The 55,462-nt window shown below is 59.5% G+C and carries 57 protein-coding genes and 1 pseudogene (1 of these 58 cut by a window edge); 31 read left to right on the top strand and 27 right to left on the bottom strand.

The genetic code is table 11. From position 1 onward, the window contains the following. Positions 1-843, top strand: the 3' portion of a protein-coding gene (locus AC1DIH_RS27020; RefSeq protein WP_477773925.1) for a hypothetical protein. It extends 111 nt beyond the left edge of the window; the window shows 843 of its 954 coding nt (coding positions 112-954); the start codon falls outside the window, past its left edge; it ends in the stop codon at positions 841-843. A gap of 23 nt (positions 844-866) precedes the next feature. Here AC1DIH_RS27020 and AC1DIH_RS27015 read toward each other — a convergent pair whose 3' ends face one another. Then, positions 867-1,766 (bottom strand): DMT family transporter, encoded by a 900-nt coding sequence (locus AC1DIH_RS27015; RefSeq protein ID WP_477773924.1) that lies wholly within the window; start codon positions 1,764-1,766, stop codon positions 867-869. A gap of 167 nt (positions 1,767-1,933) precedes the next feature. After that, entirely contained in the window at positions 1,934-3,013 is a 1,080-nt protein-coding gene (locus tag AC1DIH_RS27010) for an SDR family oxidoreductase (protein ID WP_477773923.1), read from the bottom strand. A 74-nt stretch (positions 3,014-3,087) separates the two neighbouring features. On the opposite strand from AC1DIH_RS27010, the gene AC1DIH_RS27005 reads away from it, so the two are divergent. Continuing rightward, positions 3,088-3,477, top strand: a complete 390-nt coding sequence (locus AC1DIH_RS27005; protein WP_103315998.1) for a MerR family transcriptional regulator — start codon at positions 3,088-3,090, stop codon at positions 3,475-3,477. Between the two features lie 221 nt (positions 3,478-3,698). Here AC1DIH_RS27005 and AC1DIH_RS27000 read toward each other — a convergent pair whose 3' ends face one another. Continuing rightward, positions 3,699-4,157: a winged helix-turn-helix transcriptional regulator gene (locus AC1DIH_RS27000; RefSeq protein ID WP_477773922.1), complete on the bottom strand. Its 459-nt coding sequence runs from the start codon at positions 4,155-4,157 to the stop codon at positions 3,699-3,701. A 96-nt stretch (positions 4,158-4,253) separates the two neighbouring features. Here AC1DIH_RS27000 and AC1DIH_RS26995 point away from each other — a divergent pair, with 96 nt between their 5' ends. Continuing rightward, a complete protein-coding gene (locus AC1DIH_RS26995; protein WP_477773921.1) occupies positions 4,254-5,195 on the top strand; it encodes an aromatic alcohol reductase in 942 nt (313 codons plus the stop codon). Between the two features lie 503 nt (positions 5,196-5,698). Here the strand turns inward: AC1DIH_RS26995 and AC1DIH_RS26990 are convergent. After that, a complete protein-coding gene (locus AC1DIH_RS26990) occupies positions 5,699-5,971 on the bottom strand; it encodes a hypothetical protein (RefSeq protein ID WP_024264653.1) in 273 nt (90 codons plus the stop codon). Between the two features lie 369 nt (positions 5,972-6,340). Between AC1DIH_RS26990 and kdpF the strand changes: the two genes are divergently transcribed. The 8 genes from kdpF to AC1DIH_RS26950 all read left to right on the top strand — a co-directional run bounded on the left by kdpF (position 6,341) and on the right by AC1DIH_RS26950 (position 16,478). Continuing rightward, positions 6,341-6,433, top strand: a complete 93-nt coding sequence (gene kdpF / locus AC1DIH_RS26985) for a K(+)-transporting ATPase subunit F (RefSeq protein WP_019689681.1) — start codon at positions 6,341-6,343, stop codon at positions 6,431-6,433. Then, entirely contained in the window at positions 6,430-8,202 is a 1,773-nt protein-coding gene (gene kdpA, locus AC1DIH_RS26980; RefSeq protein ID WP_477773920.1) for a potassium-transporting ATPase subunit KdpA, read from the top strand. The genes kdpF and kdpA overlap by 4 nt, the downstream gene beginning before the upstream one ends. A gap of 10 nt (positions 8,203-8,212) precedes the next feature. Continuing rightward, the gene (gene kdpB / locus AC1DIH_RS26975; protein ID WP_477773919.1) at positions 8,213-10,291 is read left to right on the top strand and encodes a potassium-transporting ATPase subunit KdpB; all 2,079 of its coding nucleotides are present in this window, start codon (positions 8,213-8,215) and stop codon (positions 10,289-10,291) included. A gap of 12 nt (positions 10,292-10,303) precedes the next feature. After that, on the top strand, positions 10,304-10,876 hold the full coding sequence (gene kdpC, locus AC1DIH_RS26970) for a potassium-transporting ATPase subunit KdpC (protein WP_477773918.1): 573 nt from the start codon (positions 10,304-10,306) through the stop codon (positions 10,874-10,876). Between the two features lie 22 nt (positions 10,877-10,898). Next, a complete protein-coding gene (gene kdpD / locus AC1DIH_RS26965) occupies positions 10,899-13,598 on the top strand; it encodes a two-component system sensor histidine kinase KdpD (protein WP_477773917.1) in 2,700 nt (899 codons plus the stop codon). Continuing rightward, positions 13,595-14,284, top strand: coding sequence for a response regulator (locus AC1DIH_RS26960; RefSeq protein ID WP_216741442.1), 690 nt, complete (start codon positions 13,595-13,597; stop codon positions 14,282-14,284). Before kdpD ends, AC1DIH_RS26960 begins: the two co-directional genes overlap by 4 nt. Positions 14,285-14,497: 213 nt before the next feature. Further along, positions 14,498-14,824 carry a hypothetical protein gene (locus tag AC1DIH_RS26955; protein ID WP_477773916.1) on the top strand — a complete coding sequence of 109 codons (327 nt, stop codon included), beginning with the start codon at positions 14,498-14,500 and terminating at the stop codon, positions 14,822-14,824. A 520-nt stretch (positions 14,825-15,344) separates the two neighbouring features. Further along, positions 15,345-16,478: a DmpA family aminopeptidase gene (locus AC1DIH_RS26950; RefSeq protein ID WP_477773915.1), complete on the top strand. Its 1,134-nt coding sequence runs from the start codon at positions 15,345-15,347 to the stop codon at positions 16,476-16,478. A gap of 100 nt (positions 16,479-16,578) precedes the next feature. Here AC1DIH_RS26950 and AC1DIH_RS26945 read toward each other — a convergent pair whose 3' ends face one another. From AC1DIH_RS26945 to AC1DIH_RS26925, 5 genes are all read right to left on the bottom strand, one after another. Continuing rightward, positions 16,579-16,878 (bottom strand): hypothetical protein, encoded by a 300-nt coding sequence (locus AC1DIH_RS26945; protein ID WP_019689672.1) that lies wholly within the window; start codon positions 16,876-16,878, stop codon positions 16,579-16,581. 68 nt (positions 16,879-16,946) lie between these two features. Beyond that, positions 16,947-17,693 (bottom strand): molybdopterin-dependent oxidoreductase, encoded by a 747-nt coding sequence (locus tag AC1DIH_RS26940; protein ID WP_477773914.1) that lies wholly within the window; start codon positions 17,691-17,693, stop codon positions 16,947-16,949. Between the two features lie 30 nt (positions 17,694-17,723). Then, positions 17,724-18,317 carry a cytochrome b/b6 domain-containing protein gene (locus AC1DIH_RS26935; protein WP_477773913.1) on the bottom strand — a complete coding sequence of 198 codons (594 nt, stop codon included), beginning with the start codon at positions 18,315-18,317 and terminating at the stop codon, positions 17,724-17,726. 221 nt (positions 18,318-18,538) lie between these two features. After that, a complete protein-coding gene (locus AC1DIH_RS26930; protein ID WP_477773912.1) occupies positions 18,539-18,973 on the bottom strand; it encodes a DUF1801 domain-containing protein in 435 nt (144 codons plus the stop codon). 21 nt (positions 18,974-18,994) lie between these two features. Further along, positions 18,995-19,708, bottom strand: a complete 714-nt coding sequence (locus AC1DIH_RS26925; protein WP_477773911.1) for an SAM-dependent methyltransferase — start codon at positions 19,706-19,708, stop codon at positions 18,995-18,997. Between the two features lie 423 nt (positions 19,709-20,131). On the opposite strand from AC1DIH_RS26925, the gene ppnN reads away from it, so the two are divergent. Next, entirely contained in the window at positions 20,132-21,505 is a 1,374-nt protein-coding gene (gene ppnN / locus AC1DIH_RS26920; RefSeq protein ID WP_477773910.1) for a nucleotide 5'-monophosphate nucleosidase PpnN, read from the top strand. Between the two features lie 98 nt (positions 21,506-21,603). Then, positions 21,604-22,164: a histidine phosphatase family protein gene (locus AC1DIH_RS26915; RefSeq protein ID WP_477773909.1), complete on the top strand. Its 561-nt coding sequence runs from the start codon at positions 21,604-21,606 to the stop codon at positions 22,162-22,164. 10 nt (positions 22,165-22,174) lie between these two features. Here the strand turns inward: AC1DIH_RS26915 and AC1DIH_RS26910 are convergent, their stop codons facing one another. Together AC1DIH_RS26910 and AC1DIH_RS26905 are read right to left on the bottom strand one after the other, a co-directional pair. Then, positions 22,175-23,086 carry a pyridoxal-phosphate dependent enzyme gene (locus tag AC1DIH_RS26910; RefSeq protein ID WP_477773908.1) on the bottom strand — a complete coding sequence of 304 codons (912 nt, stop codon included), beginning with the start codon at positions 23,084-23,086 and terminating at the stop codon, positions 22,175-22,177. Between the two features lie 142 nt (positions 23,087-23,228). After that, complete coding sequence (locus AC1DIH_RS26905) at positions 23,229-23,570, bottom strand: DUF190 domain-containing protein (protein ID WP_427542923.1); 342 nt, start codon at positions 23,568-23,570, stop codon at positions 23,229-23,231. Between the two features lie 262 nt (positions 23,571-23,832). On the opposite strand from AC1DIH_RS26905, the gene AC1DIH_RS26900 reads away from it, so the two are divergent. Then, positions 23,833-24,183, top strand: a complete 351-nt coding sequence (locus tag AC1DIH_RS26900; RefSeq protein ID WP_477773907.1) for a DUF3303 domain-containing protein — start codon at positions 23,833-23,835, stop codon at positions 24,181-24,183. Here the strand turns inward: AC1DIH_RS26900 and AC1DIH_RS26895 are convergent. Both AC1DIH_RS26895 and AC1DIH_RS26890 read right to left on the bottom strand, forming a co-directional pair. Next, positions 24,140-24,928: an ABC transporter substrate-binding protein gene (locus AC1DIH_RS26895; protein WP_477773906.1), complete on the bottom strand. Its 789-nt coding sequence runs from the start codon at positions 24,926-24,928 to the stop codon at positions 24,140-24,142. The genes AC1DIH_RS26900 and AC1DIH_RS26895 overlap by 44 nt on opposite strands. A gap of 80 nt (positions 24,929-25,008) precedes the next feature. Next, complete coding sequence (locus tag AC1DIH_RS26890) at positions 25,009-26,178, bottom strand: M20 aminoacylase family protein (RefSeq protein ID WP_477773905.1); 1,170 nt, start codon at positions 26,176-26,178, stop codon at positions 25,009-25,011. Positions 26,179-26,283: 105 nt separating this feature from the next. On the opposite strand from AC1DIH_RS26890, the gene AC1DIH_RS26885 reads away from it, so the two are divergent. Next, a complete protein-coding gene (locus AC1DIH_RS26885) occupies positions 26,284-27,273 on the top strand; it encodes a LysR family transcriptional regulator (protein WP_477773904.1) in 990 nt (329 codons plus the stop codon). Between the two features lie 17 nt (positions 27,274-27,290). Here AC1DIH_RS26885 and AC1DIH_RS26880 read toward each other — a convergent pair whose 3' ends face one another. Further along, positions 27,291-28,001, bottom strand: a complete 711-nt coding sequence (locus AC1DIH_RS26880; protein ID WP_477773903.1) for a FadR/GntR family transcriptional regulator — start codon at positions 27,999-28,001, stop codon at positions 27,291-27,293. A gap of 560 nt (positions 28,002-28,561) precedes the next feature. Here AC1DIH_RS26880 and AC1DIH_RS26875 point away from each other — a divergent pair. The 3 genes from AC1DIH_RS26875 to AC1DIH_RS26865 all read left to right on the top strand — a co-directional run bounded on the left by AC1DIH_RS26875 (position 28,562) and on the right by AC1DIH_RS26865 (position 32,397). Then, entirely contained in the window at positions 28,562-29,920 is a 1,359-nt protein-coding gene (locus AC1DIH_RS26875; protein WP_477773902.1) for an MFS transporter, read from the top strand. Between the two features lie 38 nt (positions 29,921-29,958). Further along, positions 29,959-31,308 (top strand): glucarate dehydratase, encoded by a 1,350-nt coding sequence (gene gudD / locus AC1DIH_RS26870; RefSeq protein WP_477773901.1) that lies wholly within the window; start codon positions 29,959-29,961, stop codon positions 31,306-31,308. 234 nt (positions 31,309-31,542) lie between these two features. Then, positions 31,543-32,397, top strand: coding sequence for a glycosyltransferase family protein (locus AC1DIH_RS26865; RefSeq protein WP_477773900.1), 855 nt, complete (start codon positions 31,543-31,545; stop codon positions 32,395-32,397). 596 nt (positions 32,398-32,993) lie between these two features. On the opposite strand, the gene thpR is transcribed toward AC1DIH_RS26865, so the two are convergent. Both thpR and AC1DIH_RS26855 read right to left on the bottom strand, forming a co-directional pair. Beyond that, positions 32,994-33,539 (bottom strand): RNA 2',3'-cyclic phosphodiesterase, encoded by a 546-nt coding sequence (gene thpR, locus AC1DIH_RS26860; RefSeq protein WP_477773899.1) that lies wholly within the window; start codon positions 33,537-33,539, stop codon positions 32,994-32,996. 34 nt (positions 33,540-33,573) lie between these two features. Further along, complete coding sequence (locus AC1DIH_RS26855) at positions 33,574-35,145, bottom strand: L,D-transpeptidase family protein (protein WP_477773938.1); 1,572 nt, start codon at positions 35,143-35,145, stop codon at positions 33,574-33,576. A 144-nt stretch (positions 35,146-35,289) separates the two neighbouring features. On the opposite strand from AC1DIH_RS26855, the gene AC1DIH_RS26850 reads away from it, so the two are divergent. Then, positions 35,290-36,003: a murein L,D-transpeptidase catalytic domain family protein gene (locus AC1DIH_RS26850; RefSeq protein WP_477773898.1), complete on the top strand. Its 714-nt coding sequence runs from the start codon at positions 35,290-35,292 to the stop codon at positions 36,001-36,003. A gap of 9 nt (positions 36,004-36,012) precedes the next feature. Here the strand turns inward: AC1DIH_RS26850 and AC1DIH_RS26845 are convergent, their stop codons facing one another. The 4 genes from AC1DIH_RS26845 to AC1DIH_RS26830 form a co-directional block, all read right to left on the bottom strand. Next, the gene (locus tag AC1DIH_RS26845) at positions 36,013-36,393 is read right to left on the bottom strand and encodes a RidA family protein (protein WP_054598083.1); all 381 of its coding nucleotides are present in this window, start codon (positions 36,391-36,393) and stop codon (positions 36,013-36,015) included. A gap of 146 nt (positions 36,394-36,539) precedes the next feature. Then, a complete protein-coding gene (locus AC1DIH_RS26840; RefSeq protein WP_477773897.1) occupies positions 36,540-38,171 on the bottom strand; it encodes a sensor domain-containing diguanylate cyclase in 1,632 nt (543 codons plus the stop codon). 92 nt (positions 38,172-38,263) lie between these two features. Next, positions 38,264-38,836, bottom strand: coding sequence for a YceI family protein (locus AC1DIH_RS26835; protein ID WP_477773896.1), 573 nt, complete (start codon positions 38,834-38,836; stop codon positions 38,264-38,266). A 25-nt stretch (positions 38,837-38,861) separates the two neighbouring features. Beyond that, positions 38,862-39,422 (bottom strand): cytochrome b, encoded by a 561-nt coding sequence (locus AC1DIH_RS26830; RefSeq protein WP_477773895.1) that lies wholly within the window; start codon positions 39,420-39,422, stop codon positions 38,862-38,864. 199 nt (positions 39,423-39,621) lie between these two features. Between AC1DIH_RS26830 and AC1DIH_RS26825 the strand changes: the two genes are divergently transcribed. From AC1DIH_RS26825 to AC1DIH_RS26815, 3 genes are all read left to right on the top strand, one after another. Further along, positions 39,622-40,560: a class I SAM-dependent methyltransferase gene (locus AC1DIH_RS26825; protein WP_477773894.1), complete on the top strand. Its 939-nt coding sequence runs from the start codon at positions 39,622-39,624 to the stop codon at positions 40,558-40,560. Between the two features lie 320 nt (positions 40,561-40,880). Then, entirely contained in the window at positions 40,881-41,171 is a 291-nt protein-coding gene (locus AC1DIH_RS26820) for a type II toxin-antitoxin system RelB/DinJ family antitoxin (RefSeq protein WP_054598088.1), read from the top strand. Continuing rightward, entirely contained in the window at positions 41,137-41,451 is a 315-nt protein-coding gene (locus AC1DIH_RS26815) for a type II toxin-antitoxin system YafQ family toxin (RefSeq protein ID WP_477773893.1), read from the top strand. The genes AC1DIH_RS26820 and AC1DIH_RS26815 overlap by 35 nt, the downstream gene beginning before the upstream one ends. A gap of 92 nt (positions 41,452-41,543) precedes the next feature. Here the strand turns inward: AC1DIH_RS26815 and AC1DIH_RS26810 are convergent, their stop codons facing one another. Together AC1DIH_RS26810 and AC1DIH_RS26805 are read right to left on the bottom strand one after the other, a co-directional pair. Continuing rightward, positions 41,544-42,224 (bottom strand): GNAT family N-acetyltransferase, encoded by a 681-nt coding sequence (locus tag AC1DIH_RS26810; RefSeq protein ID WP_477773892.1) that lies wholly within the window; start codon positions 42,222-42,224, stop codon positions 41,544-41,546. Positions 42,225-42,229: 5 nt separating this feature from the next. Then, complete coding sequence (locus tag AC1DIH_RS26805) at positions 42,230-42,757, bottom strand: DUF3087 domain-containing protein (protein WP_477773891.1); 528 nt, start codon at positions 42,755-42,757, stop codon at positions 42,230-42,232. A gap of 97 nt (positions 42,758-42,854) precedes the next feature. On the opposite strand from AC1DIH_RS26805, the gene AC1DIH_RS26800 reads away from it, so the two are divergent. The 5 genes from AC1DIH_RS26800 (at position 42,855) to argE (ending at position 47,130) form a co-directional block, all read left to right on the top strand. Beyond that, positions 42,855-43,199, top strand: coding sequence for a hypothetical protein (locus AC1DIH_RS26800; protein ID WP_477773890.1), 345 nt, complete (start codon positions 42,855-42,857; stop codon positions 43,197-43,199). Positions 43,200-43,360: 161 nt separating this feature from the next. Further along, positions 43,361-44,671 (top strand): flavin-containing monooxygenase, encoded by a 1,311-nt coding sequence (locus AC1DIH_RS26795; RefSeq protein ID WP_477773889.1) that lies wholly within the window; start codon positions 43,361-43,363, stop codon positions 44,669-44,671. Positions 44,672-44,726: 55 nt separating this feature from the next. After that, positions 44,727-45,143 (top strand): RidA family protein, encoded by a 417-nt coding sequence (locus AC1DIH_RS26790; RefSeq protein ID WP_046027689.1) that lies wholly within the window; start codon positions 44,727-44,729, stop codon positions 45,141-45,143. Positions 45,144-45,307: 164 nt separating this feature from the next. Continuing rightward, complete coding sequence (locus AC1DIH_RS26785) at positions 45,308-45,985, top strand: DUF1028 domain-containing protein (protein WP_477773888.1); 678 nt, start codon at positions 45,308-45,310, stop codon at positions 45,983-45,985. Next, positions 45,982-47,130, top strand: coding sequence for an acetylornithine deacetylase (gene argE, locus AC1DIH_RS26780; protein WP_477773887.1), 1,149 nt, complete (start codon positions 45,982-45,984; stop codon positions 47,128-47,130). The genes AC1DIH_RS26785 and argE overlap by 4 nt, the downstream gene beginning before the upstream one ends. A gap of 22 nt (positions 47,131-47,152) precedes the next feature. Here the strand turns inward: argE and AC1DIH_RS26775 are convergent, their stop codons facing one another. The 3 genes from AC1DIH_RS26775 to AC1DIH_RS26765 form a co-directional block, all read right to left on the bottom strand. Then, the gene (locus tag AC1DIH_RS26775; RefSeq protein ID WP_477773886.1) at positions 47,153-48,064 is read right to left on the bottom strand and encodes a LysR substrate-binding domain-containing protein; all 912 of its coding nucleotides are present in this window, start codon (positions 48,062-48,064) and stop codon (positions 47,153-47,155) included. Between the two features lie 249 nt (positions 48,065-48,313). Next, on the bottom strand, positions 48,314-48,967 hold the full coding sequence (locus tag AC1DIH_RS26770; RefSeq protein WP_477773885.1) for an EamA family transporter: 654 nt from the start codon (positions 48,965-48,967) through the stop codon (positions 48,314-48,316). Then, a complete protein-coding gene (locus tag AC1DIH_RS26765) occupies positions 48,964-50,247 on the bottom strand; it encodes an MFS transporter (RefSeq protein ID WP_477773884.1) in 1,284 nt (427 codons plus the stop codon). Before AC1DIH_RS26765 ends, AC1DIH_RS26770 begins: the two co-directional genes overlap by 4 nt. A 137-nt stretch (positions 50,248-50,384) precedes the next feature. On the opposite strand from AC1DIH_RS26765, the gene AC1DIH_RS26760 reads away from it, so the two are divergent. The 3 genes from AC1DIH_RS26760 (at position 50,385) to AC1DIH_RS26750 (ending at position 53,219) form a co-directional block, all read left to right on the top strand. Beyond that, positions 50,385-50,843: a winged helix-turn-helix transcriptional regulator gene (locus AC1DIH_RS26760; RefSeq protein WP_477773883.1), complete on the top strand. Its 459-nt coding sequence runs from the start codon at positions 50,385-50,387 to the stop codon at positions 50,841-50,843. 183 nt (positions 50,844-51,026) lie between these two features. Continuing rightward, a complete protein-coding gene (locus tag AC1DIH_RS26755) occupies positions 51,027-52,733 on the top strand; it encodes an amidase (RefSeq protein ID WP_477773882.1) in 1,707 nt (568 codons plus the stop codon). 93 nt (positions 52,734-52,826) lie between these two features. After that, entirely contained in the window at positions 52,827-53,219 is a 393-nt protein-coding gene (locus tag AC1DIH_RS26750; RefSeq protein ID WP_427527719.1) for a VOC family protein, read from the top strand. 34 nt (positions 53,220-53,253) lie between these two features. Here AC1DIH_RS26750 and AC1DIH_RS26745 read toward each other — a convergent pair whose 3' ends face one another. Next, positions 53,254-53,676, bottom strand: coding sequence for an HD domain-containing protein (locus AC1DIH_RS26745; protein ID WP_477773881.1), 423 nt, complete (start codon positions 53,674-53,676; stop codon positions 53,254-53,256). 597 nt (positions 53,677-54,273) lie between these two features. On the opposite strand from AC1DIH_RS26745, the gene AC1DIH_RS26740 reads away from it, so the two are divergent. Continuing rightward, a complete protein-coding gene (locus AC1DIH_RS26740) occupies positions 54,274-54,567 on the top strand; it encodes a fructose-bisphosphate aldolase (protein ID WP_477773880.1) in 294 nt (97 codons plus the stop codon). 312 nt (positions 54,568-54,879) lie between these two features. Here AC1DIH_RS26740 and AC1DIH_RS26735 read toward each other — a convergent pair. Beyond that, positions 54,880-55,152 (bottom strand): annotated as a pseudogene (locus tag AC1DIH_RS26735) (hypothetical protein). Positions 55,153-55,462: the final 310 nt, after the last annotated feature.

Genomic DNA, 55,462 nt, shown 5'->3' with positions numbered 1-55,462 from the left:
CACGCGTCCAGGCACCGCTTCAGCTGGATCGAGGTGTTAGTGCCGCCGTTGTGCTTTGGCCCTGTTCTGCCGGGTATCGCGTTTTTACTGGGCCTGTTGCTCTATCGCTCGTTATTCGCCCCCGGCCTGGATTTTGACCGGATCGTCGGAGCCTCCTTTGGCTGGCTTGCCCTCGCGACGCTGCTCTTCATGGCTGCCTGGGGGTTACGCAACTTCTTGCGCGATGCCCACGACCCGACCAAACGCTACTGGCAGTCCATGCCGGACCAAGGGTTGGCCGAGCTTGAGCACCATAGCCTGGTCTCTGGCACCAGCCTGTGGTCCTCCGATTATGATCCGGACTGCAACACCCTCATGCAATGGACAAACGGCAAGCTTGAATGCGTGCAAGACAGCGGTGTGTCGCAATGGGTCCTGGCCAAGACTACTGCGGGCCACTGGCTGGTGCTCAAGGAAGAATATCCGGGCAGCTTCAACTATGGACCGGTTGGGAAAATGCCCACGCCGGACAAGCAAATGCAACCCTGCCAGGAACTGGCGATCGCCTTTGCCCCCGGCACCAACCTCCCTCTCGGCCGGCGTTTCGGCGGCGCGCCGATGCCATTGGTCGACACGCCGTATTGGGTGTCTGCCGATGAACTCAAGCGCCTTGTCGAGGTCGCCCATCACTGGACATTTTTCCCCCCGGACCGCTACGCCGTGGTCAATAACCAGGATGCCGAGTGGGTGCAACGGCTGGTGGACAGGGCGCAAGCCAGCGTCGGACCCCGGCCGGACGAGACAGCCAGCAATCGGCCAGAAGCAGTCAGTCGCTCAAAACACTCAAAAACCACTGATTGCTAAAGTAATCAGGAGCCGAAAATAGCTCACTCGGTCGAAGGGACGGATGCTTTGCTGCCCAAGCGGATTAGTTCATTGGAGAAACACAGGCCGATGATGATCAGTGCCGCTCCCGCGTACAGGCTTTCGCGCGGTACTTCATTGAGCGCCACAAAAGCCAGCAGCGCGGCGAACAGTGGCTCGGTCAGCTCCAGCGCTTGCACTTGGGATGGCTTGAGATACTCGATGGCCTTGGTGGTGCAGAAGAAGCCCAGGATTGTCGGCAGTGTGGCCAGCGCCAGCAGCGCGGCGATCGCCAGCGGCGACAGCTCGCCCATCGCGAAACCATCGGCCGCAGCCGGCATCAGCAGGTACAGGCTGCCAAAGAACAACAATTGTCGTGTGAAGTGCAGCCCCCCCGACACCCCCATACGCTTCATGGCAACCGAAAAAGCCCCATAGCCGGAGCCGGCCATGCAGGCGAGCGCAGCACCTTGCAGGGTAAAGCCCTGTTGCAGGTCGCCGCCGAAGATCACCGAGATCCCGGCAATAGCCAGTGCGGCGCCAACGGTAGCGTTCGCGGTGATGGCATCCTTGAGGAAAATGCGCCCCAGAATAATCGAGGAAATTGAGGCACTGGCCATCAGCACCACCACCACACCTGCCGCAGCGTAGTGTCGATAGGCGGACGTTTCGAAATGGAACAGCACAAAGATGCCAAGGAATGCGCAAATAGCCGCCTGAGTCCATTTAGTCGACGCCGCCGGGCGCTTGAGGAAAAACAGCAAGATCGAGAGAAGCACGCAACCCAGTACGGTCTTGATGACAGCGACACTGCTAGCGGTGAAACCATCATTCATGAGTACTTTGCTGAGTACACCGATCGTTGCGTTCAGTGCCGCAGCGGAGAGTGCAAATATGACGCCTTTGCTGAAAGTAGATTGCATTGATGACGATCCCTGTCGCTGAATTGTCGTTCGATAGAATGCCGCCCTATATCGACGGCGCAAAGTTGGAGGATACGAAGATCCCACCCACTCCAGTATTTATTGTGGCATAAGCTGGATCGCCCAGCAGGACGCCATTCGCCTTCATCTTGCCGCCAAGCGAGCAGTCAGAGGGCCTGGCCCTTGGCTATGCAATATGAGTTGACGAACGTTGCAGTGTGCTGCAAAGACTGACGTATATCCGGCTTGGCTATTCCATGCCTGTTGGCAAATTGCTCGACCGCCGCTGTATCAAAACGAGTGGTCTGGATAAAGTCCAAGGCTTCGGGTTTTGTATTCAAAAACCACGCGACGGGAGGAATACTCAGTAGCAACTTCAGCAATCGGAGTGAAATGTAATGCTTGGGAGACTTTAAGCCCAAAGGTTGTGCCACCTGTACCAGGAGTTCTCGCAAGTTGGGAGTTTGGTCATCAAGCGCCAGCAGTTCCTGGCCCACCATGGCAGGATCAAAAGCACAAACCGCCACTATCTCAACCAGGTAATCCACGGTGACCAGTGGCAGCCAGTGCTCGGCGGTACCGGGCACTGCAGTCAGCTTTCCCTGCACAAGGTTGCGTATCAGCTCCACCAGCGGCTGACCATCAAGGATATGCCCCGTGCGGCTGTGGCCACAGACCGTCGCAGGGTGGACAACGGTAATCTCCCCGCCCTTGGCGGACATGACCTCCAGGGTCGCAAAATGCGCCTCCAGCTTGCTCCCCTCGTAACCACCGACCTGTCGGTAGACGGCAGGCCAATTCGTCGACTCCGGATAACGAGGATCAATTCCGATGCGTTGCAAATGTTCATGATTTTTCAGCATGTAGCCGCCGATCATCACTAAACGGCTTTTTTGCTCAGCCGCCAACAGCGCCACACGCTTTGCCCCTTCCACATTCACCGCACGAGAATGCTCCACCGAAAGCCCCCATGCGAAGTGGGCGCCCAGGTGGAATATGACTCTGGCGTGCCTTAGCACTTCTCGGTCAGCAAGACTCAGCCCGAGGTTGTCCCGTTCCAGATCGCCAGCTACGGCAAATACCCGGGTTGCGCACCCTCCCAAATTATCGACTTGCTCGCGCAGTGCAGCTAGTCGCTCTGGGCGACGCATCAACACCCGTATGGTGTGACCTTTTGCACTCAGGTACGCCACCAAATGTTGACCGACGAAGCCGGTACCCCCCGTGACAAAGCACTCCACGCTCATTTCCCTGTTCCTTGTTTAAGGTGAGAAATCAAGCGTAAACTATCGACCCAACTCTATAGTCAAGCGGTGTTTTCATGAAAATCGGCGAACTCGAGGCCCGCAGCGGCGCCAGCCGCCATACGCTGCGTTACTACGAGCAAATCGGCCTGATCTCATCGCTGCGGCAAACTAACAACTATCGCGTTTACACAGCGCAAACTCTGCAGGATCTGGACTTTATCCAGCGCGCGCAAAGCATGGGGTTTTCCCTGGGGGAAATAGGCGAGATTCTGGATGCGCAGCGCAACAAGCTGATCGATTGTGCTGACGGCGCTAAGCTAATTGAAAAGAAGATGGCAGAAATCAAACAGAAAATCGCCAACTTCCAAAGCATTTATCGGTATCTGGATCAAGAGCGTGCAAACCTCGAAGCCAGTGCTGCCAGGCAACTTGAGCTTCAGCAGTTGAACAACGCTTCCAACTGAACGGTCAGCATCCGGGAAACGGAAGCCGCAGCCTGCTTCCAGTTTCAAGTCCATCGCTTACGCATTTTCTCAAACCTTGTGGCCAGGCCCTAGACAGTAAGCGTCCGCCCAAAAGACCTTGCGTGGTTAAACGGGCTCCATCTATGCGGCAGCAATTCGATACTTGGCTCTGAAGTCTATCTATGACGGGATGCAGCCTCTAGCATCATTGTTGCAGACGATTATTGAGGCGCTTCTGAATCTACTGGAATGGCAGTCGGGATTTGCCATGAAGGTTTTTTGCCGTCCTGACTGTCGAAAATACGCCGCGCCTTGCGGAAGTCCTCAACGTTCTCGACTACCCAAGTCCAGATAGGGGACATACGGATCAACAGCCCCATACCCAGTGGCGTCAGCTCGTACTCGACGCGTGGCGGAATTTCACCGAACTCCCGCCGAACCAGCAGGCCATCCCGCTCCATGGAGCGTAGCGTCTTCGTCAACATCCGCTGGGTCACACCGGTCATCTGCCTTTTTATCTCGGCATGGCGCATCGTGCCGTACACACCCAAGGCATGAAGGATTCCCAATGACCAGCGACTGCCTGCGTGAGCGAGCACTTCCCGCCTGACACCATCATCGTCTTCTCTGAGCGTTCGGCAGATTGCCTCTGCCTGGCTGAGAGTCTCCTGATCGGTCATTTCTTTCTCTGGTATCACAGGTGTGCCTTCTTACGAGCGCTGCCCAATCGTGCAAGCATTTGCCCATCTTACAGGCAACAGGTCTCAGGAGAAATCATGACCGAAGTGACCCAGCTTCCCCCCCAATCCATTCTCGTTCTAGGCGCCGGCGAGCTTGGGCTTCCGGTTTTGCGCAATCTTGCGCGAGTAGCAAAGCGCGCGCCCGGTTCCACAATCAGCGTCCTGCTCAGGGATTCGACCATCAACACGCAGGTGCCCGAAAAAAAGGTCGAAATCGATGAGCTTCGGGGTCTCGGCATCCAGATGGTGGCCGCAGATTTGGTGAACGATTCGATCGATCAACTGGCTGAAGTGTTCGCACGCTTCGATACCGTAATAGGCTGCGCAGGCATGGTTGCAGGCCGGGAAACCCCGATGAAGCTGGCTACAGCAGCTCTCAAGTCCGGTGTGAAGCGCTACTTCCCTTGGCAGTTTGGTGTCGACTTCGAGGTAATCGGTCGGGGCAGTCCTCAGGATCTGTTCGATGCTCAGCTTGATGTACGCGAATTGCTTCGCGCCCAGGACAAAACTGAATGGGTAATCATCTCGACAGGCATGTTCACCAGCTTCCTTTTCGAGCCTGTATTCGAGGTGGTTGACTTCGAAAACGATACCGTGAACGCGCTAGGCAGTCTTGAGAACAGCGTGACGCTCACGACTCCAGACGACATTGGTGCGCTGACAGCGGAAATCGTTTTCTTCGAACCGCGCTTCCGCAACCAGATCGTGTATCTATCGGGAGACACTGTGACGTACGGAGAGGTTGCGAGCCTCCTTGAACGTGTGCTGGGGCGCCCGTTCAAACGTCACGTGTGGACTGTTCCGTACCTGATCCAGGAATTGGAGAAAGATCCGACTCACCACATCAAGAAGTACCGCGCTGTGTTTGCCCAGGGCAGAGGTGTGGCGTGGCCTAAAGCGGGCACTTTCAACGAGCAGCAGTCGATTCATGTCACTACCGCCGAGCAGTGGGCCCGGAAAAACCTCGCAGACATCTGAACGCAAAAGCAGCGCGACCTTCAGCCTCACAATCTTCCGCGCTCAGCGCCCAAGGTTGTGAGGGGCTGCTTTTGGCCGATCCTGTTGAAAAAGTCGGTCCTTCCAGACTGCCCGCGTACTGACTGCTGAAAAAGCCTTTTTTGCGCGCAGCTACGCGAAATTTGAGTCCGGAATCCTCTGCTCAAAGTAAAGATTTCAACCTCAAGCGCGTACTTTTCTGCCGTGGAAACCATGGCGACTTTTTCAACAGAATCGGCCGATTTCTGCCTTTGACCAACGGCAGCACGGGTCGCTTGTTGCCATTGATAACGGGCGCCCCTTTTTGTACAAGGACGTAGTAAACCGCAGACTTTCGGCCCATGCAGAATAGCCAAGATCGCAGCCCACGCCAGGCTCCCACGCCGAGCAGTCAAGTCCATACGTAAATCCGGAGCTTGCCGCAGGCCACAATCTTTCAAACGCTTAACAGACAGGCATCACACCTTCAAAGCCCCCGCCTTCACTCACTTCCCCGCCTCCTCCCGCAAGCGTCTACCAATCACATCCATCAAATCGCACCCATCGCGCAACGGAATGGCCAGCAGTTTGGCGAAGTCGGCGAGCACCACCGTGTCGCTCTCGATATCAGCACGAAAAGCAATATTCTCCAGCACCTGAGTAACCGTGCGGATGCGGTAGTCAGCAGTGGCTTGCAGCACGTCGAGTGGGGCTTGGGTGTCGATGAGCAGGGAGGCCGGGATCAGGTCGATTCCGGTGAGGGGCATGTATCGATTCATTTTGAAGATCTCTTATTGATGGGATCCTCTGTTGATCAGGTCGCCAAACCTAGTCGCCTGTGGGCGACGAGGAGAACTATAAGTCCCACCCGATCACGGGGGCAAGGTGACGGATTCTTGGGTTTACGTAGGACCCGTATTGATACGCTCCCGAACCTTTAAACAGCTCGTTGTACCCGACCAGCATCTTTATCAAATCTTTATTTCCCCGCCCCGAATCCTGTCAACAACTTTCCAAGCGTCCATTTAGGCTTTCCTCATTCCCGGAGGAAACGCCATGGACTTCTTCTATCTGCTACTCGGTGCACTGTTTCTCATCATTCTGGTCGGCCTGACCTACGGCTGCGCGGCGCTCAACAGGAGGCGGTCATGACGGGCTTCTATCTGTTCGGCGGGCTGATTGCCGCCGGTTTGCTGGTTTACCTGGTCGCCGCGCTGCTGTTTCCGGAGGACTTCCTGTGACTATTCAAGCCTGGGTTTTACTCGCAGCCTTTCTCCTGGCGCTGGGCCTTCTGGCCTGGCCTCTTGGGCGTTGGCTGACCACGGTGATGGAGGGCCGATTTGCCTTCGGCTCGCGCATCGAGTCGCCGCTGTATCGTCTGGCCGGCGTCAACCCTGAAACTCAGATGGGGTGGCTTCAGTACGCGCTGGCATTGATTCTGTTCAACGCGTTGGGGGTGCTGGCGGTTTATGCCTTGCAACGGTTGCAAGGCGTGCTGCCGTTCAATCCGCAGGGGCTTGCGGCTGTCACTCCCGACTCCTCGTTCAACACCGCTTTCAGCTTCGTGACCAACACCAACTGGCAAGCCTACAGCGGCGAGTCGACGATGAGTTACCTGACGCAGATGCTCGCGTTGACGGTGCAGAACTTCCTGTCCGCCGCCACCGGCATTGTGGTGGCGGTGGCGCTGATCCGCGGGTTCGCCCGCCACAGCGTGGACAGCATCGGCAACGCTTGGACTGACCTCACCCGCGTCACCTTGTGGGTGCTGTTGCCGTTGTCACTGATACTCGCGTTGTTCTTCGTCAGTCAGGGCGTGATTCAAAACCTTGACCCGTATAAAGACGTCTCGACACTGGAGGTGATGCAGTACCAGAACCCGGTGCTGAATGACGCCGGCCAGCCGACCCTCGATGCCCAGGGCAACCCGGTGACCAAGGCCGCCAGCACCGACAAGCAGACGATTGCCATGGGGCCGGTGGCCTCGCAAGAAGCGATCAAGATGCTCGGCACCAATGGCGGCGGTTTCTTCAACGCCAACTCGGCGCACCCTTACGAGAACCCGACCGCCATCACCAATTTCTTCCAGTTGCTCGCGATCTTCCTGATCCCGACCGCGCTGTGTTTCGTGTTCGGTCATGTCGTCGGTGACATACGCCAGGGCTGGGCGCTGCTGGCGACGATGACGATCATCTTCGTGATTGCAGTGGTGGCCGTCACCCATTACGAACAGCTGGGCAATCCGCAGTTTTCCGCGCTGGGTATCGATACGTCGGCGGGCAACATGGAAGGCAAGGAACTGCGCTTCGGTATCAGTGCCTCCAGCCTGTTTGCGGCGGTGACCACAGCGGCTTCATGCGGAGCGGTCAACGCGATGCACGACTCGTTCACGCCGCTGGGCGGTGCGGTGCCGCTGGTGCTGATGCAACTCGGTGAAGTGGTGTTTGGCGGCACCGGTTCCGGTCTGTATGGCATGCTGATATTCGCCATTCTCGCGGTGTTCATCGCTGGCCTGATGATCGGCCGTACGCCTGAATACCTGGGCAAGAAGATCGAAGCCTTCGAGATGAAAATGGTCGCCATCGCGATCCTGGTGACGCCGCTGCTGGTGCTGTTCGGGACCGCCATTGCGGTGATGGCCGAGGCCGGCAAGCTGGGGATCGCCAACCCTGGCGCCCATGGTTTCTCGGAGATCCTCTACGCCTTCACCTCGGCAGCCAACAACAATGGCAGCGCCTTCGCCGGTCTGTCGGCCAACACCCCGTTCTACAACATCATGCTGGCCATCGCCTTTTGGCTAGGCCGCTTCGGCGTGATCGTACCGGTGCTCGCCGTCGCTGGCAGCCTGGCGGCGAAAAAACGCCTGGCCGTCACCGGCGGCACGATGCCGACCCACGGGATGCTGTTCGTTGTATTGCTGATTGGCACGGTGTTGCTGGTCGGCTTGCTGAACTACGTACCGGCGCTCGCGCTGGGCCCCGTCGTCGAACACCTCATCATGATCAAGTGAGACCACGAACATGACACGTAAAGCGTTCTCCTTGTTCGACCCGAAACTGATAAGGCCTGCGATGGTCGAGTCGGTGCGCAAACTCAGCCCACGAATCCAGTGGCGCAACCCGGTGATGTTTGTCGTCTACATCGGCGCGATCATCACCACCGCCCTCTGGGGGCAGGCCCTCAGCGGCAAGGGTGAGGCCAGCAGCGGGTTCATCCTCGCGATTGCCTTGTGGCTGTGGTTTACCCTGCTGTTCGCCAACTTTGCCGAAGCGCTGGCTGAAGGTCGCAGCAAGGCCCAGGCGGCGTCCCTGCGCGACCTGAAAAAGCAAACCTGGGCCAAGAAACTGCGCGAACCGCACTACGGCGCCGAGTGGCAGTTGGCTCAGTCGAGTGACCTGTGCAAAGGCGACGTGGTGGTGGTTGAAGCCGGTGACCTTGCGAACTCGGTGATCCCCGCCGACGGCGAGGTGATCGAAGGCGCGGCCTCGGTGGATGAGTCGGCGATTACCGGCGAATCGGCTCCGGTGATCCGCGAGTCTGGCGGCGACTTCTCGTCGGTGACTGGCGGTACGCGGGTGCTGTCGGACTGGATCGTCGTCCGCGTGACCGCCAACCCCGGCGAGACCTTCGTCGACCGCATGATTGCCATGGTCGAAAATGCCAAGCGGCAAAAGACCCCGAATGAAATCGCCCTGTCGATCCTGCTGGTCGCATTGACCATCGTGTTCCTCGGCGTGACGGTGACACTCCTGCCCTACTCCCTGTTTGGGGTCGCAGCCGCCAAATCCGGCTCGCCGGTGTCGATCACCGTGCTCATCTCGTTGTTGGTGTGTCTGATCCCGACGACCATTGCCGGGCTGCTGTCGGCGGTCGGTGTGGCGGGCATGAGCCGCATGATGGAAGCCAACGTGATTGCCACCTCCGGCCGGGCCGTGGAGGCTGCCGGTGATGTTGACGTGTTGCTGCTCGACAAGACCGGGACCATCACCCTGGGCAACCGCCACGCCTCGGCGTTCTTGCCGGCGCCGGGGATCAAGGAAGCGGAGCTGGCGGATATCGCACAGCTGGCGTCACTGGCCGACGAAACGCCTGAAGGACGCAGCATCGTGGTCCTGGCCAAACAACGGTTCAACCTGCGCGAACGCGACATCAGCGCGCTGCATGCGCACTTCGTGCACTTTTCGGCGCAGACCCGCATGAGCGGCGTCAACATGGATGAGCGGCAACTGCGCAAGGGCGCCGGCGAGGCGATTCTCAAGCATGTCCAAAGCCTGGGCGGACACTTTCCGGAAGCGGTGCAAACCATCGTCGACCAAGTGGCTCAGCGCGGCAGTACGCCGCTGGTGGTCGCCGACGGGGCCAGGGTGCTGGGCGTCATCGAGCTCAAGGACATCGTCAAGGGCGGTATCAAGGAGCGCTTCGCCGAGCTGCGGCGCATGGGGATCAAGACTGTGATGGTAACCGGGGACAACCGGATCACCGCTGCCGCCATCGCCGCCGAGGCCGGTGTCGATGACTTTTTGGCGGAAGCCACACCCGAACAAAAGCTCGAACTGATCCGTAGCTACCAGGCCGAAGGCCGGCTGGTGGCCATGACCGGCGACGGCACCAACGATGCCCCGGCGCTGGCGCAGGCGGATGTCGCGGTGGCGATGAACTCGGGGACTCAGGCGGCCAAGGAAGCCGGCAACATGGTCGACCTCGACAGCAACCCGACCAAGTTGATCGAGGTGGTGGAAACCGGCAAACAGATGCTGATGACCCGGGGTTCGCTGACCACGTTCTCGATTGCCAACGACATCGCCAAGTATTTCGCGATCGTGCCGGCAGCCTTTGTCAGCACTTACCCGCAGCTCGCGGCACTGAACATCATGGGCCTGACGAGCCCGAATTCGGCGGTGCTGTCGGCGGTGATTTTCAACGCGCTGATTATCATTTTCCTGATTCCCCTGGCGCTTCGAGGCGTGAAGTACCGCCCGGTCGGTGCTGCGCTGCTGTTGCGCCGCAACCTGTTGATCTATGGGTTGGGTGGGGTGATCGTTCCATTCATTGGCATCAAAGTGATCGACATGGCGCTGTCCGCTGTCGGTCTGACTTGAGGGAGTATGGCTATGTTATCTCTGCTGCGTCCGGCGTTGACCCTGCTGATTGCACTGTCACTGCTTACCGGCCTGGCCTATCCACTGGTCACGACCGGCATTGCCAGGCTGGTCTTTCCGCATCAGGCGGCGGGTAACCTGATCGAGAGAGACGGCAAAACCGTGGGCTCGCTGTTGATCGGCCAGGGCTTCACTGATCCGAAGTATTTCTGGAGCCGCCCTTCCGCCACCAGCCCCATGCCCTACAACCCGCTGGCCTCGGGCGGCTCGAACCTCGGTCCGCTGAACCCGGCGCTGGCGGATGCGCTGAAGGGCCGCATCGACGCGTTGCACGCTGCCGATCCCGGCAACACCGCCACGGTGCCCGCCGACCTGGTCTACAGTTCCGCCAGTGGGCTTGATCCGCATATCAGCATTGCCGCGGCGCTGTACCAGGCGGGCCGGGTTTCGCGGGTGCGCAACCTACCCGTCGACAAGGTTCGCGAGCTGATCAACCAACACGCCGAAGGCACGCTGCTCGGGTTTCTCGGCGAGCCTCGGGTTAATGTTCTGGAATTGAACCTGGCACTCGACGCCGCACATTGAGCGTTAACACACGGTGAGCTTGATGGCCGAAGAACGTCCTGATCCGGACCAGCTACTGGCCCGGATTCGCGAAGAAGAAGCGCAGGCCAAACGTGGTCGGCTGAAGATTTTTTTTGGCGCCAGCGCCGGTGTCGGCAAGACCTACGCGATGCTCGCGGCGGCCCAGACTGCGAAACAGCAAAACATCGACGTGCTGGTCGGCGTGATCGAGACCCACGGTCGCGCCGAGACTCAGGCCCTGACAGAGGGCCTTGAACTATTGCCTCGCAAGCAGGTGGTCGACAAGAACCGCACGTTGACCGAGTTCGATCTGGACGCCGCGCTCGCGCGCAAACCGGGCCTGATCCTGATCGACGAACTGGCTCACTCCAATATCGCAGGCTCCCGCCATCCAAAGCGCTGGCAGGACGTAGAAGAACTGCTCAGCGCCGGTATCGATGTCTGGTCGACGATGAACGTTCAGCACCTCGAAAGCCTGAACGACATTGTCGGCGGCATCACCGGGATTCGCGTCTGGGAGACCGTGCCCGACCATGTCTTCGACACCGCCGATGAAGTGGTCATCGTCGACTTGCCGCCCGACGATCTGTTGCAGCGTTTGAAGGAAGGCAAGGTCTATATGGCGCAACAGGCCGAGCGCGCGGTGCAGAACTTCTTCCGCAAGGGCAACCTGATCGCCCTGCGCGAACTGGCGCTGCGCCGCACCGCTGACCGGGTCGACAGCGAGATGTTGCAGTATCGCCAAAGCGGCGCGGTGAAACCGGTGTGGGGCACCCGCGAGTCGTTGCTTGCCTGCGTTGGCCCCAATGATCAGGCCGAAAAAACCGTACGCTCGACGGCGCGCCTGGCCGCTCAGCTCAATGTGCCGTGGCACGCCGTGTATGTCGAAACCCCGGCCTTGCAGCGCCTGCCCGAGGTCAAGCGGCGTCGGGTGCTGGCAACCTTGAAACTGGCTCAGGACATGGGCGCGCAAATCTCGACCCTGGCGGGCCAGGACATTGCCGAAACGCTGGTCAAGTACGCCCGGCAGCACAACCTTTCAAAAGTCGTGCTGGGCCGTGATGAACGTCCGCGCCAACGACTCTGGCGGCGGGTGCTTGCCGATCGGATTGGGGTGCTGGGCGCCGATCTCGACGTGATTCAAATCTCGCTGCCGGAGAGTCGCCGCCCACCAGCCGAGACGACCTCTACCACCAGCGACAGCCCGATCACCTGGCGCCCCTATCTCTGGAGCGGCGCGATCTGTGCGGCGACGACCCTGCTGGCCATGCCGCTGTTCCAGGTGCTGGAACAGGCCAACATCGTCATGCTGTTCCTGCTGGCGGTCGTTGCCGTGGCGGTGCGCTTTGGTCGTGGCCCGGCCATCATGGCGGCCTTCGTCTCGGTCGGCGCCTTCGACTTTTTCTTTGTAGCGCCGCGTTTTTCATTCGCCATCGCCGATATCCAGTATCTGGTGACCTTTAGCGTCATGCTCGTGGTGGCCCTGGTGATCGGGCAAATGACCGCCAGCCTGACCTACCAGGCGCGAGTGGCACAACGGCGCGAAGACCGCATGCGCGGGCTTTATGACATGTCGCGCCTGTTGTCCGCCGCACTGCTGACCGAACAGGTTGCGGAAATCGGCGCGCAGTTCCTCGCGGCCGAATTTGGCGCCCGGTCGGCACTGCTGGTGGCCGACGACAACAATAAACTGCAGGCGCCGATGGTCACGGGGGACGCACCGCAAGTCGACGTTGCGATTGCCCAATGGTCGTACGACAAAACCGAACCGGCCGGATACGGCACCGACACCCTGCCCTCCAGTTCCACGCTCTACCTGCCCTTGTCGGCGCCCATGCGGGTGCGCGGGGTGCTGGCCGTGCAACCGCGCGACACGACCCGGCTGGCGGTGCCGGAACAGCGGCGCCTGCTCGACACCTGCGCGTCATTGCTGGCCATCTCGCTCGAACGGATTCACTACATCAACGTCGCCCAGGACACCACGGTTCAGATGGAATCCGAGCGGTTGCGCAACTCGCTGCTCTCGGCCATCTCCCACGATTTGCGCACCCCGCTGTCAGTGATGGTCGGGCTCGCCGAAGCGCTCCAGCTGACCAAGCCGCCCCTGACCGGTGAAGCCGCCGAGATCGCCACGGCGGTGGGTGAATCTGCGCTGCGCATGAATACGCTGGTCAATAACCTGCTGGACATGGCTCGCCTCGAGTCCGGCAGCGTGGTGTTGAATCGCCAATGGCAGCCCATCGAAGACGTGGTCGGTAGCGCCCTGAGAGCGATCCAGCCGATTCTGGGCGGGCGTTCGGTGCAGGTCGCACTTGAGGAGGACTTGCCACTGGTTCGCATCGATGCGGTGCTGATCGAGCGCATCCTCATCAACCTGATGGAAAACGCCATCAAGTACACCCCACCCGGCACCCCGATCAGCCTGGGCGCCAGCGCCACGCCCGAGAGCATTGAATTGTGGGTCGCCGATGAGGGACCGGGCTTGCCCCACGGTCACGAAGAGGCGATCTTCAACAAGTTCATGCGCGGCAAAAAGGAAAGTTCGATTCCCGGCGTCGGCCTCGGCCTGGCCATCTGCCGGGCGATTGCCCAGGCGCATGGCGGAACCATGCTCGGTGTGACCCGCCCGGAAGGCGGTGCGCGCTTCACCTTGCGTCTGCCCCGAGAAGAGCCGCCGGACATCGAAGCGCTTTCGCAGCAAACTGACGAGGACCCATCATGAGCGAACCGGTGCTGCGCGTCCTGCTGATTGAAGATGAAAAGGACATTCGCCGTTTTGTGCGCATGGCCCTGCAAGCCGATGGCCTGGAAGTGCATGAAGCCGAGACCTTTCAGCGCGGCCTGATCGACGCAGGAACGCGCCGGCCGGACCTGATCGTGCTGGATCTCGGCCTGCCTGACGGTGACGGCGTTGACCTTATTCGGGATCTGCGCACCTGGTCGGAGGTGCCGATCATTGTCTTGTCGGCCCGTGGCGCCGAATCCGACAAGATCCTCGCCCTGGACACCGGGGCCGACGACTACCTGGTAAAACCCTTCGGCACCGGCGAACTGCTCGCGCGCGTGCGTGCCCTGTTACGCAGGCGCGTGAAAGATACCGAGAACCGCTCGGTCCTGGCCTTCTCCGACATTCAAATTGATCTGGACCGACGCGTCGTGGAGCGCGCCGGCGTCCCTTTGCACCTGACGCCGCTGGAATACCGCTTGCTGGTTCATCTGTGCTCGCACCCGGACCGGGTCCTGACGCACCTGCAACTGCTCAAAGCGGTATGGGGCCCTTCGCACACCACCGATACGCCGTACCTTCGGGTGTTCATGGGCGGCCTGCGCAAGAAAATCGAAGCAGACCCCTCGCAGCCACGCCATCTCGTGACCGAAACCGGTGTCGGTTACCGCTTCATTCCTTGAACCCTATGATCCGGATGCAGGCTTCATGCCCCGAGACCCCGTGGCTACCGTTCGTCCAGGCTGAAGCGGGAGCGCCCTTTCCTCGTCTACACCTTAGACAGGAGACCTTTTACGGTCGATTGGACAGCGGGTATTTCATTCGATGGCATACGAAGCGCCATACGGAACGGCAGTACTTCAAGCTTCGGGTTTCATTTCTCAAGGAATAGAAAAATGACCACTAGCAACAACTGGCATGCATGGCTGAACGCGATGCCGCCGAAACCGGATGACTTCCACGTTGTGGGTGATGTTGAAGTTGCCAATCCGGGGATCGAGGCCTATCTGACCATGCGAGCCCCGCAAGGCTTTAATCCGTCGATCCTCATGCTGGATCTGCACTTGATCCAACGCCCTGGAAACTGGGCACAAATGCTGTCGTGTACGCAGGCCAGGTACGACCGGGTAATGCCCCCCAGCGCGCCCCATTACACCGCCGTCGACATTTACCAAAATGGCGAGCGACTGGCGTACATCGACTACATCCCCACCGTTACCTGACCGGCCCGTAACCGGGCACTAGAGGTCGCAACAAAGGCTGCGCCGGCAACGGTCGAAAAGCGCCACGTACACAAGGCCGGGAGGGTCCGGAAAAACGCGGCGCCCTGTTCTTTTGGTTACATCGGAGAGATGGTCGCAAGCGCACCGATCACGATGGTCAATGCCAGAAATCCACCCAGGAAAATCGCCATCTTCAGCATTTGGCCTCCAAAATTATACGTCTGTGGTTGCAGCGTCATTGTGAGGCCGAGGCCTGTTTCATTACAGAAGCAGATAGCCCGGTAAAATACGGATCAGTTCAACCCGCCGACCTTCCAGTCACTACCCCCTTGCGAGTACCCCACCAGGGTAATAGRCACCTGCGACCGGCCTCACTAACCTGTCCACCGTCCCATGCGATCAAGCGTGTTTGCACGCGGCGCTGGAACACCATCAAGAACGGCAACCGAGCCGACGTCCGCCCGGCGCATGCCCTGAGCAATGTGCGCCTTTACTGTCTAACTTGACTGAGAGTTTCAGCATGAAACCACGTGCCCGCGACCTGAACATCCAATTCGGCCAACTGCAACCCGGCCCTCTCAACGCCATCACCGATGTGCCCGGTGTACGGGTCGGCCACAGCAATGTGCGTGGACGAACTGCCGACGGCCGCGACATTCATACCGGCGTCACGGTTATCGAACCGAGGGCCGGTTCAACCAATCAACAGCCGTGCTTTGCCGGTGTCCATGTGCTCAATGGCAATGGCGACGCAACAGGTCTTGAGTGGATTCGCGAGGCCGGTCTGCTGACCAGCCCGATCGCCTTCACCAACACCCACAGCCTGGGTGTGGTGCGTGATGCGCTGATTGAACTGGATCGCCAGAACCAACCCGATGACGGGCGACTGTACTGGAACATGCCGGTGGTGCTGGAGACTTTCGACGGCTTGCTCAGCGATATCAATGGCTTCCACGTGAAGACCGAACACGTGGCCCAGGCCCTGCGCGCAGCCGTTGGCGGCCCGGTCACCGAAGGCGCCATCGGCGGCGGCAGCGGCATGATCTGTCATGAATTCAAGGGCGGCATTGGCACCGCTTCGCGTCGCCTGAGCAGCGCTCAGGGTGGCTGGACCGTCGGCGCCATCGTCCAGGCCAACCACGGCATCCGTAACGAATTGCGCGTCGACGGCTACCCGGTCGGGCGCTATATGGAAAAGGCTGACTCGCCGTTCCTCAAAGCGTCCCTGCCGTATCCGGGCATGGGCTCGATCGTTGTTTGCCTGGCCACCGACGCGCCGTTGCTGCCGCACCAGTGCACACGCCTCGCGCAGCGTGCCAGCCTCGGCCTCGCCCGCACCGGCGGCGGCAACGAGGACCACAGCGGTGACATTTTCGTGGCCTTCGCCACCGGCAACCAACACGTGCCGCCCGCCGCCTACCAGGGCAAAGGGGCGCCGACCTGCGACAACCTGCGCATGGTCAACAACGACCACATCAGTGAGTTGTTCCTGGCCGCCACCGAAGCGGTAGAAGAAGCCATCATCAATGCCTTGCTGGCCTCCGAGACTACCGAGGGCAATGGGCATTCGGTGCCAGGGCTGGATGCCGGCACCTTGCTGCATGCCTTGCGCCAGGCCGGTTGGACGGATACCAAGCAGCACACTCTGGTCTAGCACGCCTGCGACACCTCATCGGCGGACTGCTCATTCCGCCGATTTGGTGCGAGCGCCCGCCCCCGACGTATCGAGCGCCACGGCGGCGTGAATGGGCGCCTTAATATTTCTTCATTGTGTCAGTGCCCATTTCATCCTTTTTCTCCATGCCCTCGCTCTTCATCGCGCCACCTTTCTCCATGCTGTCTTTCTTCATGGTGGCACTCTTGGTCTTCTCGCCCTTGGTCTTGTAGTGGTGCTTGGTGGTCTTCGTGGCATTGCTTTTCATTTCGTCGTTTTTCATCGTGCCCTTGTCCATCTGATCCTTGGACATGTCATTCGTATTGGCTTCAGCCGCAAACAACGGGGCGGCTACCACCAGGACTACGGCAGCAATCGCCGCAGCAATCAGCTTCTTCATGTCACTACTCCTGTGCAGTTCGCGTTAAGGACAGCGGCAATGCGCCGCGTTTCAGAACAGCCGATTGCTCAACTGCCACTGAACCAGTTGTAACCCTGATCTTCCCAATAACCACCGGGGTAATCGTTGGTCACGAAAATCTCCACCACATGTTTCGGGTTCTTGAAGCCCAGCTTTGTCGGCATGCGCAGCCGCAGCGGGTAGCCGTACTCCGGCGGCAATACCTGATCGTCATAGCTCAGGGTCAGCAGCGTTTGCGCATGCAAGGCGGTAGGCATGTCGATACTGGTGTAATAGTCGTCAGCGCATTTGAGCCCGACATATTTGGCACGGGTGTCGGCGCCCACCCGTTGCAGAAAAGTCGAAAAGGTCACCCCACCCCATTTGCCGATGGCGCTCCAGCCCTCCACGCAAATCAGCCGTGTGACCTGAGTGGTGTGCGGCAACTGGTTCAATTCGGCCAGGGTCCAGCTGTGTTTGTCCTGGACCAGGCCGCCAACCGTGAGGGAGAACTCATCCTCCTCGATGTCCGGAATGCCGTTGCGGTCGTAATAGGCATTGAACGGAAACGGGCGCGTCATCATCGACTCGGGGTAGGTCGGTGCCAATCGGGCCGGATCGAACAGCGCCGCCTGAACCTTGTCATTGAAGCGCGAGACCCTTTTCAGCATGGACTCCACTGAGTGGCTGTCGTCCAGGCGACAACCTGTCAGCAAGGCAATCCCGCCCAGCGTCCAGGCATGCCGAAGAAATTGCCTGCGCGCGGGCAATTCAAGCTCCTGCGCCACCGATCTGATGATGGCGGGGTCATCCATCCGGTCTTTTCCAGTCGTTCTGTTCATGAGTTAGCGCCCACGCAGCATGGCAATCAGGGTGCGTGGCACAAGGGCCACCATCACCAGATGCACCACGGTAAAAGCGACCAGCAACGCCATGCAGACAAAATGCACGATGCGCGCCGAGTCATAGCCGCCCATCAACTCCCTCAGTAACGGAAACTGCACGGACTTCCAGATCACCAGCCCCGACAGCATCAGCACGATGAGGTCGAGCACGGCAAACAGGTAGGCGAGCTTTTGCAGGGTGTTGTAGTGCCGCAAGTCCGCATGGGCGAGCTTGCCTTTGAGGGCGGCGAGAAAATCATGCAGGACTTCGCGGGGAGGTATGGGGAAGAACTTGTAGGCGATGCGCCCGGAAAAGATATTCAGCAGCAGGTAGACAATACCGTTGATGAACAGTACCCACATCGCCGCAAAGTGCCACAGCAGCGCACCGGCCAACCAACCGCCCAAGGTGATACCGGCAGGAATCTGAAAGGAAAAAATTGGCGCGGCGTTATAGATGCGCCAGCCGCTCATCACCAGGATGACCACGGCGATGACGTTGATCCAGTGGGTCAACCGTAGCCAGATCGGGTGAATAGTTTGCGAACTACTCATGATGCCTGCCCTGCCGGCAACGCGCCGGTAAAATCCCCCCCGACCACCACGACGTGTGTTGGCTCAATCCCCCATGGTTAACCGGCAACTCAAATGGAGTCGCAAACAGCGCCGCCCTGGCGATGTATCTAGCAAGACTAGCAGCGACTTACAGACGCCGTTTTAGATTATTCGCCTGGGCACTTTGTGCAGATGAGCACAGCCTGATCCCGGAGGGCCGCTCATCCAGCCGATTTGGCGCGAGCGCCCGCCCGCACCGACGTGTTGAGCGCCACGGCGGCATGGATGAGCGCCGTCAGCGCCTTTTCATCAAGCCTCTCGCCTTCGTGGATATCAATGGCACGCCGGGTGTTGCCTTCGAGGCTGGAGTTGAAGAGACCTGAAGGGTCCTCCAGCGAGGCGCCCTTGGCGAAAGTCATCTTCACGACCTGCTTGTACGTCTCACCGGTGCAGATGATTCCGCCGCACGACCATACCGGCACCCCTCTCCACTTCCACTCCTCGACCACGTCAGGAACGGCCTGCTTGATCAGCGCCCGGACCCGAGCAAGCGTTTCACCGCGCCAATCTCCCAGTTCCTGGATTCTCGCTTGTATCAGTTGAGAGGCAGTGCCTTCCCCCTCGCCTTCATGTGCGCCGACCTTTTCCTTCTTCATGATGGTTGTCGCCCTCTTTCTTCACGTTTTCCGGACCAGCCACGCGCCCCAGAATAGACTGGAAAAGAAGCGCGTGGCGTCTCCAAATCCCGTGTCGTGCAGCAACTGTTGAACCGCTGCTTCTGAGTGAGGTGGGTCAGCGCCTTGAAGAATTTTATCCAGCTTGGCTTTGACTTCATCGGGACGGGCACCCTGCTGTCTCCAGCGTTGCGCCCAGGCGTCGAGCAGTAGAGGCTGGCTGGCATAAGCATAATGATTCCCCGCCAGAATCAACGGCGCACCAGGCTTGAGGCGGTCCTGAACCGATCTCAGTAGATGGCGCTTGGCATCGTCTCCGTCCAGATGATGAAGCACGCCGATCACCGTGGCCGCATCGTACCGCTCGCTCGAAGGCAGGTCGTCGAGTGTCCCGAGATGGATGTCCGTTCTTTCCAGCAAATCGTTCGCCAGCAACTGCTGCGTTGCTGCCGCCAACATAGGCGCTGACGGATCGACGGCGGTAAAGCGCCAGTTCGCTTCCAGCGCTGCCATCGCCAGAATTTCCTGGGCGGTGCCACCCGCGCCGACCACCAGTACCTTCACTGAACTGATACCTGCGAGACTTGCCGCCAGCATGCAGGCAGACAAGTCGTGGCAAGCGTCATATCCCGCCAAGGCAATGCGGCTTTGCTGTGCGTATTCATTCGCGCGCGACGTATCAAATTTTTCAGAAGCATTGAGCGGGGATGATTTCAAGGCGATTCTCCATGTGGCCTCGAATCAAGCTACTCCACACAAAACCATAATAAAAATTCATTAATTTTATAAACCGCATTCCCTCAAGGAATAAACATATAAGCCCTAACGCGATCTGTAGCAGCTGCCGAAGGCGGCGTTCGGCAGCTGCTACAAAGAATGCCTCATGGCTGAAATGGCTCAGGCGCTCTACCCACATTCATCCGGCAACTGAAAAACCTGCAATTGCCCACTCGCCAGGAATCCTGTTTCATGGCCATCCGTTTCATCATGAAACGAACGATCCGGCGCGCACCGGCCATGATGTTTGCATTCATGCCCGGTCGCCGGAGAAGATGAAAGCAGCACGATCGCTCTGGCACTGACTATCCTGATGCTACTGAGCCTGTCGGGCTCGATAACATCGTTCTCAGGGAATATCGAATGACCGCAAGACAAGTTATCAATGCTTCGGTGAGCCCAAAAGGCAGCCTGGAGACGCTGTCCCAACGCGAAGTTCAGCAACTGAGCGCCGCCGGATCAGGCAGCATCTACTCTCTCTTCCGCCAGTGCGCCCTGGCCATCCTCAATACCGGCGCCCATGTCGACAACGCCAAGACCATTCTGGAAGCCTATCGGGACTTCGAGATTCGCATTCATCAGCAGGATCGCGGTGTCCGCCTGGAGCTGCTCAACGCACCCGCAGACGCCTTCGTCGATGGCGAAATGATCGCCAGCACCCGCGAGATGCTGTTCAGCGCCCTGCGCGACATCGTTTATACCGAGAACGAACTGGACAGCCAGCGCATCGACCTGAGCTCGTCCCAAGGCATCAGCGACTACGTCTTCCACCTGCTGCGCAACGCCCGCACCCTGCGTGCCGGCGTGGAACCGAAAATCGTCGTGTGCTGGGGCGGTCACTCGATCAGCTCCGAGGAATATCAATACACCAAGAAAGTCGGCCACGAACTGGGCCTGCGCAGTCTGGATGTGTGCACCGGCTGCGGGCCTGGGGTGATGAAAGGCCCGATGAAGGGCGCGACCATTTCCCATGCCAAACAACGAATCACCCACGGCCGTTACCTGGGGCTGACGGAGCCCGGGATTATTGCGGCCGAAGCGCCGAACCCGATCGTCAATGAACTGGTGATCCTGCCGGACATCGAGAAGCGCCTGGAGGCGTTCGTCCGCGTCGGCCACGGCATCATCATTTTCCCGGGCGGCGCCGGTACTGCCGAAGAGTTCCTCTACCTGCTCGGGATCCTGATGCACCCGGACAACCGCGACCTGCCCTTCCCGGTGATCCTGACCGGGCCGAAGAGCGCGGAGCCGTACTTGCAGCAGTTGCACGCGTTCGTGGGCGCCACGCTGGGCGAAGAAGCCCAGAGCCACTACGAGATCATCATCGACGACCCGGCCCAGGTGGCCCGGCAGATGACTAAAGGGCTCAAGGCCGTCAAGCAGTTCCGCCGCGAGCGCAACGATGCGTTCCATTTCAACTGGCTGCTGAAGATCGACGAAGGCTTCCAGCGCCCGTTCGATCCAACCCACGAAAACATGGCCAGCCTGCAACTGCGCCGCGACCTGCCACCGCACGAACTGGCGGCGAACCTGCGCCGAGCGTTTTCCGGCATTGTTGCCGGTAACGTCAAGGACAAGGGCATTCGCCTGATCGAGAAACACGGTCCTTACAAGATCCACGGCGACGCAGCGGTCATGCAGCCGCTGGACAAACTGCTGAAAGCGTTTGTCGCACAACACCGGATGAAACTGCCCGGTGGCGCAGAGTATGTGCCCTGCTATCAGGTCATCAGCTAAAAACACCCTCGCGTCGACAGGCCCGGAACCGTGCGGTTCCGGGTCTTTCTTCCCTTTTCGCGATACGTCTCCCTCCAACACAGCCTGAGTGATTTCCAGTGCAGAGCACCCGTTTGACCCTGATCTGTCACGCCCGGACAGCGGCCCAGAAACTGGCGCGCTTTGCCGAGGATGAATCAGTGGACATGGACTGGCAGAACGCAAAAGGCTCATTGGCCAAGCGTTTCAAACGAGCGCCACGCCTGCTCAGCGCACCGGAAGCCCGGACCCGAGAGACCGCCGCGCTGTTTGGCGCGGACATGGAAATTGTCCCGGCCCTGCGCGATTGTGATTTGGGTCGCTGGAAGGGGCTGCGGATCAATGACCTGCAACGAGACGAACCCGAGGCACTGCACGCCTGGCTGAGCGACAGCACCCATGCTGTGCATGGCGGTGAATCGGTGGCCCAACTGTGCGAGCGGATCGCTGCGTGGCTGGAGACCCTGGGCAGCCAGCCCGGGCATCTCCTTGCGGTCACTCACCCGTTCGTGATTCGGGCCGCGCTGATGCACGTGATGCAATGCCCGCTCGCGCTGTTCAACACGATTGACGTCGAACCGCTGGCCGCCGTCGAACTACGCTACAACGGCCGTTGGCGACTGCGCCTGACGCCAGCCTGAACCCGTGACCTCAAAGGTTCTGCCAGCCGGCAACCTTCTGCGCACTGATGCTGATCCCGCCACACACGATAATCACTACATCATGGGCACCGGCAATCGCCGGGTGATCCAGATACGCGACGGCCAGCGAAACACCGCACGCCGGCTCCACCAGTTGACGCAGGTCATCGGCATAACGGACGACGCCCATGATGGCCTCGGCATCCGTCAGCACGACACACGTGTGCGGGAAGTGCTGGATGTGCTCAACCGGCCATTGCGCAACTTGCAGCGCCCCGAGTGAGCTGGCAATGCTGCTGATTTCAGAGAGTTTGACCGGATGCCCGGCCTTGACCGCGGCGTCGAATGACGCTGCGCCTTCAGTTTCACAGGCGATGATCCGGCAATCCAGCCGGGCGTGGCGCTCCAGTCCGGTGAGGATCCCGGCCAGCAAACCACCGCCACCCACCGACGCCACGATCGCGTCGACCTGAGGGCAGTCCTGCAGAATTTCATCGATCATCGTGCTGTGCCCTTCCCACAGCGTCGGGTGGTCGAACGCCGGCACGTATTCGGTATCGGGCGCCTTGGCGAGTTCCTGCGCCAACTGGTTGGCCTCGTCCCACACCTGACCGTGCACGATCACTTGCGCCCCGGTTTTGGCGATTCGCGCCCGGGTACTTTCCGGGGTGGTGTTCGGCACGATGATGCTCGCTTCCAGCCCCAACGCCGCGGCGGCCACCGCCGTCGCATAACCGGCATTGCCGCCGGAAGGACAGACTACTTTCTTCATGCCCTGCTCGGCCGCACGGGTACAGAGCAGGCCCATGCCGCGCAGCTTGAATGAACCGCTGGGTTGCAGGTTTTCCAGCTTGAGCCAGATGCGCCGGCTGGGCGTCGAGAGCCCCGGATGGAGTATCAACGGTGTTCTGATATGCAGCATCGTGTGGGCATCCTGATCAAAAAAAACGAATAAATGGACAGCCGGTATAGGCGCTGGCAAAGGCACGTTCGAAGAATGCCCCCAGGACCGGACTATACCGCTGAGTTTAGACGTCGGCGCCTTCCTGGCTCGGCCAGCATTATCAACCCTCGTGGCCGGACGGCTCGGCCCTTTTACCCACGATTCCGAATTCAACCGGTGCCTTGATGTAAAACAAGGCAATGTCTTCGGCCTCGAGCCGCTCGAACAGGCGGGTGCACTCTTCTTCGGTAATCGCCAGGCGGATCTCGGCGGGCTGATCGCCCATCTCGAAGAAATGCGCGGAATGCAGTTTCCCGGAATGCCCGAAGCCTTCGATACCGGTTGCCAGAGTGGCCCCGTGCAGGCCCATTTCCTTTGCCAGATCGATGAGCCAGTCACCGAGCATTTTTCCGTGATGACGGCGGTTCTGCTGAGTAAAGAAAATCACCAGAAAACCTTGCATGGCGGATCTCCTCTTCAATGGCCTCGATGACCCAACATAAACCTGCCTTGCCGAATAGTGTAGTGCCCGGGATTTGTTGCTGAGGCGCTAAAGAAGATCAGCGGTCATACGCCGCATTCAGCAGGCTGCTATGCCTTCTCATGGGAGCTGTCGATCAAGTCAGCCGAGGGAGGCGCTGAAAACAGATGCGTGGCCAGGGTCGCGGCACCCACCTTGTGCGCGCAGAGAAAAACCGGTGCCAGCCCCTGACAGGAGGTGGCAGATGCTCTACATCGTCAGTTGGTCAATCACTCCGGAACGTCGTAATAGCGCGATCGAACGTTTTCTCAAAACAGGTGGAGCCCCACCCGCAGGCGTCACCATGCTGGGACGCTGGCATGCCGTAGGACGCATGACCGGTTTTGGTGTGGCAGAGGCCAGTGATGTCACACTGATACAGAAATGGGTGCTCGAATGGAGCGACCCTCGCGATGACGGTTTTACATTCGGCATCAATGTCGACTGTCACACCGCTATCGCGAGCAGGCTCGCTCCCACATTAGATCTTTGTTGTTTCGAATCGAGCGGGTTTACTTCGCGCCGTATATATCGAAGTCAAAGTACTTTTTGTTGATCTTCGCGTACGTGCCGTTGGCGAGAATGGCTGCCAGGGCCTTGTTCAGGTCTTCGCGCAGTTCAACGTCACTCTTGCGCACGCCGATACCGTCACCGACGCCGAAGAACTCCGGATTGTCCAGGGTGCCGCCGGCAAACTCGTAGTCCTTGCCCACCGGTTTATCCAGAAACCCGTAGCTGGCCTGAATCGAGCCCTGCAACGACGCATCGAGGCGCCCGACCACGAGGTCGGCGTAGACCTGGTCCTGATTCTGATAAGAAAGAATCTCTACCCCCTGCTTGCCCCAGACCGCTTTTGCAAAAGCCTCCTGGGTCGAGCCCTGCTCCACGCCGATGCGTTTGCCTTTGAGCGACTCGACGGTCGGCTGCAGGTCCGATCCGCGCTTGATCACCAAGCGAGCCGGCGCGTTGGATACCTTGTCACTAAACGCAATCTGTTCCTGACGCTTGGGGGTGACGGTCATCGACGACGCGATAGCGTCGAACTTGCGCGCCAGCAGCCCTGGAATCATCCCGTCCCAGCTGCTTTCAACCCAGACGCATTTAGCGTGCAACTCTGCACACAGCGCGTCGGCGATGTCGACGCCAAAGCCGGTCAGCGTGCCATCCTGGTTTTTGTATTCCAGCGGTGGGTACGTCGGGTCAATCCCCAACCTCAACACTTTGCCGGACCAGTCGGCCGCACCGGCCAGGCCGGATGCCGTCATGAAAACCAGTGAAACCGCCGCGATCATCTTATTCATTGTTATTGTCCTCCAGGGGTTCGCCGAGTCGGGTTACCGACCGTTTTTTGTATAACCGTGATGTTCAAAAAGCGTGCGCCTCAACGCAGAAAACCCTCGGCCAACTTCACCCAATAGCTCGCGCCGATTGGCAGGCAGGCATCATTGAAGTCGTAACCGGGATTGTGCAGCAAACAGCTGCCATCGCCCTGGCCATTGCCGATCACCAGGTAGCTGCCGGGGCATTGTTCCAGGATGAACGCGAAATCCTCGCTGGCGGTGAAGGGCCGCAGGTCTTCGATCAGTTGCCCTTCTCCCAGCCACTCCCGTGCGACCTGACGGGCGAACGCGGTTTGCTCCGGATCGTTGATCAGCACCGGATGGCAACGGTAATAATCGATCTCGGCCCGCGCGCCGAAACTCGCCGCCTGGCCGTTGACCAGCTCGGTAATCCTGCGTTCGAGCAACTGGCGAACCTCAGGCGTCAAGGCGCGTACGCTCAGGATCATTTCGGCAGACGCGGGAATCACATTCGAAACGTTCCCGGCATGAATCGAGCCGACCGTGATGATCGCCGTTTCCTGCGGATTGACGTTGCGCGAGACGATGCTTTGCAGGGCGATCACGATCGACGCGCAGACCACCACCGGGTCGACCGCCTTGTGCGGCACCGCGCCATGGCCACCGGTGCCGATGATGTTGATCGTGACGGTATCGGCAGAGGCCATGAACGGCCCGCTGTAAAATCCCAACTGCCCGGCGGGATAGCCCGGTATGTTGTGCATGGCAAAAATCGCATCACACGGGAAGCGTTCGAACAGCCCGTCCTCGAGCATCTTCTTCGCACCGCCCAGCCCTTCTTCGGCCGGCTGGAACACCAGATTCAGCGTGCCGTTGAATTCCCGCGTTTGCGCCAGGTATTTGGCCGCCGCGAGCAAGGTTGCGGTATGACCGTCGTGGCCACAGGCGTGCATCACGCCGTCGATCCGGCTGGCATAAGGCAACCCGGTGGCTTCCTGAATCGGCAGCGCATCCATGTCTGCGCGCAGCCCGAGGGATCGGCCCTCGCCATTTTTCAAGGTCCCGACCACGCCGGTCTTACCCACGCCGGTGCTGACGTCATATCCCCACTGCGTCAAACACTGCGCCACCAGCTCACTGGTGCTGAACTCTTCAAAGCCAAGTTCGGGGTACGCGTGAATACGCTGACGCAGGGTGATCATTTCATCCTGCAGCGCAGCGACTCCTGGCAGGACGTGGCCAGCATTCATGGGTGTGCTCCTCGATAAGAATATTCAGCTGCCGGCGATTCAACCTGGGCGCTGTCGGGTCGATCTTAGGGAATGGGCCGTAGGCTGGGGAGGCGCAGTTTGGTTATGATGACAACCAACAGTTGTCACCACGGTGAGCAGATGAAACTGCATCAATTACAAGCCCTGATTGCCAGCGCCGAGACCGGCAGCATCCGCGCCGCCGCGCGCTCGCTGGACATCTCCCAGGCCGCGGTGACCAAAGCCCTGCGCGAGCTGGAAACCGAACAACAGTTGCCGCTGTTCGTCAGAACCCCCAGCGGCCTGAACTTCACCGAGTTCGGCAAGGTGCTGCTGACGCACGCACGGCTGGTGCTCAAGCAACTGGAGCATGCGCAGACCGAACTCGATCACCTGCGCGGCAAGGCCCAGGGGCGCCTCTGCGTCGGGGTCACGCCTTGGGTCGCGCTGACCTTCCTGCCCGAAGTGGTCCTGGCTTTTCGGGCGCGCATGCCGGAGATTCATCTGGAGTTGTTCGAAAGCCTGATGGCGGTGGCCCAGCCACTGCTGCGCGACGGCAGCATGGATTTCGCCATCGGCCAGCTTCACCCGGCACAAGCGACCGCGGAATTTGCCTGCGAAACCCTGCTCGAATACCAGACCTCGGTGCTGGTTCGCCAAGGTCATCCGCGGCAGAACGCCCGGTCGATTCACGAGCTGCTGGACCAGGACTGGACCCTGAACTACGCGCCAGACGGCCACGATGCGCTGATGCAGGAGCTGTTCTGGAGGCACAACGCGCAGATCGACGAAAAGCGCATCGTGCGCGCCCATTCACTGGCGATCCTGCAAATGATGCTGGAACGGGCCGACATGTGTACCTGGGGCCCGACCATCCTCAGCACCGCCTCGCCCTTCCTCGGCCGATTGGTGTCCGTGAACCTGATCGAGCAGTTCGAACCGCGGCAGCTGAGCATCGTCACTCGCCGCAACGGCTCGTTGAGCAATCCGGCGCTGTGTTTTACCGATTGCCTGCTACAGGTGATTCGACGCCATGCGCGTTCGGCGAAGAAGGAAGACCGGCAGCTGTTTGATACGCTGCGATTGCTGGTTTGAGGTGACCCAGCACCGCGTCACTCAACCGCCATACGCTCCAGGCTGTTGCTCAAATGCAGCAGCATGGCCGCTCTGGCCGCGTCGGGGTCCTGCCGGCGAATCGCATTGAAGATCGCTTCGTGCTCCAGACTGGCGGATTGACCCAGCTTCATCAGGTCGGTGTCTCCCCGCTCCTGCGCGTTGATCCGCGTGCGCGGTATGACCGAGTTACCGAGGTGATAGATGATGTCGGTGAAGTATGTATTCCCGGTGGCTTCGGCAATCAGTCGGTGAAAACGCATGTCGGGCTCAACGCTGCTGTCGTTATTGGCCAACGAGTTCTGATAGTCGTCCAGTGCCTGGCGCATCCGGGCGAGCTGATCTTCGGTTCGGCGTTTCGCCGCCAGGGCCGCGGCTTGTGTCTCCAACCCCAGGCGAAGTTCGAGAATCCCCCGCACGCTGATGGCGGTGTCGCTGTTCAGGCGAAACCCCTGATGCGAGTCACGCTCCAGAGCGAACGTTCCCACACCATGCCGGGTTTCAACCAGACCGGACGCCTGCAACTTGGAGATAGCCTCGCGAACCACCGTACGACTGACGCCGTGCTCCCGAACAATCGCGGATTCGGAGGGCAGTTTTTCACCCGGTGCGATCTGCCCAAGCAGGATGCGTTGAGTCAGCTCGGCAACAATGTCGTGCGCCAGGCCTGGCGCACGCTTGCGGCCTGAACCGCTGGATTCGTTTTGCATGTGGTCCGACCCGTTCAAAGGAGGCTCCAGAATACTACTACCGTCGATCAATGGACTGCCCTTGCCTCAATGTCGGCCAATCAAGCGATGTCAGGCTCGGCACATTCCTGTAGCAGCTGGCGAAGCCTGCGTTCGGTCGCGCAGCGGTCGTAAAATCAGACACCACGTTTTTTCAGGTTAACCGTGGAGGCAGGATTTACGACCGCTTCGCAGCCGAACGCAGGCTTCGCCAGCTGCTACAGGGGATGTGTTGATTTTGCGCTTCAACATGTCAGACAACATAGCTGTTTCAGCCATTTTATTCGACTACCTCGTTTGCATGACGAGCGAAATGCTCATCTTGAAAAACTGAATCCCTGAGTCAAAATCGAGCCTTAACCGCCTAAAACACCTCAATTTCATCTATTTAAATCTTACAAACCAATTTTTTATAGCCATTTGGTCGCAAGTCTCGTATTGCGACTCAAAAATCTCACTTGTATGATGACTGGCAACTTAAGTCGCAAAACAACGCTGCAGCACCACACCCGCATAACAATAATCAGTGGGAGTCATGAACCGTGAGCAACTCAAGCGCTGCACCTGCCGCCTCGCCGGACAATCCTGTCCTGGCGCGCGCCATTTCGAAAGTGAAGAGCCATGTGCTCCCGCTCTTCGTCATCATGTTCATCGTCAATTACATCGACCGCGTCAACATCGGTTTCGTCCGTACCCACATGGAACACGACCTGGGCATCGGTGCCGCGGCTTACGGGCTCGGTGCAGGTTTGTTCTTCATTGGTTATGCACTGTTCGAAGTGCCCTCCAACATGCTGCTGCAAAAGGTCGGGGCGCGTATCTGGCTGACCCGGATCATGTTCACCTGGGGCATCACCGCCACGCTGATGGCCTTCATCCAGAACGAAACCCACTTCTACATCTTGCGATTTCTGCTGGGTGTGGCCGAAGCCGGGTTCTTCCCTGGCGTCATCTACTACTTCACTCGCTGGTTGCCCGGCGTCGAGCGCGGTAAAGCCATCGCGATCTTCCTCAGTGGCTCGGCATTCGCCTCGCTGATCTCCGGCCCGCTGTCCGGCATGCTGCTGCAAATCAACGGTCTGGGCATGCATGGCTGGCAATGGATGTACATCATCGAAGGCATGGCGTCGGTGTTCCTGTGCTTCTTTGTCTGGTTCTGGCTGGACTCCAAACCGCATGACGCCAAGTGGCTGAGCCGCGAAGAGCAAGATGCGCTGGTGGGCGAAATCGACCGCGAACAACGTGAGCGCGACGCCGCCCACACGGTCAAGCCGACCTTGGGCAAGTTGCTCAAGGATCGTCAGATCATGCTGTTTTGCGCGCTGTACTTCTGCATTCAGCTGACGATCTACGCCGCCACGTTCTGGCTGCCCAGCATCATCAAGAAGATGGGCGACCTCAGCGACATTCAGGTGGGTTTCTACAACTCGATTCCTTGGCTGATTTCGATTGTCGCCATGTATGCCTTCGCCGCACTGTCGGGCAAGTTCAAGTTCCAGCAGGCCTGGGTTGCCGCTGCGCTATTGATCGCCGCCGCGGGTATGTTCCTCTCGACCACAGGTGGGCCGATCTTTGCGTTTATCGCCATCTGCTTTGCAGCGATCGGTTTCAAGTCAGCCTCTTCGCTGTTCTGGCCGATTCCCCAGGGCTACCTCGATGCCCGGATCGCTGCTGCGGTCATCGCCCTGATCAACTCCATCGGCAACCTCGGCGGCTTCGTCGCGCCCACCACCTTCGGCTTTCTGGAGCAAACCACCGGCTCCATTCAGGGCGGGCTGTATGGCCTGGCGGGCACCTCGATCATTGCTGCGCTGCTGGTGTTTTTCGCCAAGACCAAACCCACGGTAACGGACACCGCCAACACGGACATTCACCAACCCGTGCTCGGTAAATCGCACTGATCGGCGCTTGGCTCGAACTGACAAGACAGGAATTGAACATGAACACTGAACACCTGCACCACACCGGCAAAGCCCCGCTGATCACCAGCCTCCAGGTCATCCCGGTTGCCGGCCATGACAGCATGCTGATGAACCTCAGCGGCGCCCATGGCCCGTTCTTCACCCGCAATATCGTCATTCTCAAGGACAGCACCGGCAATGTCGGCGTCGGTGAAGTCCCCGGTGGCGAGCGCATTCGTGAAACGCTGGAAGACGCCCGCAACCTGGTGGTCGGGCAACCGATCGGGAACTACCAACGCATCCTCAACGCCATGCGCAGTGCGTTCGCGGCCCGCGATTCGGCCGGTCGCGGCCTGCAAACCTTTGACTTGCGCATCACCATTCATGCGGTGACCGCCATGGAGGCGGCCTTGCTGGATTTGCTCGGTCAGTTCCTTGAAGTCCCGGTGGCGGCCTTGCTCGGTGAAGGCCAGCAACGCGACGCGGTGAAGATGCTCGGCTATCTGTTCTACATTGGCGACCGTCACCAGACCGATCTGGCGTACCGCAGCGAACCCGACGCGGATGACTGGTTCCGCTTGCGCCACGAACAGGCGATGACGCCTGAAGCCATCGTGCGCCTGGCCGAGGCCGCCAAGGCCAAATACGGTTTCAACGACTTCAAGCTCAAGGGCGGTGTGTTGCGCGGCGAGGAGGAGATCCAGGCCGTCACTGCCTTGGCCGAGCGCTTCCCGGATGCGCGCATCACCCTTGATCCGAATGGCGCTTGGTCGCTTAAAGAAGCCATCCGTTTGTGCCGCGATCAGCATCACGTTCTCGCTTACGCCGAAGACCCATGCGGCGCAGAAAACGGTTATTCCGGCCGCGAGGTGATGGCCGAATTTCGTCGCGCCACCGGTCTGCCGACGGCGACCAACATGATCGCCACCGACTGGCGCGAAATGGGCCATGCCATCCAGTTGCAATCGGTGGACATTCCATTGGCCGATCCGCACTTCTGGACGATGCAAGGCTCGGTGCGCGTGGCGCAGATGTGTCATGAGTGGGGACTGACCTGGGGTTCTCACTCCAACAACCACTTCGACATTTCACTGGCGATGTTCACCCAGGTCGCGGCGGCTGCACCCGGCGAGATCACCGCAATCGACACCCACTGGATCTGGCAGGACGGGCAACGCCTGACCAAGGAGCCGCTGCAAATCGTCGACGGTCACATCAAGGTTCCAGCCAGGCCCGGCCTGGGCGTCGACATCGACATGGACGCCGTCGCCAAGGCCCACGAACTCTACAAAGGCATGGGCCTCGGTGCGCGCGACGACAGTGTGGCGATGCAATTCATGATTCCCGGCTGGACGTTCGATAACAAAAAGCCCTGCCTGGTGCGCTGAGTTTCGGCGGCTACGCAACGTGATGCCTTGAAGCAAGCGAGGACAGGTTCATGGCCCTGTCAGCACCTGTCCTCGTCCCCTCTCGAATAGATCTATCCCCCCGCCGCCCCCGCTCATCTGGATCAGAAACAACCCTGTCAAAAAATTTATCCAGCCGAGAACAGGCCGAAAGTTTGACCTCTCTAGGATGAGCGCACGCCTGAAGTTCAGGCAGCATTCGAGGCTAAATAACCTATGACGCGCCCACTTTCGACCAAGGCCAACTACAGCATCGTGTTGGTGAACTACAAATCGCTTGAACTGACCAGGACCTGCCTGCAACTGCTGCGCAAGCATGTGCAAGCGGCTGGCGTGCCGGTGTTTGTGGTGGACAACTATTCGAACGATGCGAGCAGCGAATACCTGCGCACGCTGGACTGGATCAACCTGATCGAGCGTAAAAGCAACGCCCCTGAAGCGGGGAGTTTTGCTCATGGCCGGGCCCTGGACCTTGCCCTGGAGCAGGTTGAAACCGAGTACCTGTTTTTGTTGCACACCGATACATTCATTTACGACCCGGCGGTGTTCAGCCTGATGCTCAGCCAGTGCGCTGGCCCACAGGAAGTGGCGGCGGTCGGCTGCCTGGAACAGCTGAACCGAGGTGTAGCCCGAACGGCCTGGCGCCTGACATCACGATTTTTCAAGCACTACACCCGGCGCAGCTTGCTGGCCCTGGGGTTGAATGCCAAGGCACCGAAACCGTTCAGGGAAGTTCACTTGAAAAGCTTCTGCACCCTGTGGAACGTGCGCCTGGTTAAACAGCACGGCCTGCGCTTTCAAATGGATGGGCGCAATCCCGGTTACGAACTGCAAGATCGAATGGCGGCGCTGAACTACAAGATCGGCTTCATTTCGCCACGCACGATTTTCCGTTATCTGGACCATATTCAGAGCGGGACGGTTTCAGCAATGGGCGGTTATGCGAATAGTCATCGCAGGGTCAAGGTGTACAACCAATTGACCGGACAGCGAGCATTCAAGGCTGATGCATTGCAGACAAATGGCTATGTGGGATCGTTCAAGCAAGCGCGGTCTCCCGCTGTGGTTTGATGCCGGCTTCCAAAAGATCGCAGCCTGCGGCAGCTCCACAGATATCACCCACCACAACGAAGTGATACGCCCGCCCCACCACTCAACAGGCCGAGCGTTAGCTCGCCTGCCGCTTTTGATCTTGATCCACCCGCCCCTATCGGGAGGCCGAGTGGAGGTGTTCATCAGGGGGTGGGCGCGCAGCGCCGTACGGCGCAGCCGGACACATCAAGAGGAGGTCGTCGCGAAGCAGACCGTAGGCGATGCCCCCTGATGGACACCGGAGCGAGGGGACGCCGAGCCTAGGCGAGGTGCCGTACGCTTGGGGCGAAGCCTTTTGGTTCCTTTTTGGCGTTTGAAAAAGGGACTCGCCGCAAGGGCGAAACCCTAAGCGGCCGTTACCGCAGGAATGGATATGTACACCTGCGGGAGATTGGTCGGCTATCAGGCCGCCTTCGCGAGCAGGCTCGCTCCCACAGTTGGACTGTGTACATCTGTGGGAGATGGGTCGGCTGTCAGGCCGCCATCGCGGGCAAGCCCGGCTCCCACAGTGGATTGGTGTATATCTGCGGGAGCTGGGTCGGCTGTCGGGCCGCCAAGGTCAAAAGATCCTGGGCCTACGGCGTCAGAGGCCATTCGGCCAGCGCCCGATAGCGGCCTTTATGCGATTCGAACAGCGTAAAATGCCCGGCACTCAGATGAAAGTCCGGGGGCGTTGCAGATTCCGGGACCGGCTCCCGAAAGTCGCGCATCAAGGTCAAATGAGGACGATATTCCCGGGGCGCGTCGGCAAACCCAAGCGGCAGCATCGCCTGTTGCAAGGCATACACCAACTGACGCAATGGCAACGACGTCTGCGTTGGCATGAGCAACAAAACACCGGCACGGCGCCAGGCATCCAGGTGGTCGAGAGAGACCGTCAAGCGCTCGCCCGGCGTTCGGACGTGCGCGGCAGCCGCGCAGATATCCGGAATCTGCGTCACCGCCACAGCCCCCAGAAACATCAGCGTCAGGTGAAAATTTTCCGCTGGCACCGGGCGGCCGCTGTTAAGCCGCAGAGCGCTTCGCCATTGGGCAATCTCTCGACGTTGCGCAGTGGCGCAGGGCAGCGCGAAAAACAACCGCTTGAACGGCTCACCCTGCTCGCGCGGTTCAGTGTTCATGCCGTGTACCTCCTGACTGGAGTGCGAGTAACGCTCAGGACTTGCCGCCGAGCGCAGCCGACAATGTGGCATCCCGCCCATAAATATCCGGGGCATACAGCAACTGGCCTTGCCGGTCGGCTTGCACGGTCCAGTAACTGAGCAGGATCGGCACCGGCGTAGCCAGCCTGAATTCGTGGGTCAGCCCCGTCGCCAGCAACTCATTGGTCCGCTGACGCTCAGCCGGACTCAACAGCAGATCGCGCAACTGCATCGCTTGCTCGACCCGAACGCAGCCTGAACTGAACGCCCGCGGCGCCTTTTGGAAAAGCGCCTGGCTGGGGGTGTCGTGCAGGTACACGGAGAACGGATTGGGGAAGCGGATCGCCATTTGCCCCAGCGGATTCTTCGGTCCCGCGTCCTGGCGCAGGAGGATGTTGCCGGGGTTATCCCAGTCGATCTCGTCCACCGCCAACGGACGGCCGTCGCTGTCCAGCACCTGCAGGTTCTGTTTACCGAGGAACGCCTGATTCCGGCGAATTTCCGGCAGCTTGTCTTCACGCATGATGGTCGGCGGCACGGTCCAGGTCGGGTTCAGGGTCAGGCGCGTGACCGACGATTTCAGCAGCGGGGTCTGCCGCTCGGCACGCCCTACCTGAGTGCGTGTCTGCCAGACCGGCGTACCGCCCTGATAGACGGTCAACGTCGCCGCGGCCACATTGACCAGCAGACCATTGGGTTCCAGATCCTGCGCCAGCCAGCGAAAACGTTCGAGGTTGACGCGCAACTGCTCGCGCCGCACCGCCGGGCTGACGTTCAGCTCGGTCAAGGTGCCCTCCCCCAGCACGCCATCCGCTTGCAGCGAATGGCTCAGCTGGAAGTTTTTCAGCGCGCTCACCAGCTCCTTGTTGTAGACCGTGCCGCCCCCCGCGGAAACGTTGGCCAAATAGCCTTCGTTGAAGAGTCGCTTCGCCAGCTCGGGAACTCGCGCATCCTGTGCGCCGGGTTGTAACAGGGGGCCACTGGCAAGCGCCTGCCAATGGGGCAATGGCCGCTGGCGCTGTCGGGCATAAACACGGCGCAAGCTCTGGTATTGCTCAAGGCTCGGACGGGCCAGTTGAAAAGCTGTCGCCATGTCTTGCAGACCCGGCCCGGCAATGGCCAGCACCTCGGCGGATCGGTCGTGCGGCATTGCCTGCGCATGCCACAGCGGCTCGAAACGCGATTGCTGCAAGCGGCCGTAACGCAGGTCCTGCAAGGCTTGCAGGTAACGCTGACTGATGCCGATGTCGACACACACTGCATCCCCTTCGGCAGCGCTCGTGGGCTGGCTGTAGCGCTTCGGATCCAGTCCGTCATCGGCCAACTGTTGCAACTGTGCCTGCAAGGCCGGCAAGCGTCCGCTGGCCGTCCAGATCAGGACATAGTCCTGCTGCTGATAAAAAGCCTGCAACAGCGTTTGCGCCGACGCGCTCAGGTGCGTGGCCAGGCGCGGGCAATCGACCGGCAATTGAGTGAGCGCCAATTTCAATGGGCTGTCGTGATCAGCCAGCTCGTTCTGGGCAGTCGCGACCAATGGCGCAGCGAGCAGGAAAAGGCTCAAGTAACATGCGTACTTTTTGATCAACTGCTTCACTCCACTCCATGGCCGTCAGGTAGACGGTCAACCTCTGCAGCAGGTGCGGCAAGCACCAAGGCCAGCGTATGCACAGGCCTGCCGAGGGAACGGCAGGAGGTCGGGAACCAACAATAACAACAGGACTCTCTGCGCATGCTGACCTTTTTACGCCGACGCTGTCTGGCCGCTATGACGCTGTGCGCAATGTGCAGCCCGGCATTCGCCGCCGACACCCACAATCAAACGTTATATAACAGCCTCGCGCACGCCGCTCCGGAACTCAATCCCCAAGCACTGCAAAGTGCCCTGAACGCCATGCAATGCGCCGTCAACAGTGGCGCCAGACAAGCCGAACGCCTGGCCGTGATCGACTATTCGCAACCGTCCACGGCTCGTCGTCTTTGGATCTTCGATTTGCGCAAAAAGTCCCTGGTGCTGCGTGATCTGGTCGCCCACGGGCAAAAATCCGGGGAAAATTTCGCCACGCAGTTCTCCAATCGCGTCGGCAGCTATCAGTCCAGCCTGGGCCTGTTTCGCACCCAGGAAAGCTATCAGGGCAGCCATGGTTACTCGCTGCGCATGGACGGCCTGGAACCGGGTTTCAATGACCGCGCACGTGATCGCGACCTCGTGATTCACGCGGCCGACTACGTGAATCCCTTATGGAGTGAACGCCAGGGCCGCATCGGTCGCAGCCTGGGTTGTCCGGCAGTGCGCCCGCAAGTGGCGCGCCAGGTGATCGATAAACTCAAGGACGGCCAGTTCATGTTTTCCTGGTATCCCGACCAGCACTGGCTGAAAGCCTCGGCCTACCTCAACTGTCGGCCACACCTGGGGACCGACATCCTCACTGCGCACAATGACTGACTCGCGGACTCAGCCCTTGGCCGCCATCGCGGTGACTTCCACGCGCATGCCTTCGACCGCCAGGGCGGCTACGCCAACGGCGGCGCGCACCGGCCAGGGCTTGGCGAAAAAGCGCTGATAGACCTCGTTGAAGGCGGCGCGGTCGGCCATGTCGGTGAGGTAGATGGTCAAATGCATGACCCGGTCCATGGAACTGCCGGCCCGCTCCAGCGCGACCTTGAGTGCCTGCAACGTGCACTCGCTCTGTTCGGTGATGCCACCCAACTCCAGGCTACCGTCAGCGCGGGTGGGGATCTGGGTCGAGACCAGCAGGCCGCCGAAACCGGCGACATCGGAGGAGATGGATTCCGGGTCCGGGTCGGGGATAAAGGTCAGGTCTTGGTTTGCCATGGGGGATCTCTTGCTTGAAGTGGTAAAGGGGTGATCGTGTAGGCCGCGGCCAGTTTACAGCCCCATCGTCCGGGAGCAATCAATGGACGCCCCCCTTCTTCTCGGCGACGGCTTCGACGCCCAGGCGGGCTATCGGGCACTGTTGTCTAGAGCTTGTAGGTCACATACCGGCCGCGCCCGGTTTTCTTGGCTTGATACATGACGCGATCGGCGGCCAGCAGGAGCATATCCGCAGAACTTTCCCCATTCCCCAGTGCAATGCCAATCGAAACACCCACGATGCAGACCGTACCGGAAATGAAAAACGGCGCTCCCAGTGCATCAATGCATTTAGTCGCGACGGTGCTCACGATCTCTTCGGCATCGTCTCCAAGGTCACTCAGCAGAACAACAAACTCATCACCCCCGATGCGCGCCAGGGTATCGGTCTCCCGGACAACCCGGCGAAAGCGCCTCGCCACCTGCCGCAACACCTCGTCACCCGCCTCGTGGCCAAGGGTGTCATTGATATGCTTGAAGCCATCGAGGTCCATGAACAACAGGCCCACACCCGCCTCTTTGCGTTGTGCCAGAGCCAACACGTGGCGAAGCCGGATCGAGAGATGATGTCTATTGGGTAAACCCGTCAACATATCGTGATGAGCAATTTTTTTAAGCTGGGCCTGTTTTTCATCCAGCTTGATCAGCAAACGATTGAAGGCCGAGATCAAATGACCGACTTCATCATTGCGCGTGACTGGCAAGGGGGCCAGTGGCCGTTCATCGCGCGTCATGCGGTCAGCCTGCGCGGCGGCATGAAACAGATGACGAAAGACAAAGTACAGGGCAATGGACGAGAACACGGCGAAAATCAAAATGGATATAAACGCCCCCCTGATCAAAAAATGCTGTGTTCGATCGACAGTTGCAAAAGCCTCACTGCTTGGCAAACGGGCAACGACGAACCAGCCGGTACTCGGCACCGAGACCATTGCAGAGACCTGCTCGACACCATCGGCGTTGAGCGCTACCCCCGCACCGCGAAATCCGGCCATGGCCCGATCATGCAGCGCATTGGCGCCGGGAGGCGGCGTTGGTTTGAGCGTCATAGCCTGCGCCGAGGACTCGACAAACAATCGACTTTCCGGGAAAACCAGCTGGAATCCGCCCGTCGTCTCCCCCATGCGGCTCTGGAGCAAGGAATCCAGAAAACCTGGTGCTGCAAGTGCCGTGACGCCCACGAGAACAGCTTGGACCCTACCGTGTTCATCCCGGATGGGCGCGGACATCGGCAGCAGCGTTTTTTGGGTTGTTTGATCCACCGCAGGGCGCCCGACAAATGAACGTCCTGCCCATCCGGCTTGAATGTCATCACGCTCTGCGTAAGGGGTATTGAGTGGCGGTGTCAGGTCGGGATAGCTTGCGAGTAAATCCCCATTGGCGTTCACGATGTACACATCTGTCGAGAACAACGTCTGGTAGGCGTAATGCTCTTTCAGCCAGGCGCGCAGTCGCTCGGGTTGCTTGAGGAAATCAACAGGAATGGAGGTGGCAAGGAGCTCGAGCAAACGCTGACGCTGAATGATTTTGTCGTCGATGTCGCGAGCGACATAGGTCGCCAACGCTAATTGCTGGCCTTCCACGACCGCGCTCAAATCCTCACGCAGAAAGTCGGTTAGCACGTAATAACGCACGACCGCCCCAAACACGACAATGCACAGCGCCAATCCCAACAGCCGGGTGACAACGCTGTTGAAGATTCGGGTGAAATTCAAGGGCATATGAGAGTTATTTGGCATGGCCGGAGTGTAGCCGAGGGCGTAGTGCTTTTGGGTGTTTTCCCTTCACGGCGCGGCCAATCCATCGTCAGGTATCCGGGTTCGAGCACAGGCTACTGCTCGGGCGCGACCACCCGAAACTTGATGTTGATCTCGTTGGAGACAACCCCGTAATCGGCCCATTCGCCTTCACCGATCTTGAAGTCGCCACGTTTGAGAATGAACTCGCCATCGAAAACGCCGATGGCGCTCTCAGGCTTCAAGGTGATTTGTGCACCGACCTCGCGGGTAATGCCCTTGAGCGTGAGCTGGCCAGTGACCTCGTAGCGATTGTTGCCGAGCGCCTTCACGCTGCTCGATACAAACTTCGCCTCTGGATAAGCCGCCGTGTTGAACCAGGCGGGCTTTTTCAACTCGCTGTTGGCATCGCTGTTGCCGGCATCGATGCTGTCGAGCTGGATGGTCAGTGTGGCGTGGGCCGCCGAGGGGTTCGCCGAGTTGAAATCGAGGGTGGCCTCGAACTTGCCGAACGTGCCATACACCCTCGCCCCCATCTGGTTATAGGTGAAGCTGATCTGGCTCGCGCCTGCATTTACTTTCTTGTATTCGACGGCCTGGGCGCCCGCTGTGGTACCGAATACGAGGGCTGCAGCCAGGATGACAGAGCGTGGAAATCGATGGGTCATGGAATTATCCGGTCAGTGGCCTGCTTCATGGCTTGAGATGCCGAGGGTCAGGCTGGCGCTTTGACGGCAGTATGCGCGTCAGCACGTCATCACGATCAATGAAGTGGTGCTTGAGCGCCGCACACGTATGGACGATCACCAGCACCAGCAATGTGTAGTTGAGGATTTTGTGCACATCGATCAGACGATCGCCGAGCGTGTCGTCCTTGGGCAGCAGATCCGGCAGCGGCAAGACACCAAACCATGACGTCTGGAAGCCTTTTGCCGAACTCATCAGCCAGCCGCTGAGCGGAATCGCGAGCATCAGTGCGTACATCACCCCATGTGAAAGGTGGGACGCGAGCTTCATCAAGGGCGACACGGTCGTTGGCAAGGGCGGAACAGGATGGCCCAGGCGCCAGCCGAGCCGTAGCAGCACCAGAAAAAACAAAGTCACCCCGGCCCACTTGTGCCATGAATACAGCTTCAGTTTGGTCGGCGAGAACGCAAGTTCAGGCATGTAGTAGCCGAGCGCGAAGGTGCCGATCAGCCCGAGAGCTATCAGCCAGTGCAGGCAAATCGCCGTGCGGGTGTAACGATCGTTCATGAGCGCTCCGTGTCGACTGACGACGTGACCGGGTAAAAACCTCGCTGCCTGACAGCCGGTACATTGTTGATCCGGACCGGTACTTGCGCAAATGCTTTGACGGCAAGCTTGCCTGCGCAATCGCCTTTTGCCTCGCAGAACCCCTGGCGCCACAATTGTGGTTAAAATGCCGCCCCTTTCATATTGCCGGCCCTGCCCGATGAACCCTGACGCCCTCGCCATCCTCCGCCAGCATTTACTGACGGCTCTGACAACTGTCCCCGAAGAAACCCGCCGCGTGTTCCATGGCCGGGGCCGATGCTGGCCGGGACTGGAACAACTGACCGTCGACTGGATGCAGGGCGTGGTGCTGGTCTCGCTGTTCAAGGAGCCTGACCCGGCGCAACTGGAGGCATTGAAGCAGTTGCTGATGGAGATTGCGCAATCGCCTGCGTGGGAAAAATCCGGCGCGCATACGTTGCTGCTGCAACACCGCTACCTGCCGCAAAGCACCACCGAATGGTTGCTGGGGGAAATGGTTGAGGAATGGACGATCACCGAGGGCGGCCTGCGTTATCGCATCGACCTGGGCAAAAAACAGAACAGCGGCCTGTTTCTCGACATGCGCTACGGCCGCAATTGGGTGCGCGCCAATGCCCTGGGCAAACGCGTCTTGAACCTGTTCGCCTATACCTGCGGGTTTTCCGTGGCCGCCATCGAGGGCGGCGCGGAGCATGTGGTCAACCTGGACATGTCCCGCGGCGCCCTGAGCCGCGGACGCGACAATCACCGCCTGAATGGACACGACCTGAGCAAGGTCAGCTTTCTCGGCCATGACCTGTTCAAGTCCTGGGGCAAGGTCATCAACAGCGGCCCTTACGACCTGGTGATCATCGACCCGCCGTCGTTCCAGAAAGGCAGCTTCCTGCTGACCAAGGACTACCAGCGCGTACTACGCCGCCTGCCGGAATTGCTCACCAGCGATGGCGTGGTACTGGCCTGCATGAATGACCCGGCCTTCGGCCCGGACTTTCTCATCGACGGCGTCACCCGCGAAGCCCCGAGCCTGCACTTCGAACAACGCCTGGAAAACCCACCTGAATTTCCCGATGTCGATGCGCAAAGCGGTCTGAAGGCGCTGGTGTTCAGGGCAGGCTGATTAGCCATATTAGAATGGTTTGCTCAGCAGTCAGCCTCCTGAACAACCAGATTCAGGTAGGAAGCAAACACCGGAGCGCAACACCTTCAGTAACTTCCTGCATTGGGCTCGGACGGTTCTCAAACACAAAGTGGACCAGGCTGATATTCATCGTGTGCTTAAACGATTGAAATACCGAGCGAAAACTCCTGTCGGTGTTCAGACCGCGCCATAGGCTTTGAAACCGCTCATCAAGGCGACGTTGACCGAAAGGACTACGCTCAACCACAATGCTGGAGGTAGCGCCAATGTAGCTACAAACTAACGATGAGGTCATTTCCATGGGTGCATTGCTGAAAACCACTGACGTGCGTTGCCGCATTGATGAGGATCTGAAGGTCCGTGCCACTGAAGTCTTAAACGCTTGCGGGCTGAGCATCAGTGATGCCATGCGTCTTTTTCTCCGTCAGGTCGTTGCAACTCAGGGGCTTCCGTTTGAGGTGCGCGTCCCGTCGGAAAAAACTGCCCGCGCCATGATGGAAGCGCGAGGCATTCGCCAACAGTTCGACTCGATAGACGACATGCTGAGGGACACTGATGGCGAAACCGGAGAAAAAGCAAAAGCGCGCTGAACTGCCAAAGCAGTGTGCTCAAACATCGGAATTCAAGAAGTCCTGGGAGCGTTACAAGCGAGCCGGACGCCGTGATATGAATGAAGTCCGGCAGGTGATGGTCATGTTATTTCTGGGGGAGCAACTGCCGGTCGAGTACCTGGATCGTGCTTTGACGGGTGATTGGAGTGGTTTTCGGGAGTGTCATATTGGGGGGGACTTCTTGATGATCTACGAGCACTCACATTCTGACTTGATTACATTTGTCGATCTCGGAAGTCATTCTGAACTCTTCAAGTAGGGTTCCGAACGCTAAATTCCAGCGTCCGAGCCTCTTACATCCGACTGTATACGACAGTACCCGTAAGAACTCGAAGTAGCGTGAACTGCCACCTACCCAAGCCGCTCCTGCATAAAAGCCTTCGCTTTGGCTGTCATCTGGTCGAGATGCCGATCACGCTGTTTTTCGGCATCGAGCATCGCCCGCTTCCCGTGTCGTTGCAGCAGATACGTATGGATCTGCCGCACTTCTGTCGAGCGGTAGATCGGCGCTGTATCCAGCACGCCCATCAAGCCGCCCGTGCTGTGATCACGGGTATTCATCAGCACCTGCGGCCCGCGCGCGCCCAGCACCTGAAAGCCCATCGCTTCGAAACAGGCAACCTTGCCGACCGCGCACGTCAGCTCGGCATGCGGGTAACGACTGAGCATCTCCTGGACCATCGCCCGTGCGACGCCCTGGTGTCGATGACTGGCTTGCACCGCCATATAGGCCACGCCGCACGCCTCGGGATCGTCCTTGACCGGCAGATACAGCAAAAAGCCGATGACCTTCGAAGGGTCCTCTTCGTCCATCGCGACGATCAATTCGACGGCAATCCCCTTGGACCCGCCGAGCGCTTGCAGATAGAGATGAACCTCGTAGCCGATCGCATATTGATAGACGTTGAACAAGAGGTTGCTCGGTGCAATCGCCACCGTGCTGATATCGGTCAGATAGTCGACGACCATCTGCAGAATCTGGTCATTGATGGGCTCGGAGCACGGGGTTTCAAAATGGGTAATGGTGAACATCGAACTCATGCCTCCTTCGCCTTCACTGCCGCCAGCCACTCAGGGTTCAACTGATTCTGCTCAGTCTCGATCCCCAGCGCTTCCATGCTCGCCTTGTGCTGGTCGATCTCGCGAGTCATTTGGCTGAGGCTGCTGGTGTTGCCATCCAGTTGGTGCATTTGGGTCAGCCCCAGGTGATAAAAGCGCAGCAGCTTGATTGCGCTCGGGTTACCGGCCTGCACCGCATCGGTGACCTTATGCATGACGTTGGTGACGCTCATCAGGCTACGCTTGAGTTGCCAGCCGTACACCGCCGCCGCCATCCACGGCTGCGACCAGCCTTTGGTCTTCATCAGCACAGCACTAACGATGACAGCGGCAATGACGCCGCCCAGGTTGAAACGGAAGTTGTCGCCGCCGGGTTCGCCGAATAGCATGACGGCCAGGCCGGACAGCGTCATCGCCAGCAGAATGAAGGTCACGGCGATGATCACGGTACTGCGGCGCGTCTGCTGTCGATAGGATTCTGGGTTCCACGGCTTGATCTCGAACATCACGGCTGGGCTCTTTTGCTAAGTTGAAGACAGGATGCGCGGCATTATCGCCCGTAGAGCCCGCTACAGACACACTTAATCAACAGGACGCCTCACCATGCGCGCGCTACTGACGAAGTTTGGTCGTTTACTGGATCAGGGTTTCAGCAAGGAAATCTTCGACAACCTCAGAAATCTGCTGATGTGCGCCCTGCTGCTGGCAGCGGGCACCGACGCACTTCACAACGAGTCGCCGCTGTTTCTCGGCCTGTTTGGCTACTGGATCGCGGGCTGGGGCCTGATCGCACTGGCGGCGCTGCTGATGCTGCTGAACATGTGCGATGGCCTGCGCAAACTTGCCAAAACCCGCTACCACCTGAGCCTGCAAATAGTGCTCTGCCTGGTCTATGTGGTGATGGCGTTCAGGGTTGTCGAGATTGTCTGGAACTTCAGGGCGACCTGAATCAACAGGAATGCAACAGCTCCCGTAAACACGCTGCATCAGTTATTTATACTCAAATGCCAGCTTAATAATATTTTACCGATACCGGGGTGATCCCTAGTCTTGAGCCCAAGAAATGGCAGGTCGTAACCGACCCTAATCCAACTTCGAAGGGCATAGAGATGACCACTGAAACAATAAAAACAGACACGCTGATTGTCGGCGCGGGTCAGGCGGGTGTGGCCATGAGTGAGCACCTGAGCAAACTCGGCGTGCCGCACCTGGTGCTGGAGCGCAATCGTATTGCCGAGCGCTGGCGCACCGGACGCTGGGATTCTCTGGTGGCCAATGGTCCGGTCTGGCATGACCGTTTTCCCGGACTTGAATTCGACGATCTCAGCCCGGATGGCTTTGCCCCGAAAGAGCGGGTAGCCGATTACTTCGAAGCCTATGCCAAAAAATTCAACGCGCCCATCCGCACCGGCGTGGAGGTGAAGAAAGTTGAACGCAATGTCGGTCGCCCGGGTTTCACCATTGAAACCTCTGAAGGCGTGATCGAGGCCAACCGTGTGGTCGCCGCCACCGGGCCGTTCCAGCGTCCGGTCATCCCACCGATCGCGCCGCAAGACCAGCCGTTCCTGCAGATCCACTCGGCCGACTACCGCAATCCGGCGCAACTGCCCGAGGGTGCTGTGCTGGTCGTCGGTGCCGGGTCGTCGGGGGTGCAGATCGCCGATGAATTGCAGCGTGCCGGCAAGCCGGTGTACCTCTCGGTCGGCGCGCACGACCGCCCTCCTCGCGCCTATCGCAACCGTGATTTCTGCTGGTGGCTGGGCGTGCTCGGTGAATGGGATCAAGCGGCCATGAAGCCCGGTCGCGAACACGTCACCATCGCCGTAAGCGGTGCACATGGCGGCCGTACGGTGGACTTCCGCGGGCTCGCTCATCGCGGCATGACGCTCGTCGGCCTGACCCAATCGTTCAACGGCAGCGTGGCGACCTTCCAGCCCAATCTTGCCGACAACCTGGCGCGCGGCGACGAGAATTATCTGGCCCTGCTCAATGCCGCTGACGCCTACATCGAGCGCAATGGCCTGGACCTGCCGGAAGAACCAGAAGCGCGCATTACCTTCGCGGACCCGGAGTGCGTGACCCATCCGATTCTCGAACTCGACCTGGCCAAGGCCGGCGTGACCTCGATCATCTGGGCCACCGGGTTTGCCACGGACTACAGCTGGCTGCAGGTCGACGCCTTCGACGACAACGGCAAGCCGCAGCATCAGCGTGGTGTTTCAAGCGAGCCGGGTGTGTATTTCCTGGGGCTGCCGTGGCAGTCGCGTCGCGGCTCGTCGTTCATCTGGGGCGTTTGGCACGACGCCAAGTATGTGGCGGATCACATCGCCATTCAGCGTTCGTACCTCAACTACCGCGATGCCGAACAACGCCAGGCTGAAGCCGCCCCGGCCCTCCATAAAACACCTGTCAGTGCTTGATATCCGCGCCGGCGCTTGCACAGCGCCGGACCGAATTTTTCTTGAGGAGCTTCCGATGTCCACGCCAACCCATACCCGCATTCGCATGTTCAACACCAAAGAAACCTACCCGAACCAGAGCCTGGACAATGACTTGTGCCAGGCGGTCCGGGCCGGCAACACCGTTTATGTTCGCGGCCAGGTCGGTACCGATTTTGAAGGCAACCTGGTGGGGCTGGGTGACCCGCGTGCGCAAGCCGAACAAGCCATGCGCAACGTCAAGCAATTGCTGGAAGAAGCCGGCAGCGACCTCAGCCACATCGTCAAAACCACCACCTACCTGATTGATCCGCGTTACCGCGAGCCGGTCTATCAGGAAGTCGGCAAGTGGCTCAAAGGGGTGTTTCCGATTTCGACCGGGTTGGTGGTTTCGGCACTGGGGCAGCCGCAGTGGTTGATGGAAATTGATGTGATTGCGGTGATTCCTGAGTAAGCAGGTTTACCGAGTTGCGGCTATCGCGAGCAGGCTCGCTCCCACATTTGATCGGCGTCGTACACAAATTTGTGGCCACTAAAGATCCACTGTGGGAGCGAGCCTGCTCGCGATAGCGCCCGCCCAGACGACCATTTCCTCAAGGTTAACCAAGGAGCCAAACCATGACCTTTTCCATCGCCGCACGTTGCCCCGAAACCGGTCAGTTGGGCATTGCGATCAGTTCCTCGAGCATCGCCGTCGGCGCACGCTGCCCCTGGCTGCTTCCGGGCGTTGGCGCCGTATCAACGCAAAACATCACCTTGCCGTCACTCGGCCCGGAAGTCCTCGCCCTCATGGAGCAAGGCCTTGCGCCCTCAGCGGCATTCGACAAGGTGCTAACTCGCAACGGCTACAGCCAATACCGGCAGATCACCGCGATTGACCACCTCGGCCAGACCGCACACTTCAGCGGCGCGCAAACCCTGGGCACCCACAACGCGGTGTCGGGCGAACAATGCGTGGCTGCCGGCAACATGCTGGCGGACCGTGGGGTGATCGAGGCCATGGTCAAGGCGTTCGAGCACGGCGAAGGTCAACTGGCCGACCGCTTGCTGGCAGCGCTGAAAGCCGCTGTGGCGGCGGGAGGCGAAGCCGGGCCGGTGCATTCGGCGGCGCTCGTTGTGGTCGGCGAGCTAACCTGGCCGATTATCAACCTGCGGGTTGATTGGGCCGACCACGACCCGATCGGTCAACTGGAAAAATTGTGGGACGCCTATCGGCCACAGGTTCAGGACTACATCGACCGCGCCCTGGCCCCCGACAAGTCGCCCGGCTACGGCGTGGCGGGAGACGACCGATGAGCAACAGCGTCGATTTGCTCAAGCAACTGGTGGCGTTCGACACCACGAGCCGCGAATCAAACCTGCACCTCATCGACTTTGTCCGAGACTACCTCGAACGCTTCGACGTGCCATGCGAACTGGTCTACAACGAGCAGCGCAGCAAGGCCAACCTGTTCGCAACCATCGGCCCGGCAGATCGGCCGGGCATCGTACTGTCGGGGCACACCGATGTGGTGCCCGTCGACGGCCAGCCGTGGACCGTTGCGCCGTTCCAGCTCACCGAGCGCGACGGCAAGCTGTACGGTCGCGGCACAGCCGACATGAAAGGCTACATTGCCTGCGTCCTCGCCCTGGTCCCGTCGCTGGTGAACGCCCCGCTACGGCGGCCGGTGCATATCGCGCTGTCTTACGATGAGGAAGTCGGCTGCATTGGGGTCCGCTCGCTGCTTAAAGCCCTCGAACAGCGCCCGGTCAAACCGATGCTCTGCATCATTGGCGAGCCGACCGAACTCAAACCGGTGCTGGGTCACAAGGGCAAACTGGCGATGCGTTGCGACATTCACGGCGAAGCCTGCCATTCGGCGTACGCCCCGCTCGGAGTCAACGCGATTGAATACGCCGCCGAACTGATCGGTGAACTGGGGCGGATCGGCCACCGGCTCAAAGCGCCAGAGCATCACGATGCCCGTTTCGACCCGCCGTTCAGCACGGTACAAACCGGCGTGATTTCCGGCGGCAAAGCCTTGAACATCGTCCCAGCGGATTGCCGCTTCGACTTTGAAATCCGCGCCCTGCCCTCACAAGACCCAAGCGTAGTGGCGCAGGAACTGAAGACCTACGCCGAACAACAGGTATTACCGCGCATGCGCGCGGTGAGCGATCAGAGCGACATCCGCTTCAGTGAGTTGTCGGCGTATCCCGGTTTGGCCACCGATGCGCACAGCGAAGCGGCTGAGTTGATCGCCGCATTTTCCGGCTCGCGGGAGTTCGGGACGGTAGCATTCGGCACCGAGGGCGGGCTGTTTGACGCGGCGGGTATTCCGACCGTGGTCTGCGGTCCTGGCAGCATGGACCAGGGTCACAAACCGGACGAGTTTGTCAGCCTCGATCAATTGAATGGTTGCGACGCTATGCTGCAACGGATGCTGTCATCGATCTGCTGAGTCGCGAGGATGGGCCCGATACTCAGCTATAAAGTCGGGCCAGTTCTTCCTGGCAATAATCCACGAACAACTGCACCGGTTTGGTCAGTTGCGTGCGACGCAACCACGCCGCCGATAAACCCGAGCCGGTGACCGTTTCAGCCAGCGCTACACACACGACTTTTTGCCCGTCATAGGTGTAGTCCGAAAATGGCTTGGTCACCAGAATCGAAAAGCCGAAACCGCGCCCCACCATCCCGCGCACCATCTCGATCGACGGCGAGCTGAACACAATGTGCGGCCTCAACCCGAGCTCTTCGAAAACGCTCACGAAGTAGGTCCGGCTCGGCACGACGTCGAGCAAAATCATCGGCTCCAGCACCAGCTCATGCAGCGAGACTTTCGCCTGTTGCGCAAACCGGTGATCGGCCGGCAGCAAGGCATAGGGCTGCTGCGGCGGCATCAGCGGCACGGTCTCAATCGTGCTGTCCAGATCGTGTTCGAAGAGCATCGCCAGATCAACGCTGCCGGCGGTCAGTGCCTGCACCAACTCCTGCTGTTCGCCATCGCGGATACGGATCTCCACACCCGGCCAGCGTTCTTTGAAGCCGGCGATCAAGCGTGGCAGGTACAGCGGCGCCACCGTTTCAAAACAGCCAATATCGATCTGCCCCGCCACCATGTCATTGTCCGCCAGCGCGTTCTGCTCGAACTCGTGAGCCACCCGCAGCAGCTCCAGCGCTTTGCGGTAAAAACGCGAGCCGCTCGGCGTCAGCGAAACACCCTGCGCGTGATGCCGGATAAACAGCTGAACACCAAAGCTGTCTTCCAGGTGCTTGATGGCGGTCGACACCGACGGTTGGGCGATGTAGAGCTTGCGAGAGGCTTCAGCCACGCTGCCGCAATCGGCGGTGGTGACGAAATACCTGAGCTGGCGCAGGTTGTAAGCGGCCATGCAGACCTCCAGAAAACACAACATCAAGCGCAAAAGATCGGCAACTGTCGCTGTGGTGTAGCGACCCATGAACAAGACTGAACATACCAGAGGCGGAAAACCGCGGGTATCTAAGCCCGGTGTGCACTTCAATTTCAGTGCAAGGGTTCGCGAAGGCGTTTTTACACACTCTGGGCCGATGGCTGCCTGTCGCGAAAGCCACCCTAGGCTTCAGCCGTGTTCAGAAGATCTCCAGCTCGTGCGGTTACATCACGATGGGCATCGGTCAGGACGCTTGAGCACCGCACTGAAGACGCGCTGCCCGTATAAGCCGACGCCAAGACCCGACACGATGAGAACGACTGCAACGATTTTGTTGACTGACAGGCTCTCATTGAAAATTGTGACTGAACCGAGCAGCCCGAATACCGGCACCAATAACGACAATGGCGCGACTGTAGACACGGGATATCGTTTCAGAAGTGAATTCCACACCCAGTAGCCGAAGAGTGTATTGGGGTAGACCTGGAACAGGATCGACAGGACGGCGCGGTAGTCGAGTTGATTCACCAATGCGCTGTAACCCGTCGAGCCGTTGACTGCGTAATCCAGCGCGAAAAGAGGGAGGGGCGAAAACGCGCTGGACCACACCAGGAAAGCGATGCCTGCTGAAAGACCAGACTGGATGCCAAGGTTGACGACGCTCCAAAGTCCGATACCGAAGACCAGACCGTAACCCATGATGTAGCGCCACTGCACATCAGGTTTCGGAATGAAAAAGATCGCTGGAAGTGCGCAAAGCGTGAAGCGAATGCCAGCAAGGATCAGCGGGTCAACGGTGGTGAGGCCCAGTTTGATAACCGAGAAATTCACGCCCCATATGGCAGTAATCGAAATGGCGAGTAGCAGGTGCCTGGCTTTCATGCTGATCTTCCTTGATGGGTCGTTGAAGAATTGAACGTGAGAATCCACAGCAGCAAGGCAGCAGCGCTGATCAAGGCACCCAGCAGGCTTACTGCCATCCAGCCCCAGAGCGCATAAACCTGGGTCGCGGCGACGGCTCCCAGCGCGCTACCGACCGAGTAAAAGCACATGTACGCGCCGACCATGCGACTGTGGGCGTCGGCTCGTGCAGCAAAAATGAGGCTCTGGTTGGTGACGTGTACCGCTTGCACCGCGAAGTCGAGCAGGACTACGCCGCAGACCAGCGCGATCAGGGACGACTCGGCAAACGTGATGGGCAACCAGGACAGCGTCAGGAGCCCCAGCGAAATACCGGTCACTCGTTGCCCCAGGCCTTGATCGGCCCAGCGACCGGCTCTACTGGCAGCAAGGGCTCCGGCGACGCCGACCAAGCCAAACAGTCCGATGGCCGTGTGTGAAAGCGACAGCGGCGGTGCGCTCAACGGCAGCACCATGGATGTCCACAGCACAGAAAAAGCGGCAAAGATCAGTAAGGCCAGAAGGCCCCTGGTGCGTAAAGTGCGTTCGGTAATGAACAGTTTGAAGAGTGAACGTATGAGCGCCAGGTAGGAGTCTTGGTGCCTGGGCGGCGCCGTGACAGGAACCACTTTCCACAGCACCGCCGCGATGGTCAGCATCAACCCTGAGGACACGAAGTAAACGGCGCGCCAGCCGGCGATGTCCGCAATCAGGCCAGAGGTAAAGCGCGCCAGAAGAATGCCCAGGACAATTCCACTGGTTACCGTCCCCACTGCCTGCCCGCGTTGTGATGGCGTTGCCAACACGGCGGCGTATGCCACCAGAACTTGAACAACCACTGCCAGTAAGCCCATCACGATCATCGCGCCCAACAGGGCCAGCCATTGCTGTGCTGCGCCGACCGCCGCGAGTGCAACCGCAGACAGCAGGACCTGAGTCAGAATCAGCCGCTTACGGTTGACCCTATCGCCCAGTGGGACGATGAACAGCAACCCCAACGCGTAACCCACCTGAGTGGCCGTCACCACGCCCCCGATCAATCCTGAGGCAACGCCCAGGCTCTCAGCCATTGAGGCGAGCAAAGGTTGGGCGAAGTAGACGTTGGCGACTGCAAGTGCGCAGGTGACGGAAAACAATAAGGTGAGCGACGGGGAAAGCCCTGGAGACCGGTCGGTCCTGCTGCGTTCTCCGGTTTCCGAATGCAGTAATCCCGAAAGCTGTCTGGAGAACCGTTTGGTGGCTGAGTCGGCACCTGCTGTCATGTACACCTCCATGGCGTTAAACTGGTTTCAATTCAGAACCAGATTTCATTGTTGCCGTATCAGGTTTTAAATTGCAACCACATTGCGCCAGGCTGGCGGACAGGCTTGGCCACTCCACATTCCGCAAGGTCAAAAAAATGCTCGAAGATGCCTCACCACACAGCAGCGAATGCCCGGTCGCAAGAACACTGGAGGCTATCGGGGATCGTTGGTCGCTCATGATCATCCGCGACGCGTTTGACGACATTCGCCGATTCAGCGAATTTCAAAAGAGCTTGGGCGTGGCCAAGAATATTCTCGCATCGCGACTGAAGACGCTGGTTGAGGTCGGGGTTTTCGACGTTCGACCGGCGTCAGATGGCAGCGCCTACAAGGAGTACGTCCTTACGGAAAAAGGACGGGAGATCTTTCCCGTTGTGGTCAGCATGAGGCAGTGGGGCGAACGTTTCCTGTTCAAGCCGCAGGAGACGCGTTCTGTGCTGATCGACAACGAGTCCGGCGAGCCTCTGACGCCGATTGATGTTCGCTCATCAAGCGGTCAAAAACTTGGACCGTCTGACTGCCACAGAGTCAGACGTGTTGGCGGCGAGTCGTGAATCGACCGCAGACTAGCCTTCGCCCCGGAATCTCCTGACTGACTGGCCTTACACGGTGTTGCGGGTTTTTTTCTGCTCTTTTTTGCCGGGCGTTTAATAGAATGCTCAGATTGAACGCCAAGACACCGGCGCGTACTACAGTGCCACGAGAAACCCAATGAACACCCATTTTGAGAGAGCAGCATGATCGAGGTCACCGAGGTTCCCATTGCCCAACTACGGGCGGCGCTCGAATCGGGCCAGACCACGGCGGTTGAACTGGTGCAGGCCTACCTCGCCCGAATCGATGCCTACGACGGCCCCGACACGCCCACCGCCCTTAACGCCGTGGTGGTGCGCAACCCCGAGGCGCTGAACGAGGCGCGGGCCTCCGATGCCCGCCGCGCCAAAGGCCAGACGCTGGGGCCGCTCGATGGCATTCCCTACACGGCCAAAGACAGTTATCTGGTCAAGGGGCTGACCGCCGCTTCCGGAAGCCCGGCCTTCGCCAACCTGATTGCCTATCGCGATGCGTTCACCATCGAACGGCTGCGCGCGGCCGGCGCCATCTGCCTGGGCAAGACCAACATGCCGCCGATGGCCAACGGCGGCATGCAGCGCGGGGTCTACGGCCGGGCAGAAAGCCCGTACAACGCTGACTACCTCACCGCCCCTTTCGCCTCCGGCTCATCGAACGGTGCCGGTACCGCCACCGCCGCCAGTTTCGCAGCCTTCGGCCTCGCGGAAGAAACCTGGTCGAGCGGACGCGGCCCTGCCTCGAACAATGGCCTGTGCGCCTACACACCGTCACGCGGGGTGATCTCGGTGCGCGGCAACTGGCCGTTGACGCCGACCATGGACGTGGTCGTGCCGTTTGCCAGAACCATGGCCGACCTCCTCGAAGTGCTCGACGTGGTCGTGGCCGAAGACCCCGACACACGCGGCGACCTGTGGCGGATGCAACCCTGGGTGCCGATCCCGAGCGTCACCTCGGTGCGTCCCGCCTCCTACGTGGCGCTTGCCGCCAATCCCGATGCACTCACCGGAAAGCGCTTCGGCATTCCGCGGATGTACATCAACGCCGATCCCGAAGCAGGCACCTCTGAAGCACCGGGCATCGGTGGCCCGACCGGRCAACGAATCAACACCCGCGCCTCGGTGATCGGGCTTTGGGAACAGGCTCGCCAGGCACTCGAAGCGGCTGGCGCCGAAGTGATCGACGTCGACTTCCCGCTGGTCTCCAATTGCRAAGGCGATCGCCCCGGCGCGCCGACCGTGTTCAATCGCGGCATCGTCTCCAAAGAGTTCCTCGACGATGAGCTGTGGGACCTGACCGCGTGGGCGTTCGATGACTTCCTGCAAGCCAACGGCGATCCAAAATTGAATCGCCTGGTCGACGTCAACGGACCGCTGATCTTCCCCCACGACCCCGGCACCCTGCCCAACCGCGAAGGTGACCTTGCCGCCGGCATGGACGAATACGTGCGGATGGCCGAGCGCGGCCTGACGCCCTGGGACCAGATCGCCACCGTGCCCGACGGCCTGCGAGGGCTTGAACAGACCCGTAAAATCGACCTTGAAGACTGGATGGACAAACTCGGCCTCGATGCCGTGCTCTTCCCAACCGTCGCCGACGTCGGCCCGGCGAATGCCGATGTCGACCCGATTTCTGCAGACATCGCCTGGAGCAACGGCATCTGGGTCGCCAACGGCAACCTCGCCATCCGCCACCTCGGCGTGCCCACGGTCACTGTGCCGATGGGTGTTATGCCGGACATCGGCATGCCGGTTGGGCTGACCTTTGCCGGTCGTGCGTATGACGATTCGACGTTGCTGCGGCTGGCTTCGGCGTTTGAGGCGACGGGGACGAAGCGGATGATTCCGCCGAGGACTCCGGCGTTGCGCAAGTAAATGGCTCTGTAGTGGAATGACAGGCGGATGCGAGGGTGCGTCCGCCTTCTGCTAGATTTGCCACCCCAATGTCACAACAAGGAATGTTTGCACATGAAATTCGGCTACATGATCATCTACGTCCCGGACGTTGCAGCCTCACTCCAGTTCTTCTCATCGGCCTTCGGGATTGCCACCCGCTTCCTCCACGAATCCGCCACCTACGGCGAACTCGAAACCGGCGAAACCACCCTGGCATTCGCCGCCGACGAACTCGCGGCGATGAACTTCAGCACCGGCCACCTCTCGGCCCACGCCTCCCCCAAACCACTGGGCATCGAAGTCGGCCTGGTAACCGACGACGTCCCCGCCGCCCATGCCAAAGCACTACACGCAGGCGCCACTGAAATAGCCGCCCCCCTCATCAAACCCTGGGGGCAAACCGTCTCCTACGTTCGCTGCCCGGACGGGACATTGGTGGAGCTTTGCACGCCTGTGCAGGCGTGAGCGATAGCTGGGGCCTGAATACCGAGTTGGCTCGCTACGAACGCAGCCTGCCAATCGCCCGCCGATACGTTTCAATTCGCTCCAGATCTTCCCAGGACGGCTGTGCGATTCGGGACAGGTCACTGTTCTCTTCAAGGTCAGCCAGCTTGACCACACGGCCTATCGGGTTCTGCGCCGCTCGTTCGACGAACAGCTCGTAGGACTCTCCCGGCAGCTTGGTGACAGACTCAATGGCCGCCAGCACCGTGTCGCTGAAGCCTTCTTGACGCAAATCATCGAGGCTGATGCCGCAGTCCTCGACCACGTCATGCAGAACCGCCACGATCCGTTCTTCCAGGGTGTCGACCCTCAGCATCACTTTCAGCGGGTGCAGGATGTACGGCGAACCGCCCTTGTCGACCTGCCCTTCGTGAGCGGCAGCAGCAATGGCGATGGCACGTTCCAGTGTTTGAGTCATCTCGGTTCTCCTTGGCTACAAAGCGGTAGCGGTTGCTCACGTTGATGCCGAGCTTGAGCCAACCCGCGACGGACTTCCACTCCCCCACGCTCGGCGCTGCCGAAGGCTCGGGCCGCGTTCGGACGATCTCTTGATTTTCAGCTCCGAAACTCTCGTAGGAATCCACCCACCGTGGCGAGGGAGCTTGCTCCCGCTGGGTTGCGAAGCAGCCCCAAATCCTGCAACCAATCTCCTCAGACACTCTGCAGAGCCCGGTTTACGGCAAATACGCCGCCGAACATGGACAAACCCCATCGCCACAATGGCCGCGCAGCGTCCTACTCACCGGTTGCGGCCACCAAAATCGCCACCTAAAGTTGGCCTGTCGCCGACATTCGTTGGCGATAGGGTTTCGCAGCCCTTAAGATTGACACCTTGTTCCGTCAGACTCGGCCGGTTCCCGGCTGCGTATCGTTTTATGGCGGTTGTGCGTGGGAGACCTTCGGGTCTGCCGGGTCATGGTGTTAATCCTCCGGTCTGCGAACCCGCGTACAGCTGCCACCCAATTTGTTTCGCAGCAGACAAGGTGGCAATTCTTCTTTTTTGAGGATTAACACCATGACGACTCAACACCCGCCCCACCGCTTCACCCCCATGTCCCAATTCGCCACCGACAGCCCAGTCCTGCACATCGACAGCGACGCCCCGCTACGCGAACTCCACAACTGCGTCAGCGAACGCCTCAACGCCGTCCTCAAATACCTGAACCTGATGGCCTGCACCAGCCTCCCCGACTACGCTGAGAATGACATCAACACCGTTACCAACATCGCCCGGATCATGGTCCAGGATGTGGCTGATGTGTTTGGGGTGATTGAGCAGCGAGGGTTTGATATGCCCAAGGGGCAGTGACCTGCATTTAGTCGCAAAAAAACCGCATTGCTGCGGTTTTTTTTGCCTGCTTACATTCCGTTTTATCCTGCGGGTAGCCATAACGAGCCTCATTAAGTGGTGATAACGTATTTTATCGTTAGTTTTTAGCAGCTAGAGCTCCATGCAGTTCATGAGTTTATTGTGGTGATTTTGTTGCACTGAATTATGGTTCTCTGTATGGCTACTCAATTGCACCTGACATACCGAGTGTCTGGTTTCAGGGCTGCTTCGCAGCCCAACGTGGATAAATCCTCTCACCACAAAAACGAAGTGGTGCTCAGCCCAGGGCAATCACCCAGCCTTCTTCCCCGCATCCTTCAACTCTTCCAGACGCTTATCGATCAACTGGCACTTATCCGGCATGTCCATGCTGGCAGTCTCCAGATCCATGGCCTGCAACTCGTCGTTGATTTCCTTGGCCTTGGCCGGGTTCTACTCGGTGAGTTTGGTCACTTCCTGGGCCAGTTGTTCCCGCTTGGCAGTGGCTTCCTCGGGGGTGCAGGCCCAGGCGGGCAGGCCGTAAGTGAGGGTGGCGGCGAGGGTGAGTTTCAGCAGGGTTTTCATGGCAAGGCCTCATATTCCTTGTTGGGCTGGTAATGGGTTGAGGCGAGTGCCGGGTGGAAAGTTCATTGGCCGTCCTCCTGTTTGCCGCTTGGCAGGCATTCCCTCGCTGTGCAGGCCCTACCATGGGTTGATATCCTTTTCAGAATTTTCCTAGGGAAGCTCCGATCAACTTGCAGCAACCGCGCGGCAAGTTGAAAATATCGTGGCGTTCGGCGCTATATTCTCGCGAAACGTCCCGTGCGCACCGCCTTACCGGGCTTGTCAGCCCATTTCTCCGTGTTACACGGTGTTACACGCGTAACTCGCCCAT

The sequence above is a fragment of the Pseudomonas sp. 05N36 genome (genome assembly GCF_056397385.1).
Note: the sequence above shows the minus strand (reverse complement) of the source record. Positions and strands in the feature narration are given on the sequence as shown.

Bases quoted from the DNA above. Each gene is read 5' to 3' on its own strand.
- AC1DIH_RS26930 (WP_477773912.1), bottom strand. From the start codon at position 18,973: ATGAAGAAGGAAAAGGTCGGCGCACATGAAGGCGAGGGGGAAGGCACT.
- AC1DIH_RS26825 (WP_477773894.1), top strand. From the start codon at position 39,622: ATGAACCCTGACGCCCTCGCCATCCTCCGCCAGCATTTACTGACGGCT.
- AC1DIH_RS26990 (WP_024264653.1), bottom strand. From the start codon at position 5,971: ATGAATCGATACATGCCCCTCACCGGAATCGACCTGATCCCGGCCTCC.
- kdpF (WP_019689681.1), top strand. From the start codon at position 6,341: ATGACGGGCTTCTATCTGTTCGGCGGGCTGATTGCCGCCGGTTTGCTG.
- AC1DIH_RS26955 (WP_477773916.1), top strand. From the start codon at position 14,498: ATGACCACTAGCAACAACTGGCATGCATGGCTGAACGCGATGCCGCCG.
- AC1DIH_RS26895 (WP_477773906.1), bottom strand. From the start codon at position 24,928: ATGAATAAGATGATCGCGGCGGTTTCACTGGTTTTCATGACGGCATCC.
- AC1DIH_RS26835 (WP_477773896.1), bottom strand. From the start codon at position 38,836: ATGACCCATCGATTTCCACGCTCTGTCATCCTGGCTGCAGCCCTCGTA.
- AC1DIH_RS26800 (WP_477773890.1), top strand. From the start codon at position 42,855: ATGCGCGCGCTACTGACGAAGTTTGGTCGTTTACTGGATCAGGGTTTC.
- AC1DIH_RS26845 (WP_054598083.1), bottom strand. From the start codon at position 36,393: ATGGCAAACCAAGACCTGACCTTTATCCCCGACCCGGACCCGGAATCC.
- kdpC (WP_477773918.1), top strand. From the start codon at position 10,304: ATGTTATCTCTGCTGCGTCCGGCGTTGACCCTGCTGATTGCACTGTCA.
- AC1DIH_RS26830 (WP_477773895.1), bottom strand. From the start codon at position 39,422: ATGAACGATCGTTACACCCGCACGGCGATTTGCCTGCACTGGCTGATA.
- AC1DIH_RS27010 (WP_477773923.1), bottom strand. From the start codon at position 3,013: ATGAGCGTGGAGTGCTTTGTCACGGGGGGTACCGGCTTCGTCGGTCAA.
- gudD (WP_477773901.1), top strand. From the start codon at position 29,959: ATGAACACTGAACACCTGCACCACACCGGCAAAGCCCCGCTGATCACC.
- AC1DIH_RS26795 (WP_477773889.1), top strand. From the start codon at position 43,361: ATGACCACTGAAACAATAAAAACAGACACGCTGATTGTCGGCGCGGGT.
- AC1DIH_RS26745 (WP_477773881.1), bottom strand. From the start codon at position 53,676: ATGACTCAAACACTGGAACGTGCCATCGCCATTGCTGCTGCCGCTCAC.
- AC1DIH_RS26900 (WP_477773907.1), top strand. From the start codon at position 23,833: ATGCTCTACATCGTCAGTTGGTCAATCACTCCGGAACGTCGTAATAGC.
- AC1DIH_RS26960 (WP_216741442.1), top strand. From the start codon at position 13,595: ATGAGCGAACCGGTGCTGCGCGTCCTGCTGATTGAAGATGAAAAGGAC.
- AC1DIH_RS26750 (WP_427527719.1), top strand. From the start codon at position 52,827: ATGAAATTCGGCTACATGATCATCTACGTCCCGGACGTTGCAGCCTCA.
- AC1DIH_RS26840 (WP_477773897.1), bottom strand. From the start codon at position 38,171: ATGCCAAATAACTCTCATATGCCCTTGAATTTCACCCGAATCTTCAAC.
- AC1DIH_RS26815 (WP_477773893.1), top strand. From the start codon at position 41,137: ATGGCGAAACCGGAGAAAAAGCAAAAGCGCGCTGAACTGCCAAAGCAG.
- thpR (WP_477773899.1), bottom strand. From the start codon at position 33,539: ATGAACACTGAACCGCGCGAGCAGGGTGAGCCGTTCAAGCGGTTGTTT.
- AC1DIH_RS26790 (WP_046027689.1), top strand. From the start codon at position 44,727: ATGTCCACGCCAACCCATACCCGCATTCGCATGTTCAACACCAAAGAA.
- argE (WP_477773887.1), top strand. From the start codon at position 45,982: ATGAGCAACAGCGTCGATTTGCTCAAGCAACTGGTGGCGTTCGACACC.
- AC1DIH_RS26945 (WP_019689672.1), bottom strand. From the start codon at position 16,878: ATGAAGAAGCTGATTGCTGCGGCGATTGCTGCCGTAGTCCTGGTGGTA.
- AC1DIH_RS26880 (WP_477773903.1), bottom strand. From the start codon at position 28,001: ATGCAAAACGAATCCAGCGGTTCAGGCCGCAAGCGTGCGCCAGGCCTG.
- AC1DIH_RS26765 (WP_477773884.1), bottom strand. From the start codon at position 50,247: ATGACAGCAGGTGCCGACTCAGCCACCAAACGGTTCTCCAGACAGCTT.
- AC1DIH_RS26740 (WP_477773880.1), top strand. From the start codon at position 54,274: ATGACGACTCAACACCCGCCCCACCGCTTCACCCCCATGTCCCAATTC.
- kdpD (WP_477773917.1), top strand. From the start codon at position 10,899: ATGGCCGAAGAACGTCCTGATCCGGACCAGCTACTGGCCCGGATTCGC.
- AC1DIH_RS26905 (WP_427542923.1), bottom strand. From the start codon at position 23,570: ATGCAAGGTTTTCTGGTGATTTTCTTTACTCAGCAGAACCGCCGTCAT.
- kdpB (WP_477773919.1), top strand. From the start codon at position 8,213: ATGACACGTAAAGCGTTCTCCTTGTTCGACCCGAAACTGATAAGGCCT.
- AC1DIH_RS26805 (WP_477773891.1), bottom strand. From the start codon at position 42,757: ATGTTCGAGATCAAGCCGTGGAACCCAGAATCCTATCGACAGCAGACG.
- AC1DIH_RS27005 (WP_103315998.1), top strand. From the start codon at position 3,088: ATGAAAATCGGCGAACTCGAGGCCCGCAGCGGCGCCAGCCGCCATACG.
- AC1DIH_RS26995 (WP_477773921.1), top strand. From the start codon at position 4,254: ATGACCGAAGTGACCCAGCTTCCCCCCCAATCCATTCTCGTTCTAGGC.
- AC1DIH_RS26775 (WP_477773886.1), bottom strand. From the start codon at position 48,064: ATGGCCGCTTACAACCTGCGCCAGCTCAGGTATTTCGTCACCACCGCC.
- AC1DIH_RS26770 (WP_477773885.1), bottom strand. From the start codon at position 48,967: ATGAAAGCCAGGCACCTGCTACTCGCCATTTCGATTACTGCCATATGG.
- AC1DIH_RS26885 (WP_477773904.1), top strand. From the start codon at position 26,284: ATGATGACAACCAACAGTTGTCACCACGGTGAGCAGATGAAACTGCAT.
- AC1DIH_RS26950 (WP_477773915.1), top strand. From the start codon at position 15,345: ATGAAACCACGTGCCCGCGACCTGAACATCCAATTCGGCCAACTGCAA.
- AC1DIH_RS26785 (WP_477773888.1), top strand. From the start codon at position 45,308: ATGACCTTTTCCATCGCCGCACGTTGCCCCGAAACCGGTCAGTTGGGC.
- AC1DIH_RS26820 (WP_054598088.1), top strand. From the start codon at position 40,881: ATGGGTGCATTGCTGAAAACCACTGACGTGCGTTGCCGCATTGATGAG.
- AC1DIH_RS26910 (WP_477773908.1), bottom strand. From the start codon at position 23,086: ATGCTGCATATCAGAACACCGTTGATACTCCATCCGGGGCTCTCGACG.
- AC1DIH_RS27000 (WP_477773922.1), bottom strand. From the start codon at position 4,157: ATGACCGATCAGGAGACTCTCAGCCAGGCAGAGGCAATCTGCCGAACG.
- AC1DIH_RS27015 (WP_477773924.1), bottom strand. From the start codon at position 1,766: ATGCAATCTACTTTCAGCAAAGGCGTCATATTTGCACTCTCCGCTGCG.
- AC1DIH_RS26850 (WP_477773898.1), top strand. From the start codon at position 35,290: ATGCTGACCTTTTTACGCCGACGCTGTCTGGCCGCTATGACGCTGTGC.
- ppnN (WP_477773910.1), top strand. From the start codon at position 20,132: ATGACCGCAAGACAAGTTATCAATGCTTCGGTGAGCCCAAAAGGCAGC.
- AC1DIH_RS26890 (WP_477773905.1), bottom strand. From the start codon at position 26,178: ATGAATGCTGGCCACGTCCTGCCAGGAGTCGCTGCGCTGCAGGATGAA.
- AC1DIH_RS26865 (WP_477773900.1), top strand. From the start codon at position 31,543: ATGACGCGCCCACTTTCGACCAAGGCCAACTACAGCATCGTGTTGGTG.
- AC1DIH_RS26810 (WP_477773892.1), bottom strand. From the start codon at position 42,224: ATGTTCACCATTACCCATTTTGAAACCCCGTGCTCCGAGCCCATCAAT.
- AC1DIH_RS26760 (WP_477773883.1), top strand. From the start codon at position 50,385: ATGCTCGAAGATGCCTCACCACACAGCAGCGAATGCCCGGTCGCAAGA.
- AC1DIH_RS26935 (WP_477773913.1), bottom strand. From the start codon at position 18,317: ATGAGTAGTTCGCAAACTATTCACCCGATCTGGCTACGGTTGACCCAC.
- AC1DIH_RS26940 (WP_477773914.1), bottom strand. From the start codon at position 17,693: ATGGATGACCCCGCCATCATCAGATCGGTGGCGCAGGAGCTTGAATTG.